Annotated in this window: 54 protein-coding genes and 1 pseudogene (2 of these 55 running past the window's edge); 23 read left to right on the top strand and 32 right to left on the bottom strand. The window is 64.4% G+C overall.

What is annotated here, in order from left to right; translation table 11 throughout:
• The 9 genes from A9K66_RS24995 to A9K66_RS24955 all read right to left on the bottom strand — a co-directional run.
• Positions 1 to 126, bottom strand: partial view of a sugar phosphate isomerase/epimerase gene (locus A9K66_RS24995; protein WP_067328878.1) — the 5' portion only. 789 nt of this gene lie to the left of the window's left edge; the window shows 126 of its 915 coding nt (coding positions 1-126); the start codon lies at positions 124 to 126; its stop codon lies beyond the left edge, outside the window.
• Between the two features lie 26 nt (positions 127 to 152).
• Entirely contained in the window at positions 153 to 1,265 is a 1,113-nt protein-coding gene (locus A9K66_RS24990) for a Gfo/Idh/MocA family oxidoreductase (RefSeq protein ID WP_067328876.1), read from the bottom strand.
• Between the two features lie 94 nt (positions 1,266 to 1,359).
• The gene (locus A9K66_RS24985; RefSeq protein WP_067328874.1) at positions 1,360 to 2,424 is read right to left on the bottom strand and encodes an ABC transporter ATP-binding protein; all 1,065 of its coding nucleotides are present in this window, start codon (positions 2,422 to 2,424) and stop codon (positions 1,360 to 1,362) included.
• On the bottom strand, positions 2,424 to 3,212 hold the full coding sequence (locus A9K66_RS24980) for an ABC transporter permease (protein ID WP_067328872.1): 789 nt from the start codon (positions 3,210 to 3,212) through the stop codon (positions 2,424 to 2,426). Before A9K66_RS24980 ends, A9K66_RS24985 begins: the two co-directional genes overlap by 1 nt.
• Positions 3,212 to 4,081 carry an ABC transporter permease gene (locus A9K66_RS24975; protein ID WP_066992233.1) on the bottom strand — a complete coding sequence of 290 codons (870 nt, stop codon included), beginning with the start codon at positions 4,079 to 4,081 and terminating at the stop codon, positions 3,212 to 3,214. Before A9K66_RS24975 ends, A9K66_RS24980 begins: the two co-directional genes overlap by 1 nt.
• A 28-nt stretch (positions 4,082 to 4,109) precedes the next feature.
• On the bottom strand, positions 4,110 to 5,174 hold the full coding sequence (locus A9K66_RS24970; protein WP_067328870.1) for an ABC transporter substrate-binding protein: 1,065 nt from the start codon (positions 5,172 to 5,174) through the stop codon (positions 4,110 to 4,112).
• A 38-nt stretch (positions 5,175 to 5,212) separates the two neighbouring features.
• Entirely contained in the window at positions 5,213 to 6,187 is a 975-nt protein-coding gene (locus tag A9K66_RS24965; protein WP_067328867.1) for a PfkB family carbohydrate kinase, read from the bottom strand.
• Positions 6,184 to 7,215 carry an ADP-ribosylglycohydrolase family protein gene (locus A9K66_RS24960; RefSeq protein WP_067328864.1) on the bottom strand — a complete coding sequence of 344 codons (1,032 nt, stop codon included), beginning with the start codon at positions 7,213 to 7,215 and terminating at the stop codon, positions 6,184 to 6,186. The genes A9K66_RS24965 and A9K66_RS24960 overlap by 4 nt, the downstream gene beginning before the upstream one ends.
• Positions 7,216 to 7,217: 2 nt before the next feature.
• Positions 7,218 to 7,943 carry a GntR family transcriptional regulator gene (locus A9K66_RS24955; protein ID WP_067328862.1) on the bottom strand — a complete coding sequence of 242 codons (726 nt, stop codon included), beginning with the start codon at positions 7,941 to 7,943 and terminating at the stop codon, positions 7,218 to 7,220.
• Between the two features lie 191 nt (positions 7,944 to 8,134).
• On the opposite strand from A9K66_RS24955, the gene A9K66_RS24950 reads away from it, so the two are divergent.
• From A9K66_RS24950 to pcaF, 3 genes are read left to right on the top strand one after another with little or no spacing between them, the layout of a single operon-like run.
• Positions 8,135 to 8,992, top strand: coding sequence for a CoA-transferase (locus A9K66_RS24950; RefSeq protein WP_067328860.1), 858 nt, complete (start codon positions 8,135 to 8,137; stop codon positions 8,990 to 8,992).
• Positions 8,989 to 9,789 (top strand): CoA-transferase subunit beta, encoded by an 801-nt coding sequence (locus tag A9K66_RS24945; RefSeq protein WP_067328858.1) that lies wholly within the window; start codon positions 8,989 to 8,991, stop codon positions 9,787 to 9,789. Before A9K66_RS24950 ends, A9K66_RS24945 begins: the two co-directional genes overlap by 4 nt.
• Complete coding sequence (gene pcaF / locus A9K66_RS24940) at positions 9,789 to 10,994, top strand: 3-oxoadipyl-CoA thiolase (protein ID WP_067328856.1); 1,206 nt, start codon at positions 9,789 to 9,791, stop codon at positions 10,992 to 10,994. The genes A9K66_RS24945 and pcaF overlap by 1 nt, the downstream gene beginning before the upstream one ends.
• Positions 10,995 to 11,007: 13 nt before the next feature.
• Here the strand turns inward: pcaF and A9K66_RS24935 are convergent.
• From A9K66_RS24935 to A9K66_RS24915, 5 genes and pseudogenes are all read right to left on the bottom strand, one after another.
• Positions 11,008 to 11,169, bottom strand: a pseudogene (locus tag A9K66_RS24935) (4-hydroxybenzoate 3-monooxygenase); the annotation flags it as partial.
• A 59-nt stretch (positions 11,170 to 11,228) separates the two neighbouring features.
• A complete protein-coding gene (gene pcaD / locus A9K66_RS24930; RefSeq protein ID WP_067329138.1) occupies positions 11,229 to 12,044 on the bottom strand; it encodes a 3-oxoadipate enol-lactonase in 816 nt (271 codons plus the stop codon).
• Positions 12,045 to 12,099: 55 nt separating this feature from the next.
• Positions 12,100 to 13,035, bottom strand: coding sequence for a PfkB family carbohydrate kinase (locus A9K66_RS24925; protein ID WP_067328851.1), 936 nt, complete (start codon positions 13,033 to 13,035; stop codon positions 12,100 to 12,102).
• Positions 13,036 to 13,048: 13 nt separating this feature from the next.
• Entirely contained in the window at positions 13,049 to 13,918 is an 870-nt protein-coding gene (locus tag A9K66_RS24920; RefSeq protein WP_067328848.1) for a MurR/RpiR family transcriptional regulator, read from the bottom strand.
• Entirely contained in the window at positions 13,915 to 14,904 is a 990-nt protein-coding gene (locus A9K66_RS24915) for a sugar phosphate isomerase/epimerase family protein (protein WP_067328846.1), read from the bottom strand. The genes A9K66_RS24920 and A9K66_RS24915 overlap by 4 nt, the downstream gene beginning before the upstream one ends.
• 145 nt (positions 14,905 to 15,049) lie before the next feature.
• Here A9K66_RS24915 and A9K66_RS24910 point away from each other — a divergent pair, with 145 nt between their 5' ends.
• On the top strand, positions 15,050 to 16,708 hold the full coding sequence (locus A9K66_RS24910) for a sulfatase-like hydrolase/transferase (RefSeq protein WP_067328844.1): 1,659 nt from the start codon (positions 15,050 to 15,052) through the stop codon (positions 16,706 to 16,708).
• A gap of 6 nt (positions 16,709 to 16,714) precedes the next feature.
• On the opposite strand, the gene A9K66_RS24905 is transcribed toward A9K66_RS24910, so the two are convergent.
• The 5 genes from A9K66_RS24905 to A9K66_RS24885 all read right to left on the bottom strand — a co-directional run bounded on the left by A9K66_RS24905 (position 16,715) and on the right by A9K66_RS24885 (position 21,649).
• Complete coding sequence (locus A9K66_RS24905) at positions 16,715 to 17,569, bottom strand: sugar phosphate isomerase/epimerase family protein (RefSeq protein WP_067328841.1); 855 nt, start codon at positions 17,567 to 17,569, stop codon at positions 16,715 to 16,717.
• Between the two features lies 1 nt (position 17,570).
• Entirely contained in the window at positions 17,571 to 18,347 is a 777-nt protein-coding gene (locus A9K66_RS24900; RefSeq protein WP_066992195.1) for an ATP-binding cassette domain-containing protein, read from the bottom strand.
• Entirely contained in the window at positions 18,344 to 19,336 is a 993-nt protein-coding gene (locus tag A9K66_RS24895; protein ID WP_067328839.1) for an ABC transporter permease, read from the bottom strand. Before A9K66_RS24895 ends, A9K66_RS24900 begins: the two co-directional genes overlap by 4 nt.
• A 177-nt stretch (positions 19,337 to 19,513) precedes the next feature.
• Entirely contained in the window at positions 19,514 to 20,503 is a 990-nt protein-coding gene (locus A9K66_RS24890) for a substrate-binding domain-containing protein (RefSeq protein ID WP_067328837.1), read from the bottom strand.
• Positions 20,504 to 20,575: 72 nt separating this feature from the next.
• Positions 20,576 to 21,649, bottom strand: a complete 1,074-nt coding sequence (locus tag A9K66_RS24885; protein ID WP_067328835.1) for a LacI family DNA-binding transcriptional regulator — start codon at positions 21,647 to 21,649, stop codon at positions 20,576 to 20,578.
• A 138-nt stretch (positions 21,650 to 21,787) separates the two neighbouring features.
• Here A9K66_RS24885 and A9K66_RS24880 point away from each other — a divergent pair, with 138 nt between their 5' ends.
• Together A9K66_RS24880 and A9K66_RS24875 are read left to right on the top strand one after the other, a co-directional pair.
• A complete protein-coding gene (locus tag A9K66_RS24880) occupies positions 21,788 to 22,819 on the top strand; it encodes a hydroxyacid dehydrogenase (RefSeq protein ID WP_067328833.1) in 1,032 nt (343 codons plus the stop codon).
• Positions 22,820 to 23,046: 227 nt separating this feature from the next.
• On the top strand, positions 23,047 to 23,352 hold the full coding sequence (locus A9K66_RS24875; protein ID WP_067328831.1) for a hypothetical protein: 306 nt from the start codon (positions 23,047 to 23,049) through the stop codon (positions 23,350 to 23,352).
• A gap of 93 nt (positions 23,353 to 23,445) precedes the next feature.
• Here A9K66_RS24875 and otsB read toward each other — a convergent pair whose 3' ends face one another.
• From otsB to A9K66_RS24820, 11 genes are all read right to left on the bottom strand, one after another.
• Positions 23,446 to 24,228, bottom strand: coding sequence for a trehalose-phosphatase (gene otsB / locus A9K66_RS24870; RefSeq protein ID WP_067328829.1), 783 nt, complete (start codon positions 24,226 to 24,228; stop codon positions 23,446 to 23,448).
• A complete protein-coding gene (locus A9K66_RS24865; RefSeq protein ID WP_067328827.1) occupies positions 24,225 to 26,018 on the bottom strand; it encodes a trehalose-6-phosphate synthase in 1,794 nt (597 codons plus the stop codon). Before A9K66_RS24865 ends, otsB begins: the two co-directional genes overlap by 4 nt.
• Before the next feature lie 188 nt (positions 26,019 to 26,206).
• Entirely contained in the window at positions 26,207 to 28,369 is a 2,163-nt protein-coding gene (locus tag A9K66_RS24860; RefSeq protein WP_067328824.1) for an amylo-alpha-1,6-glucosidase, read from the bottom strand.
• Positions 28,370 to 28,409: 40 nt separating this feature from the next.
• On the bottom strand, positions 28,410 to 29,468 hold the full coding sequence (locus A9K66_RS24855; protein WP_067328822.1) for a glycosyltransferase family 4 protein: 1,059 nt from the start codon (positions 29,466 to 29,468) through the stop codon (positions 28,410 to 28,412).
• Between the two features lie 93 nt (positions 29,469 to 29,561).
• Entirely contained in the window at positions 29,562 to 30,332 is a 771-nt protein-coding gene (locus tag A9K66_RS24850) for an L-iditol 2-dehydrogenase (protein ID WP_067328820.1), read from the bottom strand.
• A 39-nt stretch (positions 30,333 to 30,371) separates the two neighbouring features.
• Complete coding sequence (locus tag A9K66_RS24845) at positions 30,372 to 31,130, bottom strand: glucose 1-dehydrogenase (protein WP_067328818.1); 759 nt, start codon at positions 31,128 to 31,130, stop codon at positions 30,372 to 30,374.
• 40 nt (positions 31,131 to 31,170) lie between these two features.
• Positions 31,171 to 31,899, bottom strand: coding sequence for an SDR family oxidoreductase (locus A9K66_RS24840; RefSeq protein ID WP_067328815.1), 729 nt, complete (start codon positions 31,897 to 31,899; stop codon positions 31,171 to 31,173).
• Between the two features lie 22 nt (positions 31,900 to 31,921).
• Positions 31,922 to 33,175 carry an ABC transporter permease gene (locus A9K66_RS24835; RefSeq protein WP_066992162.1) on the bottom strand — a complete coding sequence of 418 codons (1,254 nt, stop codon included), beginning with the start codon at positions 33,173 to 33,175 and terminating at the stop codon, positions 31,922 to 31,924.
• Complete coding sequence (locus A9K66_RS24830; protein WP_066992159.1) at positions 33,172 to 33,984, bottom strand: ATP-binding cassette domain-containing protein; 813 nt, start codon at positions 33,982 to 33,984, stop codon at positions 33,172 to 33,174. The genes A9K66_RS24835 and A9K66_RS24830 overlap by 4 nt, the downstream gene beginning before the upstream one ends.
• Positions 33,985 to 34,213: 229 nt before the next feature.
• Complete coding sequence (locus A9K66_RS24825) at positions 34,214 to 35,281, bottom strand: sugar ABC transporter substrate-binding protein (RefSeq protein ID WP_066992156.1); 1,068 nt, start codon at positions 35,279 to 35,281, stop codon at positions 34,214 to 34,216.
• 225 nt (positions 35,282 to 35,506) lie between these two features.
• Positions 35,507 to 36,391, bottom strand: coding sequence for an AraC family transcriptional regulator (locus A9K66_RS24820; RefSeq protein ID WP_066992353.1), 885 nt, complete (start codon positions 36,389 to 36,391; stop codon positions 35,507 to 35,509).
• Between the two features lie 274 nt (positions 36,392 to 36,665).
• Between A9K66_RS24820 and A9K66_RS24815 the strand changes: the two genes are divergently transcribed.
• The 7 genes from A9K66_RS24815 (at position 36,666) to A9K66_RS24785 (ending at position 45,928) form a co-directional block, all read left to right on the top strand.
• Positions 36,666 to 37,268, top strand: coding sequence for an ANTAR domain-containing response regulator (locus A9K66_RS24815; protein ID WP_066992153.1), 603 nt, complete (start codon positions 36,666 to 36,668; stop codon positions 37,266 to 37,268).
• A gap of 2 nt (positions 37,269 to 37,270) precedes the next feature.
• A complete protein-coding gene (locus A9K66_RS24810) occupies positions 37,271 to 38,497 on the top strand; it encodes a CmpA/NrtA family ABC transporter substrate-binding protein (protein WP_067328813.1) in 1,227 nt (408 codons plus the stop codon).
• Positions 38,498 to 38,855: 358 nt separating this feature from the next.
• Positions 38,856 to 39,035, top strand: a complete 180-nt coding sequence (locus A9K66_RS24805) for a hypothetical protein (protein ID WP_067329136.1) — start codon at positions 38,856 to 38,858, stop codon at positions 39,033 to 39,035.
• Between the two features lie 62 nt (positions 39,036 to 39,097).
• Complete coding sequence (locus tag A9K66_RS24800; RefSeq protein WP_067328812.1) at positions 39,098 to 40,399, top strand: nitrate/nitrite transporter; 1,302 nt, start codon at positions 39,098 to 39,100, stop codon at positions 40,397 to 40,399.
• Positions 40,400 to 40,416: 17 nt separating this feature from the next.
• Complete coding sequence (gene nirB / locus A9K66_RS24795) at positions 40,417 to 42,867, top strand: nitrite reductase large subunit NirB (RefSeq protein ID WP_067328810.1); 2,451 nt, start codon at positions 40,417 to 40,419, stop codon at positions 42,865 to 42,867.
• A gap of 58 nt (positions 42,868 to 42,925) precedes the next feature.
• Positions 42,926 to 43,255 carry a nitrite reductase small subunit NirD gene (nirD, locus tag A9K66_RS24790; protein WP_066992140.1) on the top strand — a complete coding sequence of 110 codons (330 nt, stop codon included), beginning with the start codon at positions 42,926 to 42,928 and terminating at the stop codon, positions 43,253 to 43,255.
• A 3-nt stretch (positions 43,256 to 43,258) separates the two neighbouring features.
• Positions 43,259 to 45,928, top strand: a complete 2,670-nt coding sequence (locus A9K66_RS24785) for a nitrate reductase (protein WP_067328808.1) — start codon at positions 43,259 to 43,261, stop codon at positions 45,926 to 45,928.
• 16 nt (positions 45,929 to 45,944) lie between these two features.
• Here A9K66_RS24785 and A9K66_RS24780 read toward each other — a convergent pair whose 3' ends face one another.
• Positions 45,945 to 47,162, bottom strand: coding sequence for an FAD-dependent oxidoreductase (locus A9K66_RS24780; RefSeq protein WP_067328805.1), 1,218 nt, complete (start codon positions 47,160 to 47,162; stop codon positions 45,945 to 45,947).
• 15 nt (positions 47,163 to 47,177) lie between these two features.
• Positions 47,178 to 47,942 (bottom strand): aldolase/citrate lyase family protein, encoded by a 765-nt coding sequence (locus tag A9K66_RS24775; protein ID WP_067328803.1) that lies wholly within the window; start codon positions 47,940 to 47,942, stop codon positions 47,178 to 47,180.
• 105 nt (positions 47,943 to 48,047) lie between these two features.
• On the opposite strand from A9K66_RS24775, the gene A9K66_RS24770 reads away from it, so the two are divergent.
• From A9K66_RS24770 to A9K66_RS24725, 10 genes are all read left to right on the top strand, one after another.
• Positions 48,048 to 48,938: a 2-hydroxy-3-oxopropionate reductase gene (locus A9K66_RS24770; protein WP_067328800.1), complete on the top strand. Its 891-nt coding sequence runs from the start codon at positions 48,048 to 48,050 to the stop codon at positions 48,936 to 48,938.
• A gap of 3 nt (positions 48,939 to 48,941) precedes the next feature.
• Entirely contained in the window at positions 48,942 to 49,754 is an 813-nt protein-coding gene (locus A9K66_RS24765) for a shikimate dehydrogenase (RefSeq protein WP_067328798.1), read from the top strand.
• Positions 49,747 to 50,553 (top strand): SDR family oxidoreductase, encoded by an 807-nt coding sequence (locus A9K66_RS24760; protein WP_067328796.1) that lies wholly within the window; start codon positions 49,747 to 49,749, stop codon positions 50,551 to 50,553. Before A9K66_RS24765 ends, A9K66_RS24760 begins: the two co-directional genes overlap by 8 nt.
• 13 nt (positions 50,554 to 50,566) lie before the next feature.
• Positions 50,567 to 50,914 (top strand): RidA family protein, encoded by a 348-nt coding sequence (locus A9K66_RS24755; RefSeq protein ID WP_067328794.1) that lies wholly within the window; start codon positions 50,567 to 50,569, stop codon positions 50,912 to 50,914.
• A 76-nt stretch (positions 50,915 to 50,990) separates the two neighbouring features.
• On the top strand, positions 50,991 to 51,779 hold the full coding sequence (locus A9K66_RS24750; RefSeq protein WP_067328791.1) for a FadR/GntR family transcriptional regulator: 789 nt from the start codon (positions 50,991 to 50,993) through the stop codon (positions 51,777 to 51,779).
• Between the two features lie 279 nt (positions 51,780 to 52,058).
• On the top strand, positions 52,059 to 52,769 hold the full coding sequence (locus A9K66_RS24745) for an SDR family oxidoreductase (RefSeq protein ID WP_082954070.1): 711 nt from the start codon (positions 52,059 to 52,061) through the stop codon (positions 52,767 to 52,769).
• A gap of 11 nt (positions 52,770 to 52,780) precedes the next feature.
• Positions 52,781 to 53,530 carry an SDR family oxidoreductase gene (locus A9K66_RS24740; RefSeq protein WP_067328787.1) on the top strand — a complete coding sequence of 250 codons (750 nt, stop codon included), beginning with the start codon at positions 52,781 to 52,783 and terminating at the stop codon, positions 53,528 to 53,530.
• 83 nt (positions 53,531 to 53,613) lie between these two features.
• Positions 53,614 to 54,561, top strand: coding sequence for a LysR substrate-binding domain-containing protein (locus A9K66_RS24735; protein ID WP_067328785.1), 948 nt, complete (start codon positions 53,614 to 53,616; stop codon positions 54,559 to 54,561).
• Between the two features lie 87 nt (positions 54,562 to 54,648).
• Positions 54,649 to 55,683, top strand: a complete 1,035-nt coding sequence (locus tag A9K66_RS24730) for an amino acid ABC transporter substrate-binding protein (protein ID WP_082954069.1) — start codon at positions 54,649 to 54,651, stop codon at positions 55,681 to 55,683.
• Between the two features lie 77 nt (positions 55,684 to 55,760).
• Positions 55,761 to 56,446 carry the 5' portion of an ABC transporter permease subunit gene (locus tag A9K66_RS24725; protein WP_245307678.1) on the top strand. 481 nt of this gene lie beyond the right edge of the window, so only the first 686 of its 1,167 coding nucleotides appear in the window; it begins with the start codon at positions 55,761 to 55,763; its stop codon lies beyond the right edge, outside the window.

Here is a 56,446-nt window from a genome sequence, read left to right as displayed (position 1 = left end):
CGAGAGGTCGATATCCTCGAAATGCAGGTCGAGCTGCACGGTGTTGAAATCGAGCGCCCGGATGCGCCTGGCGACCTCCTCGAGCTCATACGGAAAATAGCCTGTGAAGATACCTGCCTGCATCATGAGGTGAAGTCCTCCCGATAAGCGATTCAATTGCCCCGTTTCTTAGTCGCCCGGTCGACAGGGATTTCGGACAGCCTGACGGTGCGGCCCTCTGCTATCGACCGGTAACCGGCCTCCACCAGCGCCATGGTGTTGACGTTGTCGGCAACGGAAAGCGCCGGCGGCGTGCCGGTCTTGAGCGCATATTGCAGCTGCTCCATGACGCCGATGAAGGCATGCGGAAACCACATCGTCTCCCAGCTCGGGCTGACCCATTTGCCGCCGGTCGTCTCTGTCGAGGCGTAGGTCAGCGTCGAGGCGACGCCCTTCGGCCAACCGATCGTGCCCTTGGCGACACCCTTGGTGCCATCGACGCGCCAGTCGATGTGCTGGTCGTCGGAATAGCCTTCCTGACGCGGGCCGGACCAGACGTCCTCCAGCGACACCGCGAGCACGCCGGAGGGAAAGCGCAGCGTCGAAACGGTGATGCCGTCGAAATGTTCGAACTTGGTGCGCGGATCCCTGCGCGTCAGCGTCGTGATTTCGTCAGGGTCGCCGAACAGGAAGCGCAGCACGTCGAGGTGGTGCACACTCATATTGGCGAGCGTCAGCCGGTCATATCCGGCGAGGAAGGTTTGCCAGTGCGGGATGGCATGCATGTCGATCTCGGCGAAGACGATCTCGCCCAGCGCCCCGCTATCGATGATCTGCTTCAAGACGCGCATCGACTGGTCGTAGCGCATGTTCTGGTTGACCGAGAGGATCTTGCCGGAAGCCGCCGCCTCATCGCGCAGCTCCACCGCTTCCTCGACCGAGAGCGCCAGCGGCTTCTGCGCCAGGATCGCCTTGATGTGCGGCTGCTTCAGTGCATGGCGGATCAGCGCGGGCTGCTGGTCCGGCGGGAAGGCAAGGTCGACGATCTCGACGCGGCTATCTTCGATCAGCCGCTCCGGCGTATCGCAGACGGTCGGAATGCCCCAGCGGCCGGCGACCTTTTCGGCATTCGTCCTGGTTCGTGAGGCGATCGCCACCACCGGAAAGCCGGCTTGCGCGTAGGCGGCGAGATGGCACTCGGCCATGATCATGCCGGCGCCGATGCAGCCGATCCGGTACTCCTTGACCCGGACTTTCACGTCCGGCTCGAAATCCATGCTCGCCATCCATTCCTCCCGTCGAGGACTGGATTTAACGCCAGGATCAGGCGGTCAGCCAAGGGCCGCGCCATCATTTCCCATCAGGGACCGGGGATCCGGCTTACGCGGCGATCAGCACCGTGCTCTCCGGCGACCAGCTGAGCATCACTTCTTGGCCTTCGGCCAGCCGCTCGGCGCCGGTGTTCTGGACAATGACCTTCACCGTCTGTCCATCGCGGTCGACGAAATAGGTGCTGTTGTTGCCGGCGAAGATGCGTTTTGAAACCTGGCCCCTGACCGTGTTAGCATATCCCGCCTCGGACGTTGCAGAGCCGGTTGAAATCTGGATGCGCTCGGGCCGCACGGCGCAGCTCGCCTTGGCGCCGGCCGAGAGAGACGCACCCGACGCAGCGGCGATTGCTGTACCGTCGGGCAGCCTGATGCCGTTGCCGGTCGCATCGCCGCGAAAGATGTTGGCGTCGCCGAGGAAGGTCGCGGCGAACTCGCTTTGCGGCCTGTCGTAGATCTCCTCGGGCGGCCCCTCCTGCACCAGTCGGCCGTCGCGCAATATGCCGATGCGGTCGCTCATCGTCAGCGCCTCTTCCTGGTCGTGGGTGACGAAGATGGTGGTGATGCCGATCTCGCGCTGGATGCGCTTCAGCTCGATCTGCATGTCGACGCGCAGCGCCTTGTCAAGCGCGCCGAGCGGCTCGTCGAGCAAAAGCACGCGCGGCTTGGTGACGATGGCGCGCGCCAGCGCCACACGCTGCCGCTGGCCGCCCGAGAGCTGGTGCGGCCGCCGGCCGCCGAGCTTGCCGAGTTGGACGAGATCCAGCGCCCGCTGCACTTCCGTAGCGACCGTCGCCTTCGGCTCGCCGCGCACCGAAAGGCCGAAGGCGACGTTGTCGGCGACGCTCATATTGGGAAACAGCGCATAGTTCTGGAATACCATGCCGATGCGCCGCTTCTCCACCGGCACGCGCTCGACGCTTTCGCCGCCGATGGCGATGCGGCCGGTATCCGGAAAGTCGAAGCCGGCGATCTGCCTGAGCAGCGTGGTCTTGCCGCTGCCCGAAGGCCCGAGCAGCGCATAGAAGCCACCGTCGGGAAAGTCGATCGAGACATGGTCCAGCGCCTTGTGCGCGCCGAAACTGCGGGAGACGTTCGATACCTGGACGCCGGCCATTATTTATCTCCGCCGAATTTGAAGAAGCGCGCCGTCAGCAGCATGAGCGCCATCGACACCACGATGATGATGGTCGACACCGCGTTGATCTCGGGCGTGAATCCCTTGCGGATCGCGGCGTAGATTTCGACCGGCAGCGTCGTCTGGCCTGGCGTCGACAGGAAGTACGAGACCACGAACTGGTCGAACGAGACAGCGAATGCGAACAGTCCGCCGGCGATCACGCCAGGCATGATCCAGGGCAAAGTTACGCGCACGGTAACCTGCCACTGATTGGCGCCGAGCGAACGCGCCGCTTCTTCCAGCTCCGGCGCGAAGGTCTGCAGGCGGGCGGACACGACGACGATGACGTAGGGCAGCGCCAGCGCGACATGGCCGAGCAGGATTGCGATGAGCCCGCGGCCGATGCCGATGCCGAAGAAGAAGATCAGCATCGCGGTGCCGGTAATAAGCCACGGAATTGCGATCGGCGGAAACAGCAGTGCCTGCAGGAATTTCTTGCCGCGGAATTCGTAGCGATAGAGCGCTAGCGACGCCATCGAACCAAGCAGCGTTGAAAGGATCGTCGTGATGATCGCGATCTCGATGCTGTTCCAGGTCGCCGCGATCAGCTGGTCGTTTTGCGCGAGCGAAGCATACCAGTCCGTCGTCCACTCGAACGGCAGCTGGTAAAAAGGCGAGGCGTTGAACGACATCAGCGCCATGATGATGATCGGCAGATAGAGGAAGCCGAGCAACAGGAAGATGTAAAAGCGCCCGACCCATTCCAGAATGCGCGTCGTCGCCATCAGCCGGCCCTCCGCAAGACCGGTGCCGCGAGCGCCAGGATGACCAGCACGACGGCAAGCAGGATGAAGGAGAGTGCCGCGCCCAGTGGCCAGTTGAAGACGGCAACAAACTGGTCCTCGATGACGGTGCCGTAGAAAGTGCCGGTGCGGCCGCCGAGGATGCGCGGCTCCATGAAAGAACCCACGACCGGCACGAAGATCAGCGCCGCACCCGCGATCAGGCCGGGCATCGACAGCGGGATGATCACCCGCTTGAGCACCTGCAGCCGCGAAGCCCCGAGCGAGCGGCCCGCCTCGATCAGCGAGTCGTCGATCGCCTGCAGCGTGAGGTAACAGGTCAGCACCATATAGGGCACGTAGGAGTGCACCAGGCCGATGATGACCGCCGGGTAGGAATACATGAGATCGATATTGATCTTGAACGGCAAGACCGCATTGAGCGTGGTGTCGAGAATGCCGCCCTCACGCAGCACCATGGCCCAGGAGAAGATTCGCACCAGCCCGTTCGACCAGAAAGGCAGGATGACCAGCAGGAAGATCGCCTCGCGGCTGCGGCCTTTAAGAACCTTCGCCAGCACGTAAGCCGCCGGATATCCGATGACGACGCACCAAAGCGTGACCTCAAGGCCGAGCCGCAGCGAAGCCAGAAGAAGTGTCAGATAAAGGCTTTGCGAGAAGAAGGCGGCGTAGTTGCCAAGCGTGAACGACCACTCCTTCCCGGCCAGCGGCAGATCGGTCATGAAGGAGAAGAACACCATGGCCGACAGCGGCAGAAAGATCGCCACCGTCAACCACAGATAAGCGGGAAGCAGAAGCGGCAGGGCTGGCCGCAGTCCGCGGCGCGAACCGGTCGCGAGCTGCTCTGCCATGATGCGTTCCCTCCCCGTAAGACGCCAACTATTTCACGTTGACCTTCAGCTCCTGCCAAAGTGCCAGGTATTTCTCGCGCTGCTCATCCGTGACCGGCGCCTGGAACTGGATACGTTTGGCGACCTCTGGGCTGCCCATGACCTTTCGGTTGAATGCGGCCTCGGGCAGCGCCTCGACCGCCTTGGTGTTGGCCGAAACCGGCGCGCCGACCTTGGTGACCCATTCGACATAGAATTTCGGGTCGATCATGTAGTTGATGAAGGCCTCGGCGCCGGCGACATTCTTGGAACCGGCCGGGATGGAGAAGGCGTCCAGCCAGGCGACGGCCCCTTCCTGCGGGATGACCAGCGAGACCGGCAGCTTGAAATGCGTCTTGGCGCGGTCGGCGGAGCCGCTCCAGTAGGTGCCGATATCGATCTGGTTGGAGGCAACCATCTGGTTCCAGTCGTTCTCCGAACTCCAGAAGGTCTTGATCTGCGGCATCAGCGAGGTGAGCTTCGCCTTGACCGCGCCCATATCCTTGATGTCGTTGATGTTCTGCCCCGATGCGATGGCGCCGAACTGCACCGCCTCGACGGCGTCGTCGCGGATGATGACGCGCCCCTTATGTGCCGGATCCCACATCTCGGCGATGCTCGTCGGCGGCTTGTCGAACGACTTCTCGTTGATGGCTAGAGCGGTCAGGCCCCACACCCACGGCACGCCATAGACCTTGCCGTCATGGTTCAGCATCGGCGAGCCGGCCTTGTCCTTGGCGATATCGGCATAGTTCGAGAGCTTCGACGTATCGATCGGCTGGATCAGCTTGCCGGCCATCGCCTGGTCGTTGAAGGCGGCGTTGATCATGACGACGTCGTAGAGGCCGGGATTGGTCCTCAGCTTGGTCAGCATCTCCTGTTCGGAGTTGAAGAAGTCATTGACGACCTTGTAGCCGGTCGCCTTCTCGAAGTTGGCGACCGCCCATGGCTCGTCGGCGCCGTAGCCCTTCCAGTTGAGCACATGCACTTCCTCGGCGGCCTGGGCGGCAAACGTGAATGCTGAGACGAAAACGGCGGTCGCCGTCAGAAAAGCGGTGAGTCTGGGCATGCGCATGTTTTTTCCTCTCATTGTTGGCCCGGTTGATGGGCTTGTTAAGTTGCAGTCGCGTCCTCCCGGCCATGCGCTATCGTTCCTTGATCGTGATGGCTTAGGAATTCCTGGATGTCACTGTCGGTCGGCGCGGACGAGCCGCCATGACGGGTGACGGAAACGGCCGCCGCGGCGTTCGCGTAGCGCGCCGCTTCGCAGGGCGACAGGCCGCGCCACAATGCGCTGACGAAGGCGCCGATATGCGTATCGCCGGCACCATTGGTGTCGACGGCGCTGACCGCGAAGCCGGGGATCGCGTGCGTGCCGCCTTCTGCCAGCCGCACAAGGCAGCCATGCGCGCCGGCGCGGATCACGACGCCCGCGGCTTTCGGGCAGTGTTCGGCCAGAAGCCGGATCGCGACGGTCTGCGCGTCGCCACGGCCGGCTATTGCGGCGGCCTCGTCGGCGTTGCAGCTCAGCCAAGCGGTGCGGGCAAGCACCCTTTCCAAGATCGGGCGCGGAATCTCCGCGATCACAGGCGTCGGATCGAAGACCACGGGAACTTCCTCCGGCAGCGCGTCGATCCAGGCGGCGAGCGCTTCGCGGCTGCCAGGGTAGCTCAACGTATAGCCGGAGGTGAAAACCCAATCGCCCGGAATGACTTGGACGGGCGCCATCATGTCCGGTGTCAGCACGCTCTCTGCGCCCGGCCATGAGACGAAGGTACGTTCCGCATCGCTGCTGATCATGGCGACGCAATTGCCGCTGTCCATCAAGGGTGACGGCGGCGTCAGCGTCTCGATGCCTTCAGCGGCGAAAGCCGCGCGCAGGAAGTCGCCGTCTGCCCCGATGCCAAGCTGTCCGCCGAACACCACCTTCATGCCGGTGCGGCTTGCCGCGACCATCATGTTGAAGCCGCCGCCGGCGACGCGCGAATAGCTCGTCGCGGTCTTTTCGCTGCCCGCCGCCGGGAGAGCGTCGATGCGATATACATAGTCGACCACCGCGCTGCCGACATGAACGAGGCGCCCGCTCATGCGGCGTCCTCCTTGCCGCCACGGGCCTTCGGCATGCGTGCCGCGACAAGATCATTGGCCAACGGCTCGACCTCCGCGAGATCGATGCCCTTCAGTCCCGCGATTTGATCTTGCGGCAGGCCCGACAGGCCCGAACAGGCGCCCGCCATGCCCGCGGCGATGGCGCCTATGGTGTCGGTGTCGCCGCCGAGATTGGCGCTGATCACTGCCGCTCGCCACGCATCCCCGTTGGCAACCTCCAGCACGGCGAATGCTGCAGGAATCGACTCCTGGCTGGCAACCCCCGTGCCGATCAGGTCAACGATCAACCGGATCGCCTCTTTGTCGCGCTTCCCGCGCACAAGTTCCTGCGCCCAGAGGATGCGTTCGGCGATGTCGCCGCCGGTGACCCAGTGACCGAGCGCGGCACCAAGCTTTGCCGCCGCGACGGCATGGCCGGAAGCAGCGCGCCAGTCGGCGCCCGAAACACCGAGACTGACCGCGGCAGCAACTGCGGCTGCGGAGGCAATCGCAATCGACGTATTGTGCGTAGCCCGGCAGGTTTCCGCGACTTTGAGAACCAGGGCATCGAGCGGCTCCGGGCGGATCATAATGCCGACCGGCGCAATCCGCATCGCGGCGCCGTTGGTGTCGCCAGTTCGCCCCGCTTCTTCCGCCGGCACGCCGTTATTGATGGCGTCGATGGCCCGCTTGGTCGACGGTCCAAGCAGGTCGTAACTGCCACGCGCCTTGACGTCGCGCTCCCAGTCGAGCAGCGCGTTGACCCATCGCGCATGGTCGAAGCGATTCCCGGAGCTGACCAGGATGCGGCCGAGCAGCAGGGCCTGCTCGGTGTCGTCGGTGATGGCACCTGCCGACAGCCCCTTCGACACCGGATGGTCGACGGCGGGCGCAACGAAACCCTCGACATGGCCATAGAGCTCGGCGATGCGGGCGGGCGACAGAAGCTGTGTCGGCATGCCCAGCGCATCGCCAAGCGCGCCGCCGATCAGCGCGCCCATCGCCCGGTCGATCGCGTCGGCCGCCATGCTCAGAACTCCAGATGCAGCGCGAAATGCGCCGGGTTGAGCAGGCTGGTGACGAATTCGATGGCGCGGCCGTCGGCGGCGCGCGTCAGCCGCCGCGTCCTGAGGAACGGCGTGCCCGGCGCGCAATCGAGGATGGCGGCATCAGCAGCGCTGAGCATCTCGATGTCGACCCACTCCTCGCCATGGTCGGACACCAGCCCTGCCCCGCGCAGCGTCTGGTGCAGCGAGCCTTCGCGAAGCCCGCGCAGCGGCACGTCTTCCAGCTCGGGCGACAGTGGCAGGCGGCTGCGTTCGATCGAGATCGCATGGCCGTCATCGGCATTCGTACGGACGCGATCGACGGCGATGAAAGACGAACTCTCGACACCGAGCTTTGCCGCGAGCTCGGCATTCTCGATGATCTCGAGCCTAAGCGTCCGGGTTTCGGCATTGGCGCCCGCATTGGCGAGCGCGCGCGACCAGCCGATCGCGTCATCGACCGGCATGCCGTCGAAAGTGACGAAGGACCCGATGCCGACCTTTGTGGTGATGAGGCCGCGGCTTGAAAGCTCTTCCAGCCCTTTGCGAACCGTGTTGCGGCTGACCGAGAAGCGCTGGACGAGCTCGTTCTCGCTCTGCAGGCGATCGCCGAAGCCGAGCACGCCTGAGCGGATCTCGTGCTCCAGAACCGTCGCGATCTGCTCGGGCTTGCCCGTGCCGGGAGTGAGTTGCGTCGCGCGACGGGCCATATGGATACCTGTTCAATGAACCTGTGTAATCCTGTTCATTAGCGTATGTGAGACGAAGCGTCAACGGCCAAGTCCCGCATGTCCGGATGTTTTGCGCTGCACCTCATCTGACTGCAGGCATCCTCATAGTGACGCGAGAGGGGCGCTCTCATATGCTCCGATATGAACCTTGATCTCCGGAGCAATGGACGATGGTCAACTTCCTGCCGCTGAAAAAGGCCGTTGCGGAGACTCTGCACGATGGCGATACGGTCGCCTTCGAGGGCTTCACCCATTTGATTCCGACCGCCGCGGCCCATGAGGCAATCCGCCAGGGCTTTCGCGACCTGACGCTGATCCGCATGACGCCCGACCTGATCTACGATCAGATGATCGGCATGGGCATGGCCAAGAAGATCGTCTTCTCCTATCTCGGCAATCCCGGCGTCGGCCTGCTCAGGCGCGTTCGCGACGCCATCGAGAACGGCTTTCCGCGGCCGATCGAGGTCGAGGAGCACAGCCACGCCGGCATGGCCAACGCCTATGAGGCGGCGGCCGCCGGCCTGCCCTGCGCGGTGTTCCGCGGCTATCGCGGCGCAGGCCTTGCCGCCGTCAATGCAAACATCAAGTCCATAACCTGCCCGTTTACCGGCGAGGTGCTGGCCGCCGTTCCGGCGATCCGGCCCGACGTCACCTTCATCCACGCGCAGAAGGCCGACCGCAAAGGCAATGTGCTGGTCGAAGGCATCATCGGCATCCAGAAAGAGGCCGTGCTCGCCGCCAAACGCGCGGTGGTGACCGTCGAGGAAGTGGTCGACAGTTTCGACGATCTCCACCCCAATCTCACGGTGCTGCCGAATTGGACGATCGCGGCAATCTCGATCGTGCCGGGCGGCTCCCATCCCTCCTACACGCATGGCTATTACGAGCGCGACAACTCCGCCTATCTCGAATGGGACGAGATCGCCGCCGACCGCGACCGCTTTCAGGCATGGATGCAGAAGAACGTCATCGAGAGCAGCGCAGACGACTTCGCTGCTCGCGTCAAGCATCTGAGGAAAGCCGCATGAGCGAGATCGATTTGGGCTTCACCCCCAGCGAGATGATGACGATCGCCGCCAGCCGTGCGCTGAAGAACGACGATGTCTGCTTTGTCGGCATCGGGGCGCCGTCGGCCGCCTGCAATGTCGCGCGGCTGACGCATGCGCCCGACATCACACTGATCTACGAGAGCGGCACCATCGGCACCGCGCCCCACGTTTTGCCGCTGTCGATCGGCGACGGCGAAGTGTGCGAGACGGCGGTCACCACCGTCGCGGTGCCGGAGATGTTCCGCTACTGGCTGCAGGGCGGCCGCATCACCATCGGCTTCCTTGGCGCCGCCCAGCTCGACAAATTCGGCAACATCAACACTACGGTCATCGGCGACTATGCGCATCCCAAGACGCGGCTGCCCGGCGGCGGCGGCGCGCCGGAAATCGCCACCTCCTCGCGAGAGGTCTACATCACCATGGCGCAGTCGAAGCGCGGCATGGTCGAAAAGATCGACTTCTTCACCTCCTTCGGCCATGGCGAAGGCGGTGACCACCGCAAGCGGCTCGGCATCGACACCGCCGGTCCGACCTTGCTGATCACCGACCTCGCCGTCTGGAAGCCGGACCGTGTCACCAAGGAATTCACCGTCGTGTCGCTGCATCCCGGCGTCACCCGCGAAGAGGTGCAGGCGACCTGTGGCTGGGAAGCAAAGTTTGCCGAGGCGCTTGACGAGACGCCGGCGCCGACGGAACTCGAGCTGAAGACATTGCGCGATTTGCAGGCGCGCAGCAAGGCCGCGCATGCGGGTACCGCCAAAGGGAAAGCTGCATAATGACTGATGCCTTCATCTGCGACTACATCCGCACGCCGATCGGCCGTTTTGGCGGCGCGCTATCCTCGGTGCGAGCCGACGATCTCGCCGCCATTCCGCTGAAGGCGTTGGTCGAGCGCAACCTGGGCGTCGACTGGGCCGCGGTCGACGACGTCGTCTTTGGCTGCGCCAATCAGGCCGGCGAGGACAACCGCAACGTGGCGCGGATGGCGTTGCTGCTGGCCGGCCTTCCCCAGGACATTCCGGGCTCCACGATCAATCGGCTCTGTGGCTCGGGCATGGATGCCGTCACCATCGCCGCCCGGGCCATCAGGGCCGGCGAGGCCGAGCTGATGATTGCCGGCGGGGTGGAGTCGATGAGCCGCGCGCCCTTCGTCATGCCGAAGGCCGACACCGCCTTCTCGCGCAATGCCGAGATCTACGACACGACCATCGGCTGGCGCTTCGTCAACCCGCTGATGAAGAAGCAGTACGGCGTCGATTCCATGCCGGAGACCGGCGAGAACGTCGCCGAGGAGTTTTCGGTCAGCAGAGCCGACCAGGACGCCTTTGCCGTGCGCAGCCAGGACAAGGCTGTTGCGGCGCAGGCCAATGGCCGGCTGGCGAAGGAGATCACGCCGGTGGCGATCCCGCAGAAAAAGGGCGAGCCAATCGTCGTCTCGAAGGACGAGCATCCCCGCGCCGGCACGACCATCGAGGCCCTGGCCAAGCTGCCGACGCCGTTCCGCCAGGGCGGCACCGTGACTGCCGGCAATGCTTCCGGCGTCAATGATGGTGCTGCTGCGCTGATCATGGCCTCCGAAGCGGCGGCCAGGAAACATGGCCTGACGCCGATCGCCCGCATTCTCGGCGGTGCTGTTGCCGGCGTCGCGCCGCGCATCATGGGTATCGGTCCCGCGCCGGCAACCAAAAAGCTCTGCGCCCGTCTCGGCTTGAGGCCTGACCAATTCGACGTTGTCGAGTTGAACGAAGCCTTCGCCTCGCAAGGCATTGCCGTGCTGCGCGAACTCGGAATTTCCGAGCAGGCGAAGCATGTGAACCCCAACGGCGGCGCCATCGCGCTCGGTCATCCGCTTGGCATGTCGGGCGCGCGCATCACCGGCACGGCGGCGCTGGAGCTGCGCGAGCGCGGCGGACGCTGCGCTTTGGCCACCATGTGCATCGGCGTTGGCCAGGGCATTGCGATTGCACTGGAACGGGTCTGACGGCTCGGCCCGCTCAGTAAGGCAGGCCGACATAGTTCTCCGCCAGCGCGGTCGAGGCGGCGTTGGAGTGTACGAGATAATTGAGCTCGGCTTCCTGGATGCGCTGACCGAACTCACCCGCCTCGGGGAAGCGGTGAAGGATCGTCGTCATCCACCAGGAGAAGCGCACCGCCTCGCAATCGATGCGATGCGTCGCCCTCGAGCCCGGTCCGGGATCGGTTGGTATTGTTTGCGTCATCGCCCATGGAGATGCTTTCCCTCAGGCAACGACGCGACGAAGGCGCGGATCAGGGCGACGAGCGCGTCGGGCTGCTCGATGCAGGGAATGTGCCCGGCGCCGCGGATCACCTCGAAGCGCGCGCCGGGGATCAGGTCGGCAAGCGAGCGCACGAGATCGGGCGGCGTCGAGCCGTCCTGGTCGCCGACGATGCAGAGCGTCGGCACCGCGATGCGGCGCGCGCTGTCGGTGAAATCCGCATCGCGAACCGCCATACACGTGCCGATGTAACCCGGCAGCGCCTGCCTGGTCAGCATGTTGCGGCAACCGGCAAGCTCGGCGGCGCGGTTGGCATGAAAATCCGGCGTGAACCACACCTTCATGATGCCATCGGCAATCGCCTCGATGCCGTCACGCTCGACCGTCGCGATGCGGCTGTTCCAGCTCTTGGCGGTACCTATTTTGTGCGCGGTGTCGCTGAGGATCAGCGCTTCGACGAGTTCGGGCCGCCGTGCATAGAACCCCTGCGCGACCATGCCGCCGACCGACAGGCCAAAAAGCACGACCTTCTGGAAGCCGAAGCAATCGATGAGCGCGCTCAGATCGTCGACATGGTCGTCGATCGAGCGCACGCCGCTGCCGATGTCGGAAAGCCCGTGGCCGCGCTTGTCATAGACGAGCATCGGCATCTCACCGGCAAGCCGTGCGACGACATCGTCCCAGATCCGGAAGTCGGTGCCGAGCGAATTGATGAAGATGATCGGGCGCGCAGCAGCCGTCCCGGCGATAAGGCGATGGTGCAACGTAATGCCGCCGATACTGACGAATGGCACGATCTCGATCCTCCAAACCAACATTGCACCAGTTGTCTAGATCGGTAAACCGAGGCTACTCTGGACGGTGCACGCCATCTTGGATCTTTTGAGGGGGCGTCTGGCGATCCGCCTCTGGGGTCGAGACCAGCAGGGCGGCGGCGGCATTCGCGGCGGCGATGGCGGCCTCGGTGGGCTCGCCGCGAGCAAGCGCAGCCGCAAAGGCACCGACGAATTCGTCACCTGCGCCATGGGTGCTGATCACCTTCACCGGAATGGCAGCGAGCGCAAAGGCGCGGCCATCGGGATCGTGATAGGCGACGCCATCGCCGCCGGCGGTGACGATTGCAGCCGGATAAACGATTGCCAATTGCCGCGCTGCCTCAGCTGCGCCTTCAAGCGTGTCGACGACCGGAATGCCGGCCAGGAACTCCGCCTCTATGGCGTTGGTGATCACGATGTCGACGAGCCCGGTGAGTTCGGCGGGCAGCGGCCGGGCCGGCGCCGCGTTGAGCACGACGCAGCAGCCGTGAGCCTTCGCCGCGCGCGCGGCAGCGATGTTGGCGATTTCCGGAACTTCGTTCTGCAGCAACAGCACCGAAGTCTGCGCGAGCAGACCGGCGGCCGCCGCGACATTCTTTTCGCCGAGTGTCAGATTGCTGCCGGAAACGATCACCGCGCCGTAGTCGCCATCGTCGTCGAAGATGGCCACGCTCATGCCTGATCGGATCCCCGGTTCTACTCGCACGAAGCGGTGATCGACATTGCTGCGGCTGAGATTGGCGAGCAGCGCACGGCCGAAATCGTCGTCGCCGACGGCGCCGATCATCGCCGACCTCGCCCCCGCGCGCGCCGCCGACAGAGCCTGATTGCCGCCCTTGCCGCCGCATTTCGGCTGCCAGCCGAAACCGGTCACCGTCTCGCCCTTGCGCGGACGATCCGGTGCGTCGACCAGGATGTCGTAATGCAGGCTGCCGAACACGGCCACCAGCCCCGCTGAAGCAACGCTCATCCGCGACGATCTTTCATCTGTACTTGTCTCGCCGTTTCGACGTCACTGCCGACATGGTGCGGCCGAGATTGTGCTCCGCCGCCTGGTAGTCGCGCTGCGCCACCGCGACGAACAGCGCATCCAGGATGTTGAGCTGGGCGATACGGGCGGCCGCATTCTCGCCCATCAGCGGCGACCCCCGCGCGGTCGAGCAGAGCACGACATCCGCCTCGGCTGCCAGCGGCGAGTTGGCGTAGTTGGTTATGGCAAGCGTGCGGGCGCCGTTCTTCTTGGCGAGCTGAACGGCATCAATCACCGCGCTGCTGTTGCCGGAATGGGAAAAGCCGACGGCAATGTCTTCGGCGCCGAGGAGCGACGCCGACATGAGCATCATGTGGGAATCGTCGTAAACCGCCGCGCGGACGCCGATCCGCAGGAACTTGTGCGAGACGTCCCGGGCGATCTGAGCCGAGCCGCCGACGCCATAGAAGTCGCGATTTCTGGATCGATAGATGAGGTCGGCGGCCCGGTCGAAATGGCCGATGTCAAGGATCGCCAGCGTTTCCTCCAGCGCCTGTATGGAAGTGCGGAAGACCTTTTGCACGATCTCGGCCGAACTGTCGTCGGCGGATAGTTCCCGGTGCATCTCGGCGGTCGGCGAGCGGCTGTATTCGCAGACTGCCGTCCGGAAGTCGCGATAGCCGGAGAAGCCCAGCTTCTTGGCGATCTTCACCACCATCGCCTCGGAGACGCCGGCCTCGTCAGCGATCTCCTTCAAAGGGATTGTCTCGTCGAAACCGCGGCGGCCGAACACGGTTTCCACCACCTTTGCCTCCAGCGGTGTGAGATGCGGCATCATCATGCGGATGCGCGGCCCCACGGCCCGGAGATCCGCGGACGTCATCCTGCAGCTCCGAGCAGGATTTCCTGGACGATAGCCTGCGAGGCAACCGCGTCCTGCCCATCGAGGGCAGCCGCCAACCGATTGTCCCGCTCCAGCCGCTCGACGACCCGCAACATGCGCTTGACGGTCATGATGTTGACCTCGCATTCGCGCACCGGGTCGAGACCGGTCATGTCCGGAAAGGTGTCGAAATAGATGGCACCGGCGTAGCCGTCCCTGCGTATCTGGCGCAGCAGCTCGATGGTCTGCAGCGTGTGCACGGCGCCGACCATCAGGCCGTCGTCGCGCTTGGCGTAGCCATCGTTGAGATGAACGCCGAGCAACCTGCTGTGACGGGCGACAAGAGCGGCGGCAAAGGCCGGTTGCTCGTCGGCATAAAGAACATGCGCGAAGTCGAGGGTGACGCCGAGATTGGGCAGGCCGGCCTCGCGGATCGCCAGCAACGTGGTCGCGGCATCCGGCATCAGCGAATAGGAACGCGGCTCGTTCGGCTTATATTCGAGGCTGATGGCGCAATCGGGGTCATGCGACGCAACTTCACGAATACCGTCGATTTCGTGTTGCCAAAGTGTCGCGTAGTCGGCTTGGAAAGCGTAGTCGAAACCATCCTGCCCCAGCCACAACGTCATGAGACCGGCGCCGGCCTCTCGCGCCGCGTCGATGCCAGCCTTGGTGAGGTCGATGGCTTCACGCCGCACTGCCGGATCGGGATTGGTGAACGCGCCGAGCTTGAAGGCGGGATTGGAATAGTAGCGCATCGCGAAGCCATTGATGGAAAGCCCGAGATCACCAAGCCTCCGTGCGATTTCCCTGGGGTTTTCACCGATATGGTCGGGAAAGTTGAGGTCGAGATCGGTGAGCCCCTCGACCTTAGCCGCCCGCGCCGCCATCTGCAGCACCGAGGGCTTCCCGGTAAGCCCGGCCCACTCCGCCTCAGGCCGCGAGGCGAAGGAATTGAGACGGGTGGCAAAACGGTGGGATGTCATTTGGGATCCTTGGGATGCCTGAGACTTCACATGAAAAAATGATTTTGTAAAGTTCTCTGGTGAGCTGTACAGGCTGGTTGCCCTGGTTGGCATGCGCTGATTGTTCTGGCATTACCGGGTTCGAGAACCATTCCGACGGGCAGCAATGACCTCGAAACGCAACGTCCTTTTCATCATGTGCGACCAGCTGCGGTTCGATTATCTGAGCTGCGCCGGGCACAAGAGTCTGACGACGCCGAACATCGACCGGCTCGCCAGCCGCGGCGTGCGTTTCACCAATGCCTATGTGCAATCGACGGTCTGCGGCCCCTCGCGCATGAGCGCCTATACCGGCCGCTACGTCCGCTCGCACGGCTCGACGCATAATGGCGTGCCGCTCAGAGTCGGCGAGCCGACGCTGGGCGACCATCTGCGCGAGGTCGGCGTGCGTTGTGCGCTCATCGGCAAGACACATATGAAGGCCGACGAGGAAGGGATGGAGCGCCTCGGCATCGCCAAGGATTCCGTCATCGGCGTGCGTGTCGCGGAATGCGGCTTCGAGCCGTTCGAGCGCGATGACGGCCTGCACCCCTCGACCAGCTACGACCCCGATCCGGCCTACGACTCCTATCTGCGCCAGCACGGCTTCGAGGCCGAAAATCCTTGGGAGCATTGGGCGAATTCCGGCGAAGGCGAGAATGGCGAGAATTTCAACGGCTGGCTGCTCGTCCATGCCGATAAGGCGGCGCGCATTCCGGAGGAGCATTCCGAGACGCCTTACATGACGCGCCGCGCCATGCGCTTCATTGAGGACGCCGAGGCCAAGGGCGAAGCCTGGTGCGCGCATCTTTCCTACATCAAGCCGCACTGGCCCTATATCGTGCCCGCGCCCTACCACGCCATGTACGGCAAGGCGGACATCCAGCCGCCCGTTCGCAGCGAAGCCGAGCGCATCTCGCCAAACCCGATCTTCGAGGCCTTCCAGCAGGAGCGGTACTCGAAGAACTTCTCGCGCGATGAGGTCCGCGAAACGGTCGTTCCCTGCTACATGGGCCTGATCAAGCAGATCGACGATCAGCTCGGCCATTTGTTCGACTTCATGGAGAAGCGCGGCCTATTCAAGAACACGCTTGTGGTCTTCACTTCTGACCACGGCGACTATCTCGGCGACCATTGGCTCGGCGAGAAATACCTGTTCCACGACGTCGCGGTGAAGGTGCCGATGATCGTCTACGATCCTCGTCCGGAAGCCGACGCCACAAGAGGAACCACGTTGGACGCGCTGGTCGAGATGATCGATCTCGCACCCACCTTTCTCGATTATTTCGGCGGCAGGCCCAAGCCGCATGTCCTCGAAGGCCGCTCGCTGCTGTCGCTGACTTCGGGTGAGCGGAAGAGCCTGCGCAACTATGCCATAAGCGAGTATGACTACAGCGGCGATGCGGCGCGGCTGAAGCTCGCCATGCCGGTGTCGGGCTGCAAGCTCTACATGATCACCGACGGCCGCTTCAAACTCGTCCATGGCGAAGGTGTCGAGCCGATGTTCTTCGATCTCCACAACGACCCCGGCGAATTGCGCGACCTCGGCCGCGAGCCGTCGGCCGCCGGCGACATTGACCGGCTGCGCAAAATGCTGATGCGCTGGCTGGCGCTGCCCAACAATCGCATTACCGTCCCCGACGAGTGGCTGACGGAGATCGACGACAAGGTCGGCCATTTCGACCCGATCATCGGCTCCGGCGTGCTCATCGGCTATTGGGACAAGGCCGAACTCGCCGAACAGCTGGAGGCGCGTCGCCGCTGGCTGACGCGCCGGGGCAACTAGCTTTCGTTACCCGAGTGTCAGCCCCGCCTTCTTCGCTTCCTCGCGCAGGAACGGCAGCCCCACCTCGATGACGTCGCGAGGGTCTTCCGCCACCGGGCGCCACACCGCGAGCCCCCCGGCGATGTCGACGTCGACATGGTTCATGCTTTCGAGCGTGATCGGGCCCTCATAGCCGATGTCGGCGATCGCCTTCATGCAGGCTGCCCAGTTCAGCATGCCGCGCCCCGGCACACCGCGATTGGCCTCCGACACATGCACATAGCCGAGGAAGGGCGCCGCCGCCTCGAAGCCGGCCGCGAAGCTCTCTTCCTCGATATGCATGTGGTAGGTGTCGAGATGGATGAAGATGTTGTCGGCGCCGATGCGCTCGATGATGCGCGCCGCGTCGACGCCGCGGTTGATCAGATGCGTCTCGTAGCGGTTGCAGGGTTCGATGCCGAGCTTCAGGCTGCGGGCCTTCGCCGACTTTGCCGCCCGTTCGAGGAAGCGGCACATGCCGTCGATCTCCCGCTGCGTCGGCGCCCGGCCGGTGGTCTTGCCGATCGTGCCATAGGTGACGCCGCCGAGCGCCTCGGCGCCCACCTCGTTGCAGACCTCGAAGGCCGGCTGCAGGAAGTCGAGCGCCTCTTCCGGCCGCTCCACCACGTCGAGCGCGCGCGGCAAGCCGAGCGAGGGAATGAGCTGCACGCCATAATGGTTTGCAAAACCGCGCGTGCGCTTGGTGTCGATCTCCTCGGGTCTGAGCAGCGGGATCTCCATCAGGCCGATGCCGAGCTCCTTCAGCCGGTCCATCTGCGGCTCGATGCGGGCCAGATCCCAGACCGGGGCGATGGCGAAAGTGTGCAGTCCGAAAACATTCATATCAGCCTCGTTGCTCGTGCGCCGCCGCGGCGGCCGTATCGCCGCCGCCGACGATGCGGCTGACGACTTCGTTCATGTTGGTTTTGGCGGTGACGAGATCGGCATCCGCCCTGCCGTGGCGCAGCACGACGATGCGATCGGTGACCGACAGCACGTCGTTCAGCCGGTGCGAAATCAAAATGACGGCGATGCCTTCAGACTTCAGCCGCCGGATGAGATCGAGCACGCTCTGCACCTCGCGCACGGCGAGCGCCGCCGTCGGCTCGTCCATGATGACGAGCTTCGGGTTGAAGGTGAGCGCCCGCGCGATGGCCACCGTCTGCTGCTGGCCGCCGGAGAAGGAGCCGACGGAACGACTGATCGACGGCAAGTGCGCCCCGAGCCGCTCGATCATCCGCGCCGCCTGCCGATCCATCTCGGTCTTGTCGACAAAGCCGGGGAAGAGGCCGAGCAGCCTTTTCGTCGGCTCGCGGCCAAGGAAGATGTTGGAGGCCACGTCCTGCTGCTTGGCCAAGGACAGATCCTGGTAGATCATCTCGATGCCGAGCCGTCGCCGCTGGCCGGGGTCGAGGGCGAGGATGTCCTTGCCGTCGAACTCGATCGAGCCGGTGTCGGCGCGGTAGATGCCGGTGATGGTCTTCATCAGCGTCGACTTGCCGGCGCCGTTGTCGCCGACCAGCCCGACCACCTCGCCGGCTGCGACCGACAGGTCGACGCCATGCAGCACGTCGACCGCCCCGAAGCTTTTGCGGATCTTGTGGAGCGAAAGCAGGGTCATACGCGCGACTCCTTCCGCACCTGATACTGGTCGATGAAGACCGCGAGGATGAGAACCGCGCCGATCGCCATCTGCTGGTAATAGGATTGCACGGCAAGCAGCGTCAGCCCGTTCTGCAGCACGCCCATGATCAGCGCGCCGATCATGGTGCCGAGGATCGAGGCACGGCCGCCGAACAGATTGGTGCCGCCGATGATCGCCGCGGTGATCGCGGTGAGCTCATAGTTGATGCCTGCGGTCGGGTCGCCCGCATTGACGCGGGCGGTGAACAAGAGACCTGCAAGCCCGGCAAGCGCGCCGGAGAGCGTGTAGATGATGCGGCGATGCTGCTCGACGCGGATGCCGGCTGCGCGCGCCGCGCCCTCGCTGTCACCGAGCGCCAAAGTGTGGCGGCCGAAGCGCGTATAGGCAAGCACCGTATGCGCGACGATCGCCGTCAGCACGAAGATGATGACGGGCATCGGAATGCCGAGCGGCCTCCCTTGCCCGATATAGACGATCTCCGGCGGCAGGCCGTAGATCGCCCTGCCCTGCGAGATGACGAGCGCCAGCCCGCGCGCAAGGCCCAGCATGCCGAGCGTTACGATGAAGGCCGGCACGAAGGCGCGGGTGACCAGTTGGCCGTTGATGTAGCCGGCGATACTTCCGGCCAGAATGCAGGCGATCACCGCGAACACCGACGGCCAGCCGAGGTTGACGGCGACGAAGGCCCCCGCCACGCCGGCAAGGCCCATGACCGATCCCAGCGACAGATCGAGCCCACCTGAACCGATGACGAAGGTCGCGGCGATCGCCAGCACGCCGATCGTCGAAGTCGCGAGCAGGATGTTGAGGAAATTGCTGAGCGACAGGAAGAAAGGCGACAGAATCGCCATCGCCGCGCTCAGCAGCACAAGCACCAGCAGCGACTCCAGCCTGATGTGGAGCCTCTCGACGGATGCGCGCTGCACCCGAGCCCAAAACCCGGGCTGCGCCGTTTCGGAAGCCATGTTTTGACCCTTCTGGGTAGGGGACTAGGGGAATAGGGAAGTCAGCGGGAGAGAGCCGGGTCTGGGAAGTGCAAACCTTCCTCCTCCTACCCCCCTACTACTGACCTACTCCCCTACTGACCTGCTCCCCTACTGACCTGCTCCCCTACTGACCTGCTCCCCTAGTCCCTTCGCTTGCTACTTCACATATTGCAGCATCGGCTCCTTGCCGGCGTCGAGCACGTCCTTGGTCAGCACCAGGGTGGGCACCGCGATGCTTTCCTCGACCTTCTCGCCGGCCAGCGCCTTCTTGACGTTCTCGACCGCCTGCTTGCCGACGAGATAAGGAAGCTGCGCGACGGAAGCGTTCAGACGGCCTTCCTTGATCGACTTCACCGCGTCGACATTGCCGTCCACGCCGATGATCGTCACCTGCTCGCCTTTGCCGGCGGCGTAGACCGATTCCACGGCGCCCAACGCCATGCCGTCGTTGGCGCAGAAGATGGCAACCAGACCGGGATGCGCCGTCAGTGTGTCGGTGGCGATCGAGGCGGCCTTGCCGCGATCCCAATCGCCCGGCAGCGAGGCGACCACCTCGAGCCCCGGCGCCAGTTCCTTGAGCTTGTCGGCAAAGCCCTTGGCGCGCTTCTCGCCGGTGATGTTGCCTGAGAGACCCTCGATCACCAGCACCGGACCCTTGGCGTCCTTGCCAAGCTTCGAGACGAGATATTCGGCCCCTTGCGCACCCGCGGCGACGTTGTCGGAACCGATATGGAAGGTGACCTTGACGCCTTCCTTGTCGAGAACCGCCTGGTCAAGATTGTTGTCGAGATCGACGATCTTGATGCCGGCATCCTGCGCCGATTTCAGGCAGGGCAAGAGGTTGGTCGAGTTGATGGCGGCGGTGATCATCGCCACCGGCTTGCGCTCGAGCATCGTGTTGCAGAGGTTGAGCTGCGGCTCGGCCGCCTGGTCGCTTTCGGCCGCCTGCTGGAAGTATTTCACGCCGGCTTCCTTGGCGCCGTCGGCGACGCCCTGCGCCATCGCGCCCCAGAACGGATTGGCCAAGGTCTTCATCAGCACGCCATATTCGCCGTCCTCGGCCTTAGCAGTGCCGACCGCGGCAAACGTAAGCGCCACGCCCAATGCGAGGGTAAATCGATTTATCTTTGTGGAAAGCGATGTCATTCCATCCTCCGTTTGCTTGCGCCGGATGCCTCGGCCAGGGCCGGCACTCTTCTTCCGTTGTCGACATGGGGGTTATTGTCGGTCTCCTCCCCCGGAATGCGGGACGCTGCCTGGCGAGCCAACGGATTCCCGCATGAACACCTTGCAAGGTTCGAGCCGCGCCCTCGGCGGGCCGCGCTCGCCTTCGATCCTGCGAAACAAAACCTCCATTGCGTTGGCTGCGATCTCGCGCACCGGCTGCACCACCGCGGCGATCGCCGGCCACGTCACCTGCATCCATTCGGCGTCGTCGAAGCCGACCAGCGAGATGTCGTTTGGGCAATGCCAGCCGCGCCGCCGAAATTCCGAAAGCGCCACCAGCGTGCCCTTCAGGAAGAGCGAATAGACCGCCGTCGGCCTGTCGCCGCCGTCCTCCCGCTGGCTGAAATAATCGCGAAGTAGCGTCCGCAAGGGCCCGACATCGCTTTCGCAGAGTACGACGTCGATCCGGATGTCGGGCGCAAGCTCAAGTGCCGTCTTGCGAAACCCTTCGAGGCGGGCGCGCACGGTCGCCGCCTGCTGGCCGAGACCGACCACAAGAACATGGCGATGGCCCTGGCTGACGAGCGCGCGCGCCACTTCGGCGCTTGCCGCCGCGCTGTCGGCCGAAACCGTGTCGAAGGCGTCATCGGCAAGCACGCGGTCAATCAGCACCCCTGTCATGCCGTTCGCTTTCATGAAACCAGCCGCCGGTCCGTGCTCGTTTCGCACCGGCGCCAGTACGACGCCGGCAACGCGCCAGTCATGCATGCGGGCGAGGATCTCCTTCTCACGTTGCTCCGATTCCCGGCTGGAGGCGGCGACCAGCGTATAGCCGCGTTGCTCGGCGAGGCCTTCGAGCTCGCTCACCATCTGGCCGAAGAACTCGCTTTCGAACTCCGGCATGATGGCGCCGATGATGCGACGCTTGGCCCTGCGCATATCCGAGGCGAGCGGATCGACGCGGTAGCCCAGAAGCTCGACGGCATCGAGGACGCGCTGCGCGTTTTCCGGTTTTACCGTGGTGACGCCGGAAAGAACCTTGGAAACAGTGGCCGCCGACACGCCCGCCTGGCTTGCCACATCGTGGATCGACGCGCGCCGCTGCTGGGCCTGCTGTTGCGCCATTAATCTTCTCCCGGAGGCGAGTGGTCGCCCTCTCGTTAACATAATCGATAAATCGATTTTTCGCTGTTGTAAATCGTTTCATCGGGAGTAAAAACGCTGATATGATTGATGCGATCCAATCGCGCCGGGAGGAAAATCATGTCCAACAAAGCCTCGCCGCTGGTGATCAGCGCACCCGAACCGCGCACGCTCGACCTGATCTTCACGCCGCCGCAGCTGGCGCGCTTCCGCAAAAGATATCGCATCGTCGAGACAACGCCGGAAGGCGTCTCGGAGTTGCCGACAGATGTGCTGGCCGAAGCCCGCTACATCGTCGGCCAGCCGCCGATCACCCCTCAGACGCTGGAGAGGTTGAAAGCGCTGCGCTGCATCTTCAACGTCGAGACCAATCTCATCAACAACATGCCCTATGAGACGCTGTTTGCCCGCGGCATTCACGTCGTCACCACCGGCCTGGTGTTCGCGGAGCCGGTGGCGGAACTCGGCCTTGCCATGGCGCTAAACCTGGCGCGCGGCATCGTCGATGCCGACCTCGCCTTCCGGCAAGGCGAGGAACTATGGGGCGGCGACGGCAACCAGACGGCGCGACTCCTCTCAGGTTCGGATGTCGGCATCATCGGCTTCGGCGATCTTGGCCGCGCTCTCAATCGGCTGCTGACCGGCTTCCGCACGCGCACCAGGGTCTTCGATCCCTGGCTACCGCCTTCCGTGCTGGTGGAGCATGGCGTCGAGCCGGCCTCGCTCGACAAGGTGCTGTCGGAAAGCGATTTCGTTTTCGTCGTCGCCTCGGTGACCAGCGAGAACCAGGGTTTTCTCGGCGCCGACGCTTTCGCCAAGATGCGCCAGGGCGCCGCCTTCATCCTGCTCAGCCGCGCCGGCGTCGTCGATTTCCCGGCGCTGATGGGAGCGGTCAAAAGCGGCCATATCGTTGCGGCCAGCGACGTGTTTCCCGAGGAGCCGCTGGCCAAGAACCACCCGGTGCGCTCGCTTTCCGGCTTTCTGCGCTCGGCACACCGCGCCGGCGCGCTCGACGTTGCCTTCAAGCGCATGGGCGACATGGTGCTGGAGGACATGGACCTCCTCGATCGCGGTCTGCCGCCGATGCGCTCCAAGCGCGCCGAGCGAGAGACCGTTTCGCGGATGCGCTCCAAGCCGGTCGACAGGAACTGATCGCGCCTCGTCGCCTGGAACATTAGCGTTCCTGCTACTGATTGCCGCCCTGAGTGTAATGCAACCAAACTTAACGGCCGGACCACGGAGAGTTTCGGCCCTCTCAGGACCATTTTTCTTCAGAATTTTTTTCTGCATTTCACGGGAATAGAGGAACTTTGATCCGGACCTTCCGTTGATGACACGATCGTTTCTCGAACGATCCAGAGAAACAGGAGGTTTATGTCATGAACATCAAGATGATCTGCCTTGGCGCAATGAGCCTTTCGATGGTCGCCGGCTCGGCTCTCGCCGCTGGCGAAACCGGCACGTCGGCGCTGGATGACCCAGCCAAGATGCAGCCCTTCTACACCGACTCCAGCATGAAGACGATGGTCAGCAAGGACGCCTTCGTGAAGGCGTGGAAGGCAATGTCGCCGGAGGACCAGACCGCGATGATGACGGCTTGTGAGGACGAGGCCAAGAACGCCAATGCAGCCAACAGCCATCCGGAGTTCTGCAGCAGCGTCAAGGAGAACGGCGGCAGCAAGTAACCAATCAGTGCAGCTACCGACAAAACGGCCCCGTTGTGGGGCCGTTTTTGCGATCCCAGACGAAGGACCGCGACGCACTTTTCCCGAGATTGATCAGGCAACCAGATCGCTGCGGTCCGTCTGTTCGAAGCCGTCATTGAAATTCGCCGCGAGCCAGGCGATCGCGCTGGCGACATCGGCGATGGCGAAACGCGCCGCGGTCTCGCCCTGCGGTCTCACGCGGATCGAGATCCCGCCCGCGGCATTGACGGTCTCAAAACCGTTTTCGTCGGACGTGTCGTCGCCGAGGAATACCGGTCGCCGTCCGGTGAAAGGTTCAAGCTGCATGAAGCGCCGGATCGCGGCGCCCTTGGCCGCCTCTAGCGGCATCAGTTCGACACCGGCATTGCCGGCAATTACGCGGTAGCCTTTCGGCAGCCGGGCAAGTGCTGTCTCGACCAGTTCCGTCGCGCGGGCCAGCAATTGCGGCGCTGCCCGCGTGTGGATGGCGAGCACCGGCCCCTTGCGCTCGACATAGACGGCCTTGCTTGCCAGCTCCAGCTCGATTTCGTCGGCAAGTGCGGCCATATCCGCCGGCTCGTCGGCGGCCTCGATTTGTCCGTCCGGTGTCAGCCTGTGCTCCAGCCCGTAGAGGCCGGCGATTCGCAGCTTCAAAGGCTCGAACAGCCGGTCGACGGCCGCGATAGAGCGGCCGGTGATGAAAGCCAGCGCTCCATCCAGCCGGCGCTCGACCGCTTGCAGCAGCGAACGCAACTCCGCGCTGACCGCGACGCTATCTGGATGGGCGGCGTGCTCGAGCAAGGTGCCATCGATATCGAGGAAGAGCGCCCACCGGCCTTCGGGAAGCGGTGGTGTCAAATCTGCTTGGATGTTCATCGGAATCCGACTGCCTGTTTGCGTTCGAAGATAGAGACGACATTGTCGCCGTTGGTGTTTGCCGAGCGGTCGGACAAGGCCGTGACGCGGTCGAGCTCGCCGCGCTTCCTCAATCGCGCCGCGTCGAGCAGCATGCTGCCGGCCCAGCGATAGACATTGTTGTCGCGTACGATCTCGCGCATGCGGCGCATGCGCTCGCGCTGCTCGTCGGGCCCCATGACCAGCGCCTGCCGCATGGCTTCGCTCATCATCGCCGCGTCGTAAGGATTGACGATCAGCGCCTCGAGCAGTTCGCGCGAGGCGCCGGCAAACGTGCTGAGCAGGAGCACGCCCTCTTCGTCGTCGCGCGCGGCAACGAACTCCTTGGCCACGAGGTTCATGCCGTCATGCAGGCTGGTGACGAGGCAGATGTCGGCCGCGCGGTAGATCTTGTAGACGTCCTTCTGCGAGTGATGCTCGGCCACGAGTACGACCGGACGATAGCTGCCGTTGCCGTAGCGCTCGTTGAGTCCCTCGGCGAGCCGCTGGCATTCCTCATGCAGGTGCTTGTAGGCCGGCAATGTGCCCCGGCTCGGTGCGGCGACCTGCAGGAACACCGCCTTGCCGATCATTTCAGGGTAGCGGATGAACAGTTCCTCCAGCGCATGGAAGCGGTCGAGAATGCCCTTGGTGTAGTCGAGGCGCTCGACACCGACGCACAGCTTGGCGTCGGCTGGAATCCCGAACCGCTCGCGGATTTGCGCGCGGCATTCCTCGACCGGCGGCAGGCTCTTCAGGAGCTGCACAGGCCATTCGATAGAGATCGGGTAGGCGTGGACCAAAGTCGTCTGGCCGCCATAGGACACCGCGGCATCCGCCCGTTCGATCCGGCTCTCCATGAAGCGGTCGACGCTCTCGGTGAAGTTGTTGGCATGGAACTGGGTGTGGAAGCCGATGATCGAGCTGCCCAGCAGCCCATCCAGGATGCGCTCGCGCCACGGACAGATGCTGAACACTTCCGAGTTCGGCCACGGGATGTGCCAGAAGGTGATGACGATGGCCTCGGGCAGCCGCTCGCGGATCATGCGCGGCAGCAGCGCGAAATGATAATCCTGGACCAGCACGATCGGCCTCTCGTTGCGGGCCTCGGCAACCACCGTTTCGGCGAATTTGCGATTGACGGCCTCGTAGGCCGCCCAGTCCGACTCGCGGAAGATCGGTCGGGTAAAGGCTATATGGCAGAGCGGCCAAAGCCCTTCATTGGCGAAGCCGAGATAATAGCCCTGATATTCCTCATCGGTCAGCCAGACCCGGCGCAGGGCATAAGATGGATTTTCGGGCGGCACCTGTACCCGGTCGTGGCGGTCGACGACCTGACGATCCGCGCTGCCGCCGCCATAGGCGATCCAGGTGCCGGCGCAGGCGCGCGTGATCGGCTCCAGTGCCGAGACCAGTCCGCTCGCCGGCACGACGAGCTCGACATCGCCGTTCTCGTCCTCATTGTGGATGTAGGGCTCGCGGTTGGAGACGACGATGACCTGTGCGTCCGGCAGATCCTCGGCAAGGATCTTGCGCAGCGTCTCCGGTGACCAGGTGACGAGGGCGGCGTCGACCGACTGCCCGTTCTTCTCGAATTCGCGCAACACCTTGCGTGCGGCTTCCGATGCGACGTCCTCGCCCGCACCGGGCGTGTTCACAGCCGTTGCATGCTGGTGACGGTGCCTGGTTATTGAGACGAAGATCGCGAGAGCGCTGAGTCCGAGACTAGCTAGGATAAGGACCCACAAGAGGTCGACGCCATACTGTGCCATTGATGCCAGGTTGCCTCCGGCTGTCCGCTATTTTGTTTTCGTTCTTGCCGGCTGCGGAGAGGTGTGCCGGTTCCGGTTTGCAAACGCATAGGGCGCTCGTCGGTTCCGACATTTTTCGACTGCCGGATGCATTTGCGGAACTCCGCTCTCGTAACGGTTTTCCGTCCGGAATTGCGCAATCGACCCGTCTAAGTCCGCACAATCAGCGGCACCAGGCCCTCATGCCGATCGGCGAGGAAGGCAACGACGCGGTCCCCGACACGCTGGAAGGTGAGGTCGATAGTCTTATTGCCGACGGACAGATGCCGGAGCGTGAGCGTGTCGATACCGATAGGCATCCGTGGGCGGGTGACGCGCAACTCGCCTTTCCAACCGTCGATTTCCAGACCGAGGCAGGCCTGCATCAGCATGAAGGTGGAGCCTGCCGACCAGGCCTGCGGCAGACAGGCGACAGGATAGGCGATCGGCGCCTCGCCTGGCGCCCGGGTGAAGCCGCAGAACAATTCCGGCAGCCGCATGTTGAAGTGCACGGCCGACTCGAACGTGCCGCTCATCAGCCGCACGACACTTTCGCGCTCTCCATAGCGCGAGAGGCCGACACCGCAGAGCGCCGTGTCGTGCGGCCAGATCGAGCCGTTATGGTAGGACATTGGGTTGAAGAAGATCGCGTCGTCCGCAAGCGTCCTCAGTCCCCAGCCGGAATGGAAGGAAGCCGACAGCAATTGATCGGCGACAATCTTGGCGCGCTCCGGCTGCGGCAGCCCGGCATAAAGCAGATGCCCCGCATTTGACGTTCGCACCTTGCAGGGCTGGCCTTCGCCGTCGATCGCGATGGCGTAGAAGTTCAGATCCTCGATCCAGAAGTCACGCTCGACGGCGATCCGCATTTCCTCGGCGCGGTTCTCCCAATGTTCGGCATCGGCAAACTCGCCGCGGCGGCGTGCGAGCGCGGCAAGGCCGCGATAAGCGGCAAAGACATAGCCTTGCACTTCGACCAGCGCGATCGGTCCCTTGGGCATGCGGCCGTCGGCATGGAAGACCGAGTCGACGCTGTCTTTCCAGCCCTGGTTGGCGAGGCCGGACTCCGCTGCGCGTTGGTAGGTGACGAAACCCGTTGCCCGGCTTGCCTCTTCCGTCCACTCGGCCGCCGCCTTGAGCGATGGCCAGAGCGTGTCGATGAAGGCCATGTCGCCGGTGCGGTCGGCATAGGCGCAGGCGAGATGAATGTAGAGCGGGGTCGTGTCGACGCCGCCATAATAGCGGCCGAAGGGAAGTTCGCGCAGCGCCGCCATTTCGCCCTTGCGCGTCTCGTGCATGATCTTGCCTGGCTGGGAATCGATGAAGGGCGACGTCTCCGTCGCCTGATGTTCGGCAAGGAACGCCAGCACGCCGCGCGCGAGACCCGGATTGAGCCACAGCATCTGCAAGCCGGAGATCACGCCGTCGCGGCCGAAGGCCGTGGAGAACCACGGGATGCCGGCATAAGGATAAGGCCCGGTAGGAAGCTCGGTGGTAAGCAACGCGACATCCGCGCGGGCGCGTTCGACCCAATCGTTGAAGACGCGACCGGAGCTGTGGACCGTGGCGCCATGCCGACGCTTGGCGCGCATGGCAAAACGCGCGCGTGCGGCAGCGGCCCGGAACCGGTCGCGATTCGGCGTTTCGGCAACTTCCGGGCCCACCTCGACATAAAGCACCTTGCTGCTGCGCTTGGTCACCGCGATCAGGAAGTCGGCTCGATTGTCGCTCAGTTGGTCGGGAGCTTGCGAGAAGGAGATTGCCGACTGGCGCGGCAGGCCGTCGAGACCGTCATAGCCGAGCATAACGGACGCCTTGTCGGTCTTCGCCAGATGGACCGTTCCACGTTTCGGCCGTGTCGAGCCGCGCACCTCGAACATGTCGCGAAAGTCGGCGGCGAAATGCAAGGAGATGGCGATGGTCGAATGCTCGCGGCTGTAGTTGGAAAGCGTGATGCGATCGAATAGCCTGTCCTGCCAGATCAGCCTGACGCGCTCGATATGGATCGCGCCTTGCGGAATGTCGCGGCCGGCGGCGCTCTGTATCGGCAAGTTGGTGAGGTTGCTGGTGAAGAGAACATTGTCCTGGCTGAGCGAGGCGCCGAGCAGCGACATCGGCCTGCCGCCGATCGTCAGGCGGAACTCGGAAAGAACGCGCGTGTCGTCGCGAAAGAAACCGTCGCCGGCGCCCCTGATGTCACCATAGGCGTCGGTGACCGCGAAACAATCGCCCTGTTTGAGCGCGAACAGCCGGTGCGGCTCCCGCGGCGCCGTTTCGTCGAGCGAGGCAAGGGCTACGGCGGGATCGAGCTTGCGCTCGTCGAGCTGCGTCATTCGTCACCTCTTCGCTTGCCCCGCCCCAAGAGAATGCCGATCAGGAGGCTCTCGCCTCCTGGATGCCGATCAGGCGCATATAGGCGGCAAGATAGTCGCGCGCCATCCTGGTGGCTGAAAACCGCTTTTCGAAGACCACTCTCACCTGCCGTCGGTCCAGTCCGAGCAGGACCGGCATCGCAGCGACCGCATCATCGACAGAGTCCACGACAAAGCCGGTCACGCCCTGGTCGATGAGCTCCGGCAGGGCGCCGCAGTTCCAGGCGATTACCGGCGTGCCGCAAGCCATCGCCTCGATCGGCGCCAGGCCGAACGGCTCCGGCCAGTCTATGGGAAACAGCAGGCCCGCGGCATTGCCGAGAAACTCGGCCTTCTCGTGTTCCGCGATCTCGCCGACATAGTCGACCCGGTCGCCGTCGACGAGCGCCTCGATCTCGTCGTGAAAATAGGCGCGATCGTCATCGCCGATCTTGGCCGCCAGCTTAAGCTTCAAACCGGAACTTCGCGCGATCTCGATCGCTCGATCCGGGCGCTTGTCGCGAGACAGCCGGCCCAGGAAAGCCAAATAGGGTTCCTCGGCCGAGGGATTGTAGGTGGGCTGATACGCATCGACCGGAATGCCGTGATGGATCGTCGCCAGCCAGTTGGCGTCGGGCAATCCGCGCTTCTGGCTGTGCGAGATGGAGATCATCGGAAAGCGCGGGAAGCGCTTGTAGGCCGGCGCCAGGTCGACATAGTCGAGCCGGCCATGCGGGGTCGTCACCGTTCGCCCCGCCATGTGTTCGAAGAATGGAAAATGCACGAAATGGCTGAGATGGAAGTGGATGACGTCGAACTCGTCCGCCCGCTCGCGCACCTGGCAAAGCATCGCCATATGCGCCGCAATCTCGGACTTTTTCGGCCGCGGATCAAGACGGATCGCCTGGTCGCGACCGGGCACCAGCCGCGCCGAGGTCTCACTGTCGCCGCTGGCGAACAGGGTCACTTCGTGCCCGACTTCCACCAGCGCTTCGGTGAGATAGGACACGATCCGCTCGGTGCCGCCATATAGTTTCGGCGGCACGGATTCGTAGAGCGGCGCGACATGAGCGATGCGCATGGTTCCCTCAAACGGTTGATGGGAACCAAAATGCGTCAGCCGCCAGATCGTTCCTGCCCGATTGTCGCAGGCGGGGCCTCGAGCTTCGGCCAATCAACTCATCCAGTTGCCGCCGTCCACATTGAGCGTCTGCGCCACGACGTAGTCGGCCTCGCTCGATGCCAGGAAGACGGCCGCACCCCGGTAATCGTCGGGATCGCCCATGCGTCCGGCCGACACCGCCAGCCCGACCTGCCGCTTCTTCTCGCCGATCGGCAGGTTCTCGTAGCGCGCGAACAGCGCGTCGACCTGGTCCCACATCGGCGTGTCGACCACACCCGGCGCGATGCCGTTGACGTTGATGCCGTGCTTGATCAGCGCAAGGCCGGCCGACTGCGTGATGCTGATTACGGCGGCCTTGGTGGCGCAGTAGACGGCGACCAGCGCCTCGCCGCGCCGACCCGCCTGCGAGGCCATGTTGATGATCTTCCCCTTGCGCCCCTGGGCGACCATACGCTTGGCCACCGCCTGCAGCGTGAACAACAGCCCTTTCACATTGACCGAGAATTGCAGGTCGAAGCTTTTCTCCGAAATCTCGAGAAGCGGCCCCATGTCGAAGACGGCGGCATTGTTGACCAGGATGTCGATCCCGCCATGCGTCCTCGTCACCGAAGCGACCATCGCCTCGATCGAGGCGTGGTCGCGCACGTCGAGTTGCAGAGCGGTAGCTTTGCCTTCGAGCTCGCGCGCAAGTGCTTCCGCCTTGTCTAGTGCCATATCGGCGATGACGACATGGGCGCCTTCGGCGGCGAAACCGCGCACGATGGCTGCGCCGATCCCTTGCGCGCCGCCGGTGACGACGGCGACCTTGTCCTTGAGTTTCATGGCAATTCTCCTGTCTCAGCGCCCTGGCTCAGCGCCATCTCAGCGTGTGGTATAGCCGCCGTCGATGACCAGCACCTCGCCGGTCACGTAGCTCGAGGCGGGAGAGCACAGGAAAAGTGCGGCCGCCGCAACTTCTTCCGGCTGGCCGACGCGGCCCATCGGCGTCATGCCGCGCCAGATCGGGAACCATTCCGGATTCTCGATGCCGCCGCGCGAAAGGTCCGTTTCGATATAGCCGGGCGCGACGGCGTTGACGCGGATGTTATCGGCCGCCACCTCGCTGGCGAGGCTCTTGGTCATCATGTGCACCGCCGCCTTGGAACTGTTGTAGGCGACCTGGTTCTGGGGAATGTTGGAGACGATGCCGGAAATCGAGCCGACATTGAGGATCGCGCCGCCTCCCTGGCGCCGCATCGGCGCCAGCGCCGCCCTGCAGCAGCGAAAGACGGCATCGACATTGATCACCATCGTCTGCCGCCAGATGTCCTCCGGATAGTCGCCGCTGTCGCCATGGATGGCGATGCCGGCGCTATTGACCAGGATGTCGAGGCGGCCGGCCTTGGCGAGCGTGTCGGCGACCAGCCTGTCCGGCGCTTTCTCGTCCAGCATCTCGGCGGCGTGAAAGTCGAAGGCGAGGCCCGCGAGTTCCTGCCGCGCATCATCCTTCATCGTCCGGCCCGCAACGACGACGCGTGCGCCGGCTTCGCCGAGCGCCTTCGCGATGGCGAGGCCGATGCCGCGCGTGCCGCCGGTCACCAGCGCGACCTTGTCGTCCAGTCGGAAGCGGTCGAGGATCATGGCGGCGGTTCCGTTCTGCGAAGGCCGGTCGGCAAGCCGCTCAGATGTCCACGCTCTGCGGCAGGATGACGAGGTCGCGAATGGTGATGTTGCGCGGTCGCGTCAGCATGAACAGCACGGCGTCCGCCACTTCCTTCGCCTCCATCAGGCTGCCGGCGGCGAGCGCTTCTTCCATCTTGGCCTTTGGCCAGTCGCTGAGCAGCGCCGTCACCACCGGACCGGGAGCGACTGCACCGACGCGAATGCCGTGCTTCAGCACCTGGCGCCGGACCGTATGGACGAATGCCTGCACGGCGAATTTCGAGGCGGTGTAGATCGGCTCCCAGACCACGGGAACGAAGCCGGCCACCGAACTGGTGACGATGATATCGCCGCTCTTCCGCTCGATCATATGCGGCAGCACGGCGTGCACCGTGCGGAACACGGCGTTGACGTTGAGGTTGAGCATCCTATCCCACTGGTCGGGATCGCCCGACGCTACCTCCCCGCCGACATAGGCGCCGGCATTGGCATGGAAGATGTCGAGCTGGCCCGCCTTTTCGAGGATCTCGGGCATCATGCGGTTGACGCTCGCCGGATCGAGCAGGTCGGTGACGACGGCATAAGCATTGTCGCCGAGCTCCGCGACAAGTTTCTGAAGCCGGTCCTCGGCCCGGTCGACAAGGACGACCTTCGCGCCGGCTGCGAGCATGGTGCGGGCGCATTCCAACCCGATGCCCGAGGCAGCGCCAGTGATTGCGGCAACCTTGCCGGAAAGACTTTCAGACATTGCGATCCTCTTCGATAGGCCGTCAGGCGCGGCCGTGTGAGACACGCGAGCGGCGGGCGAGAGAATCGACGATGACCGCGATCGCCAGCACGCAGCCGGTGATCATGTACCGGAGCGAGGATGACAGATCGAGCAGCGTCAGGCCGCTTGCGATGGATTGGATGACGATGATGCCAAGCAGCGCCGAATAGGCGCTGCCGCGGCCGCCGAACAGGCTGGTGCCGCCGATGACGGCCGCCGCGATGGCGTTGAGATTGACGTCGCCGGTGCCGGCCTGCTGGCTGGCGGTTGCCAGGCGTGCTGCCGAGAGCAGGCCGCCCGTCGCCGCCAGCGTGGCGCAGAGCGCGAAGGCGCTGGCGTAGATCAGCCGGACATTGATGCCGGCGCGACGCGCCGCTTCGCGGTTGCCGCCGACAGCGGTCATCGAGCGGCCCCATTGGGTGCGCTTCAGCGCATAGTTCATCGCCACGACCAGGCCGACGAACAACGCGAACATCCAGGGCACGCCGCGCGACAGGTTGAGGTAGTAAGCCACCAGTTCGAGCGCGACCGTGATCGCGACCGCCTGGAGCAGCAGCCCGCCCAGCGAACGCGATGACAGGCCGGCGGCCTGGCGGCGTTGCGCCTTGCGATAGCCGAGAGCCAGGGCAAGCACGCCGGGCACGACGGCCAAAGTGTGCGACACCCAGTGTGGCATCACCAGAAGCTGGCCGAAATTCACCAGCGGCGAATCGTAAGGCAGGTTGATCGAGCCCGTCGGGCCGAGGATGTAGAGCTGCAATCCCAGGAAGGCGAGCAGGCCCGAAAGCGTCGAGACGAAGCTTGGCATGCCGAGCCTGTTGAGCAGCAGCGCGTAGACGCAGCCGGTCACGAACCCGACCGCCATCGCCGCCAGCATGGCAAGCGCGACCGGCCAGCCCCACTGCACCCACAGCACGCCGAGCAGCGCGGAGGCCAGGCCGCTGACGGACCCGACGGACAGGTCGATCTCGCCCACCATTAGCACGCAGACGATGCCGAGCGAGATGATGCCGACCGTCGAGCAGTCGAACAAAAGATTGACCAGATTGTTCGGCGACAGGAATACCGGGTTGAGCGTCTGGAAGATCGTGCAGATCAAAACCAGCCCGACCACCACGGGCAGCGAGCCGAGATCGCCGGAGCGGACGCGGTCGAGGAAGCCCCTGATGGCGCCCTTGGCGCCGCTGCGATCCTTCAGCCGTTCGTCGCTGCGATCGAGCAGCGCGCCGGGATTGCGGTCGGACGCCGTGGTCATGGCTGTTCTCCTTGCGCCTTCTCGGCCGTGCGCCTACCGCGCCGCGAGACCGCATTGTCGTCGGCGCCGGTGATCGCGGTGACCAGCTCCTGATTGGAGGCGCCGGGCAGGAAGATGCCGTTGTTGCGGCCGAGCCTCAGCACCACGATGCGGTCGGCCACGGCGCGCACGTCCTCCATGTTGTGGCTGATCATGACGACGCCCAGCCCGCGATCCCGCACACGCTCAATGAGATTCAGCACTTCAGCGGTCTGCGCGACGCCGAGTGCGGCGGTGGGCTCGTCGAGGAGGATCACGCGCGGCTCCATCAGCAGCGAGCGGGCGATCGCCACCGTCTGCCGCTGCCCGCCCGACAGCGATGCCACCGGCTCGCGCACGCTGGGAATCCGCGCCGAGAGCTCGTTGAGCAGTGTCCAGGCGCGGACCTCCATCGAGACCTCGTCGAGGCGAAGCGGATGAAGCTCGCGACCGAGAAAGATGTTGGCCACGACGTCGAGGTTTTCGCAGAGCGCGAGATCCTGGAAGACGGTGGCGATGCCGAGCTTCAGCGCCGCGGCGGGATTGGCAAGCGTCACCGGCTGGCCATCGAAGGTGATCGAGCCCGAGCTCGGCATGTGCGCGCCGGCCAGGATTTTCACCAGCGTCGACTTGCCGGCGCCGTTGTCGCCGACCAGGGCGACGATTTCCCCGGCATTGATGTCGAGATCGACGTCGGTGAGAGCCGACACCGCGCCGAAATTCTTCGAGATGCCGCGCAGGCTAAGCACCGGCGGACGGCTCGTCGTGGGCGGTGCGTCGGGTATTGCCATTGCGTGTCTCTCTTCCCGCGTTTTGGTCGATATGCCCGGCCGCCAGGAGGGAGCGGCCGGACACACCCGGCTCTCAGCCCTGACGGGCCAGCCGAGCATATCGCAGCGACGCGGCTGCGCCGCATCGCTGTTGGAGACGATACGGCTCCGCCGCCTCGCTCCTCGAAGACGATGCACCCTTGGGCCGCATCGCTTCTGGCAGACGATGCGGCTTCAGCCGCATCGCTCCTTATTGAATGCCGAGCTTCTTGCAGCCTTCGGCGTAGCGGTCGGTGCAGAGCTGGGCTGCGGTCTGGATCTTCTTGTCGATGATTTCGGCTTTCAAATTCTCCTGCGTCACCACCGCCGGCACGAAGAGTTGCGAGGGCGTATCGTACAGCGTTGTCTCGGCTTTCGGAGTCTCGCCCTTGAGAAGCTGCACAGCAACGTTTGCCGCCGCCGCGGCGACGATTTCGCTCGGCTTGGAGATAGTGTTGTACTGGTCGCCGGCAATGATGAGCTGCAAGGCGGCGATCGTCGCGTCGTTGCCCGTCACCGGCGGCACCGGATCGACGCCGGCTGCCTTGAAGGCGGCAATGGCGCCGCCGCCCGTGCCGTCGTTGGCGGCGACCACGCCGACGATCTTGTTGCCGAAGCGCGAGATCTGTCCCGCCGCCCATTGCTGGGCATTCGAAGGCGCCCAGTTCGGCGTGTCAAACTCGGCGAGCGTCTTGTAGCTGCCGGTCTTGAGACCCTCATGGATGCCGTCCTTGATCAGGCCCGCCGCGGCGTCGGTCGGCGAGCCGTTGATCTGCAGCACGCCGACATCGCCGTCGCTCGACACGCCCTTGGCCTTGAGATGCTCGACCAGCGAGGCGGCGATCGCCTTGCCGATGGCCTTGTTGTCGAACGATACATAGAAATCGGCCTTGGCCGTGGGGATCGGACGGTCATAGGCGATCACCTTGACGCCCTGAGCCTGCGCATTGTGCACCAGCGAGGCCGCCGCCGCGGAATCGACCGGGTCGAGCACGACAACCTTCGCGCCCTGGGTGATGACGGAGTTGAACTGCTGCTGTTGCTTGGTGACGTCGGCGTCGGCATTGAGATAGAGCACCTTGCAGCTGTCGCAAAGCTTCTTCATTTCAGCGACGAAGCCCGGATGATCATGCTCTTCGTAACGCGTCGAGCCCTGGTCGGGCATCAGGAACGCGACCGTGGAGCCGGCGATATCCTGCGCATTGGCAAAAGTCGCCCCAAGAGCGAGGCTCGAGACGGCCATCGCGGCTGCTGTCAATCTGGACACGTATCTGGACATAAGGTCTTCTCCAATTCCCATTGTGTGATCTAAACGGACTTCGACATCGAGCCGCGGATGCTGCTCGCGCACCCGATTGGAAGTCCAGTGAACTCGTGCAGCAGCCTCACGGCTTCCTCCCGCTGGCAACACGAGGAAATACTCGTCCATCGCTGGTTCGCTTGCGCGACCCACCGCTTCGTCCTGGTTCTTGTCTAAGGCTTGTTTCTCCTCCCGAACTCCTTTCTATGCGGCGCGCGCGGCCGCGAAATTATCCGCAACCAATCTCCTGAACTGCGAAGGCGGCATGCCCTTCTCGGCCAGGAATTGGCGATTGAAGTTCGACAGATTGTTGAAGCCGACCTCGAAGCAGATGTCCGAGATCTGAGCCTCTTCGTCGCTCATCAGGATCTGGCAAGCGAGGTTGATGCGCAGCCGCTTGATGTACTGCAGCAGCGACATGCCGGTATGCTTGCGAAACGAGCGCGAGAAGGCGCTCGGCGTCTGTCCCGCGATTGCCGCCAGATCGCCTTCGTTGAATTGCTGGGTCAGGTTCTCGCGGATATAGGCGAGCGCCTGGTTCATGCCCGCAGACATGTATCCGGACGGGTCCGGCAGATAGTTCTCGCTGGCGAGCACGCGCGGCGTAGTTTCGCGGCTCAGCGCCTCCATGATCGACATGAACAGGCTGATCCGGTGAACGCCGTAAGCATGAGTGATCTCCGCCAGCAACGGCATGACCGCCCTGCTCACACTGGCGCTGAACAGGACGCCGCGCCGCGCGAGCTCGAGCAGTGGCGAGACCGCGCCAAGCTCGGGAAAAGTGGCGATCGCGCCGCCGATGAATTCCTCGCTGAACTGGACCAGCCTGCAGCGCAGCGGAACTGACTGACCTTCCGGAACCTCGCTGATCCAGTTGTGCGGCAGGTTGGGACCGGTGAGAACGAGGTTGCCGACCTCGAACTCGCCGATGAAGTCGCCGACGAAATAGCGGCCCTTGGTCGCCACGATCTGGTGCAGTTCGTACTCCGGATGAAAATGCCAGCGCACCGTATGGTAGGGATAGCCATGCCACCTCACCGCGAACGACTCGCCAGGCCTTATCTGTATGACTTCCAGATCGGGTCCCATCGATTCCTCCCGCAGGCTGTCGCCAGCCTTCGAACCGCGGCCGTTTGTTCCGGCTCATCTAGGGTCAGGATAGCGGCGGCCAAGGATGTCCGCCACCTCGCCACGCCGCGCCGACTGATACGTTTTTGACCTTTTTGGCCCAGCGAAAAACCTGCCTTCGAAAATTAGAAGCTTCGAATATCGGCGACTGGCCGGCGGCGTTTGGGCGTGGGAAAGTCGCCGCGGACCACGCTACCGCATTGCACAATTCCGGCCGGGCTGCACAATAGGGCGCATGTCCGCTGGTTCGTTGACCATCCTTGTTATCGACGAGAACCGCATCCGCGCCTCGATCATTGAGGCCGGATTGCGGGACGCCGGCCATCGCCATGTCACCGTTGTTCATGACGTGGCCGGCATTGCCAAGCGCATCGCCGAGATCGAGCCGGATGTCATCGTCATCGATCTCGAAAACCCCAACCGCGACATGCTGGAGAACATGTTCCAGCTTTCGCGAGCAGTGAAACGGCCGATCGCTATGTTCGTCGACCGCTCCGACCGGGCCTCGATCGAGGCGGCGGTCGAAGCCGGCGTGTCCGCCTATGTGGTCGACGGGCTGAAGAAGGAGCGCATCAAGCCGATTCTTGACATGACGATCAGCCGCTTCAACGCCTTCTCGCGCATGGCGCGCGAACTGGAGGAGGCGCGCAGCGAGCTCGAGAACCGCAAGGTCGTCGATCGCGCCAAAGGCATATTGATGAAATCGCGCGGCTTGAGCGAGGAGGCCGCCTACGCGCTTCTGCGCAAGACCGCCATGAACCAGAACCGCAAGATCGCCGACATCGCCCAGAGCCTGGTGACGGCGGCGGGATTGCTGGGACCGCTGGAGGGCGAATAAGCATGACTGCCGCGCACCAGATCACCGCCGGCTTCATGCCGCTCTTCGACAGCGCCGTCCTTGTAGCAGCCGGCGAGATGGGCTTTGCCACCCGCGAAGGCATCGAGCTCAAGCTGCATCGCGAGACCTCGTGGGCCAACATCCGAGACCGCATCGCCATCGGCCATTTCGACGTGGCACATATGCTGGGGCCGATGCCGCTCGCCTGCAGCCTCGGCCTCACGCCGCTTGCCTCGGAGACCATAGTGCCCTTCTCGCTCGGGCTTGGCGGCAACTGCGTCACCGTCTCCAGTGCGGTGTGGCAAGGCATGTCGGCGCACGGGGCCGCGCCCGATCTCGATCCGGCGCGCGCCGGGACGGCGCTTGGCGCTCTGATCCGCGAGCGGGCGGCCGCCGGCCGCGAGCCTTTGCGTTTCGCCGTCGTCCATCCGCATTCCGGGCATAATTACGAGCTGCGCTACTGGCTCGCCGCCTGCAGCATCGATCCCGACCGCGATGTCGAGATCGTCATCGTGCCGCCGCCCTTCATGGCCGATGCGCTCTCCGCCGGCCGCATCGACGGCTATTGCGTCGGAGAGCCCTGGAACAGTGCCGCCGTCGCCGCCGGCACCGGCCGCATCGTCACCGTCAAGGCGCTGCTGTGGCGCAACAGCCCGGAAAAGGTGATCGGCGCGCGCAGAAGCTGGGCCGAGGAAAACCCCGACGCGCTGGCGGCGCTGCTGAGAGCGCTGCATCACTCCGCGCGCTGGTGCCAGGATCCGGTGAACCGCGACGCGCTGGCCGCGCTGATGGCCAAGCCTGCGTTCCTCGGGCAGCCGGAGGCGATCCAGATGCCGGCACTCACCGGGCGACTTCAGCTCGGCGGCGGCCCGGATCGCAGCGTTGAGGCTTTCTTCCTGCCCTTCGACAAGGCGGCGAACTTTCCCTGGAAGAGCCATGCGCTCTGGTTCTACACGCAGATGGTGCGCTGGGGACAATTGCCGCATACACCGCAAAACCTAGCGATCGCCCGCGACTGCTACCGGCCCGATCTCTACCGCTCGGCGCTGAAGCCGCTCGGCGTGGCCCTGCCCGGCGCCAACGCCAAAGTGGAAGGCGCGCTGAAGACCGCGACGCCGGTCGGCTCGGCCGGGGCGAGCCTTGTGCTCGGCCCGGACGGGTTCTTCGACGGCCAGATCTTCGATCCCGATCGGATCGATGCCTACATCGCGGCCCAGAATCGCGACTGATCATTTGCGCGCCATTCTTGTGCATTGCACAAAATTTGTGCGCCCTGCCCGCTCCGTTGATCAACGTTTGACCGTGTCTCGGCTCGGCCGGGCCGGCGCCTGAAGCGCCTACCGCTTTGATTCTCCTGGAAATCCGTCTTCCACGCAAAACTGGCACGCTTCGTGCTTTAAGATAATCGCGCCCCTCGCGGGCAATAGAACAGGCGTCCAATGGCGGGCGCCACAGGCAAAGCTGCCGCTCAGGTCGACGCGCGATCCCGGATGTACGGACGCGACAGGCCTGGTCGGCAGCTTTTTTGTTTTGGACCGAAACGCAATCGACGGCGCCGATCCCAGGCGGCGCCGAACGGAGACGACGATGACGAAACGGATCGGAACTGGCGCTTCCCTGAAGGACTTCACCCGCCGCGATTTCCTGGCGAGCAGCATCCTGACGGCGGTGCTGTTCGCCGCCGCGCTCCTGTTGTTCCCAACCAATCACAACAGAGAGGCCAAGGGTCCGCAAGTGACCGCGCAGATCCCAGCCTCGGCGCGCTGACCGATGCCGAGCCTCTGATCAACACAACACGCGGTGCCTCCACGCCGCAAACGGAGCCGACCATGACCGCAAACCTCCAAGCCGCGCCCAGCCAGGACAGTAGCTCCCGGCAGGCGCTCCTCATCTCCACTATCGCCTTCACCGTCTGCTTCGCGGTGTGGACGATCTTCTCCATCATCGGCGTGCGTATAAAGCAGGAGCTCGGCTTGAACGAGACCGAGTTCGGACTGCTGGTCGGCACGCCGATCCTCACCGGCTCGCTCGTGCGCATGGTGCTCGGCGTCTGGACCGACCGCTACGGCGGCAGGCTGGTTTACACCATGACCATGCTCGCGGCGGCGGTCGCGACCTTCCTGCTCGCCTTTGCACACACCTATGAGCAGATGCTGGTCGCGGCGCTCGGCGTCGGGCTTGCCGGCGGCTCCTTCGCGGTCGGCGTCGCCTATGTCTCGCGCTTCTTCCCCGCGCGCAAACAAGGCACGGCTCTCGGCATCTTCGGCGTTGGCAATGTCGGCGCCGCGGTCACCAAGTTCTTGGCGCCGCTCGTGCTGATTGCCTGGGGCTGGCAGTCGGTCGCGCTGATCTGGGCCGCGGCGCTGGTTGTCATGGCCGGCGTGTTCTGGTTCATGACCAGCGACGATCCGGTCATCCGCGAGCGCCGTGCCGGTAAGGCAGTAACGGCGAGAAGCTTCTGGCAGGAATTCGCGCCGCTGATGAACCTTCAGGTCTGGCGCTTCGCCTTCTACTACTTTTTTTCCTTCGGTGCGTTCGTGGCGCTGTCGCTCTGGCTGCCGCGCTATCTGATTGGCGTCTATGGCCTTGGCATCGCCACCGCCGGCATGATCGGCGCCGCCTATTCAATCCCCGCAAGCATTTTCCGCGCTTATGGCGGCGTGCTTTCCGACCGCATCGGCGCCCGTACCGTGCTCTATTGGACCTTCGTCGTATCTGCCGTCGCGACCCTCGTTCTGTCTCTCCCCTCGGCAGATTACGTCGTGCGCGGCATCAGCGGGCCGATCCCGTTCCATGTCGAGATCGGCCCGCTCGCCTTCATCGCCGTCGCCTGCGTGCTCGGCTTCTTCATGAGCCTCGGCAAGGCCGCCGTCTACAAGCACATCCCCGTCTACTACCCGCAGAGCGTCGGCGCGGTCGGCGGGGTGGTGGGCATGATCGGCGGCCTCGGCGGCTTCATCCTGCCGATCGCCTTCGGCGCGCTGAACGACCTCACCGGCGTCTGGTCGAGCTGCTTCATGCTGCTCTTCGTCATCGTGGTCTCGTGCCTTCTCTGGATGCACGCCACCATCCGCCGGATGGAGCGCGCGGCCGCCGTAAAGCCCGCGCCCCTCACCTACGCCGCCGAATAGATCGGAGCTGACCGGACATGAGCGAGAAACTCGTCATCATCGGCAACGGCATGGCCCCCGGCAGGATGCTCGAGCACCTGCTGGAAGCCGCACCCGACCGCTACGCCGTCACCATCTTCAACGCCGAGCCGCGCGTGAATTACGACCGCATCATGCTGTCGCCGGTGCTTTCGGGCGAGAAGGAGTTCGACGAAATCGTCATCCATGGCGACGGCTGGTACATCAAGCACGGCATCACCCTCTACAAGGGCCACAGGATCGTCGCCATCGACCGCGACGCGAGGACCGTCACCTCGGACCACGGCGTGACCGAAGGCTACGACAGGCTGATCATCGCCACCGGCTCGGTGCCGTTCATCATCCCGGTGCCGGGCAAGGACTTGCCGGGCGTGCTCAGCTACCGCGATCTCGACGACGTCAACGCCATGCTGCTTGCCGCGCAGTCGCGCGCCAAGGCGATCGTCATCGGCGGCGGCTTGCTCGGCCTTGAAGCGGCGGCCGGGCTTAAAGAGCGCGGCATGGACGTGACCGTCCTGCACGTCATGCCGACACTGATGGAGCGCCAGCTCGATCCGGCTGCCGGCTATCTGCTGCAGAAGGCCGTCGAGGCGCGCGGCATCAAGGTCATGACCAAGGCCAACACCAAGGCCATTGTCGGCAATGGCAAAGTCGAGGGCGTCGAACTCATGGACGGCACGATCATTCCGGCGACGCTGGTCGTGATGGCGGTCGGCATCCGCCCGAATATCGCGCTGGCCAAGGACGCAGGGCTGGAAGTCAATCGCGGCATCGTCGTCGACGACCGCATGCAGACATCCGATCCGGCGATCATGGCGCTCGGCGAATGCGCCGAGGTCGGCGGCCATGTCTACGGGTTGGTCGCGCCCCTCTACGAGATGGCCCGCGTCGCGGCAGCCGGGCTGGCGAACGGCGAGGACAGGCTCTTCGTCCATTCCGACACGCCGACCAAGCTCAAGGTCACCGGCATCGACCTTTATTCGCTCGGCGACTTTGCCGACGGCGACGACCGCGAGGAGATCATCCTGCGCGACGCATCGGCCGGCATCTACAAGCGGGTCGTGCTGCAGGACAACCGCATCATCGGCACGGTGCTGTTCGGCGAGACCGCCGACGGCGCCTGGTTCAACGATTTGAAGAAGAAGGCGACCGACATCTCGGAGATGCGCGACACGCTGATCTTCGGCCAGGCATTCCAGGGAGGCGCTTCCTCGGACCCTTTGGCGGCCGTTGCGGCACTGGCGGATGATGCGGAAATCTGCGGCTGCAACGGCGTCTGCAAGGGAAAGATCACCGGCGCGATCACCGGCAAAGGGCTGACCGGGCTCGACGACGTGCGCGCCCACACCAAGGCCTCGGCTTCGTGCGGCTCGTGCACGGGTCTCGTCGAACAACTCCTGAAACTCACGCTGGGCGAGGCCTACAATCCGGCGGCCGTGCAGCCCATGTGCGGCTGCACGAGCCTCGGTCATGACGACGTGCGGCGCCTGATCAAGGCGAAGGGGTTAAAAACGATACCGGCCATCATGCAGGAGCTCGAATGGAAGACCTCCTGCGGCTGCGCGAAGTGCCGGCCCGCGCTCAACTACTATCTGGTCTGCGATTGGCCGGACCAATATGCCGACGACTATCAGTCGCGCTTCATCAACGAGCGTGTGCACGCCAACATCCAGAAGGACGGCACCTATTCGGTCGTGCCGCGCATGTGGGGCGGCGTCACCAGCGCCGGTGAATTGCGCGCCATCGCCGACGTGGTCGATAAGTTCGACATTCCGACCGTGAAGGTGACCGGCGGCCAGCGCATCGACATGCTTGGCATCCGCAAGGAGGACCTGCCTGCGGTATGGGCCGATCTCGGCAAGGCTGGCTTCGTCTCAGGTCATGCCTATGCCAAGGGCCTGCGCACGGTCAAAACCTGCGTCGGCTCCGACTGGTGCCGCTTCGGCACGCAGGATTCGACGGGGCTGGGCATCCGCATCGAGAAGTTCATGTGGGGCTCCTGGACCCCAGCCAAGGTGAAGATGGCAGTCTCGGGATGCCCGCGCAATTGCGCGGAAGCGACCTGCAAGGATGTCGGCGTGGTCTGCGTCGACTCTGGCTACGAGATCCACTTCGCTGGCGCCGCCGGCCTCGACATCAAGGGGACCGAAGTGCTCGGCCTGGTGAAGACCGAAGACGAAGCGCTGGAGGTGATCGTGGCGCTTGTCCAGATGTATCGCGAGCAGGCCCGCTACCTCGAGCGCATCTACAAATGGGCCAAGCGCGTCGGTACCGCCGAGATCAAAAAGCAGATCCTGGATGACGTGGAGAAGCGCCGCGCTTATTTCGAGCGCTTCGTCTTTTCGCAGAAATTCGCGCAGGTCGACCCGTGGTCCGAACGCGTCTCCGGCAAGGACAAGCACGAGTTCCGGCCGCTGGCCTCGGTCGGGTTCGCCGAGGCGGCCGAGTGATGGAGAAGTTCGCGCCATCCTGGACGCTCGCCTATCAAGCAAACACGGGAGTGTCCCAATGAACTGGATCGCAATCGGCTCCGTTTCCGACGTCCCTCGCCGCGGCGCGCGTTGCGTGGCCACCCCGCAAGGCAAGATCGCTGTTTTCCGCACCGCGGATGACAAGGTCTTCGCCATCGAAGACCATTGCCCGCACAAAGGCGGGCCGCTCAGCCAGGGCATCGTCCATGGCGCGGCGGTGACCTGCCCGCTGCACAATTGGGTGATCTCGCTGGAGACCGGCAAGGCGCTCGGCGCCGACGAAGGCTCGGTTAGGACGATCCCGGTCAGGATCGAAGGCGAACGGCTGTTCATTGCGCTCGAACCGTTGGCCTCGAAAGCGGCCTGAGCCATGGAAGAAGCACGCGAGGTGAGGACCACCTGCCCCTATTGTGGGGTGGGATGCGGCGTGGTGGCCGAGATCGCCGCGGGTGGCAAGGCAACCGTCCGCGGCGATCCCGAGCACCCGGCCAATTTCGGCCGCCTTTGCTCTAAGGGTGCCGCGCTTGCCGAGACGCTCGGCCTCGATGGCCGCTTGCTTCAGCCGGAAATCCAAGGCAGGCAGACGAGTTGGGACGAAGCGCTCGACCTCGTCGCCGCGAAATTCTCGGACGCGATTGCCGAGCATGGGCCGGACTCGGTCGCCTTCTATGTCTCCGGCCAGTTGCTTACCGAAGATTACTACCTCGCCAACAAGCTGATGAAAGGCTTCATCGGCTCGGGCAATATCGATACCAATTCGCGGCTGTGCATGGCGTCGTCGGTCGCCGGCCACCGCCGCGCTTTCGGCGAGGACATCGTCCCCGGTGTCTATGAGGATTTCGAGCACGCCGATCTGATCGTGCTCACCGGCTCCAACACCGCATGGTGCCACCCCGTGCTCTACCAGCGCATGCTCGCGGCGCAGCGCGAACGCGGAACCAGGATCGTCGTCATCGATCCGCGCCGCACCGCCACGGCCGACGAATGCGACCTGCACCTGGCGCTTGATCCGGGCACGGACGTGCTCTTGTTCAACGGCCTTCTGGCGCATCTCGTCCAGAGCGGAAAGATCGACGCGGATTTCATCCGCACCAGCACATCGGGCTTCGAAGCCGCTGCCGCGCTGGCCGGTGCCGATGCGCCGTCGATCGCGCGCGTCGCAAAAGGCTGCGGGCTGGTGGCCACGGATGTCCAGGCCCTTTATGAGATCTTCGCCGGCACCGAACGGACGGTCACCGTCTACAGCCAGGGCGTCAACCAGTCGGCACATGGAACCGACAAGGTCAACGCCATCCTCAACTGCCACCTCGCCACCGGCCGCATTGGCAAGCCAGGCATGGGGCCGTTCTCGGTCACGGGCCAGCCGAACGCCATGGGCGGCCGCGAGGTGGGGGGCCTCGCCAACCAACTTGCCGCGCACATGGACTTCGCGGATCAGGCCGCTGTCGAGCGGGTCTCCCGCTTCTGGAAGGCGCCCGGAATCGCGCGACGCGGCGGGCTGAAGGCCGTGGACATGTTCCAGGCGGTTGCCGACGGCCGCATCAAGGCGCTGTGGATCATGGGCACTAATCCCGCGGTGAGCATGCCGGACGCGTCGCGCGTGCGCGCCGCCCTGTCCAAATGCGATTTCGTCGCGGTTTCGGATGTGACCCGCACCGACACCACGCGCTATGCCGACGTGCTGCTGCCCGCCGCTGCCTGGGGCGAGAAGGACGGCACGGTCACAAATTCGGAACGGCGCCTCTCGCGTCAGCGGCCGTTCGTGCCGTCGCCGGGCGAAGTGAAAGCCGATTGGCGCATCATCTGCGAGGTCGCCGCGCGCATGGGCTTCGGCGATGCTTTTGCCTACCAGACGCCGGCCGAAATCTTCCGCGAGCATGCCGCGCTCTCGGCTTTCGAGAACAATGGGGGGCGCTTGTTCGATCTGGGCGGCCTGATGGACCTCAGCGATGCGGGCTATGCCGGCTTCGCGCCGCGCCACTGGCCGGCACCAGAATCGCGCGAGTACCAGACGAGATTGTTTGCGGACGGTCGTTTCCCGACACCGGACGGCCGTGCGCGTTTCGTGCCGGTGCGGCAGGAGGCGACGGCGTTCACAGTCGATGCGGACTATCCGCTTGCCCTGAACACGGGCCGGCTGCGCGACCAATGGCACACCATGACGCGTACCGGCACCGTGCCGCGCCTGATGGCCAACGCGCCCGAACCGGCGGTCGACCTCAATCCGGCGGATGCAGCCGCGCACCAGCTCAAGGATGGCGACCTTGCCCATTTGTCGACGCGCTTCGGCTTCGTGCGCGCGAGAGTACGAGTGGCCAACGCGCAGCGGCGCGGCCATGCCTTCATGCCCATGCATTGGAGCGGCCAGTTCGCGGCCAGGGCCGCCGCCGGCCTGCTGTCCTCGCCTGTTACCGACCCGCATTCCGGCCAGCCGGAACTGAAGCATGTCCCAGCCAGAATCGTGCGCGAAAACACTGGATGGGCCGGCGTGCTCATCACGCGGCGCAATCTCAGGCCGACGGGTTTCGTCCACTGGAGCCGCTACACGGTCGAAGGCGGCTGGGTCTACGAACTGACGGGGACCGAGCCGCCGGACCAGGGCATTCTTCTGGCGCGCAAGCTGCTCGGCGTCCAACGGCAGGATCAACTGCTCGAATACACCGACCGCCGCGGGCTCGCTTATCGCGCCGCTGCGATCGACGAAGGCGGCGCCATGGCTGAGGCCGTCCTCGTCGCCGCTCCAGACCAGTTGCCGACGCGGGACTGGCTGGTCTCGCTGCTGGCCACCCGCCAGCCGCTGTCGCCAGCCGATCGCCATGCGCTTCTTTCCGGGCGTTCACCAGCGCCGATGCCCGCCATCGGGCGGATCGTGTGCTCATGCTTCCACGTCGGCGCCAACCAGCTCGCTTCGGCGGTCGCTGCGGGCTGCGACAGTCTGGAGGCGATCGGCTCCACGCTGCGCGCCGGAACCAACTGCGGGTCGTGCCGCTCGGAGATAAGGGCGATCATCGACGCCCGGCACGTTCAGGCCGCCGAGTGAAATTCTCCGGAACAGCTCAGATCACCGCTTCTTCCAGGAACGGTTCGTTGCGCGGGATGCGCTCGTAACAGAACGGTGACAGGTCCAGCGTCTGGAAGGCGCCGTGAACGATCAGCTCCGACACCGCCCGCCCGACCGCCGGCGACTGCTGCAGGCCGTGCCCTGAGAAGCCGTTGGCGAACATGAAGTTCTTCACCTCCGGGTGAAAGCCGACGATGCCGTTGTGGTCGAGCATGTTGTATTCGTAGTGGCCGGTCCAACTGGTCTGGACCTTGAGCGCGTCGAAGGCCGGAATGCGGTGCCACAGCGCCGGCCAGATATAGTCGTCGAACTCCTCGAAATGCATTTCGAAATCGTCGTAATCGGCCGGCCCGTCGCCCTGCGGCGTGTTGCCGGTGAGGAACAGCTCGCCTTCCGGGCGCACGAAAGTGCCGGAAAGGTCGATGACGTTGGGCATTCGCCCAGGGATCGGGTTGGCGCTGGCGAAGACGAAGCTGTAGCGCTTGTACGGGGCTACCGGGATGGAAAGGCCGGCCATGGCAGCGACCTGCTGCGCTCGCGGGCCGGCGGCGTTGACCAGGGTTCCGCAAGCGACTGTCTCGCCGGTCGCCAGCCGAGCGGAGACAACCCGCCCATCGACGACATCCAGTCCGGTCACGGCATTGTCGATGTACTCGACCCCGCTGGCGCGGGCGGCGCGGCGGAAGCCGTTCAACATGCCCATGGAATCGAACCAGCCCTCTTCGCGCGCACCCCACGAACCGCCGCCGAGGTCGTCCACATTCAGCCAGGGGAAGCGTTCCTTCAGCGGACCCGGCTCAAGGAAGACGGTGTGGGCGCCGAGGCTGCGCTGCAGTTCGACACGCTCCTTGGCCGCCTCCACGCCTTCCGGCGAGCAGCAATAGAGATATCCGTGTTCCTTGAAGCCGAGATCGGGCGCCGGCTCGTTCATGTAGAAGGGCGCCATCCGCTCCTGGAAACCGCGGATGATCTCGATGCCGAATTGGCTGATCTTCACATTGATCGGATTGGAGTATTGCTGGCGAATGGCGCTGGTGGAGAGCGCCGTCGAGGAGAATTCGTAGCTGGAGTCGCGCTCGACGACGAGGATCGAGGCGCCGCTGCCCAACGCCTGGCTCAGCCAATAGGCCGTCGAAGAGCCGATGACCGCGCCGCCGACGATGACGATGTCGTAGGCGTAGCGCGAGGGTGCTTTGTAAGGGGGGATCGCCACGGCCGTCTCCCGGGTCTAGCGGTTGAAGGACGCAATCAGGGCGTCCGAGCCCCGCGCCAGCAGGCCGAGGTCGGAACCGACGGCAACCATGGTGAAGCCGTCGGCGAGATAACGGTCGGCGTCCGCCTTCACGGGAGCCAAAATCCCGCTCGCCTTGCCTGCCGCGGCCGCGGCCCTGCGCACGGACGCGATCGCTTCCTGCACCTGCGCTGCGCCGGGATTGCCCATCGCGCCCATATTCGTGGAAAGATCGCCGGGCCCGACAAACAGAACGTCCACGCCTTCCACCGCTGCGATCTCAGCCGCATTGGCGACGCCGGCCGCGTCCTCGATCTGCACGGCCAGCAGCTGCTGCTCGCGCGCTTTCGCATGATAACCGGCGATGCGGCCGAAGGCGTTGGCGCGGTGGCCGACCGAAAAGCCGCGGAAGCCGCCCGGAGCATAGGTCATCGCCGCGACGATTGCGCGCGCCTGGTCCGGCGTGCGCACATTCGGAATCATCAGGCTGCGAGCACCGACATCCAGGGCCTGCTTCATCAGGTTGGGATCGTCGGACGGCAGGCGCACCACTGCCTCGCACGGAAATGCCGCCGCGACCTGAAGCTGCGCCATGATGCTGCGCAGATCGTTGGGGCTGTGCTCGCCGTCGATCAGCAGCCAGCCCGCTCCGGAGCCAGCCACCACTTCTGTGGTCAGCGCTGAAGCCAGCGAGCACCAGATGCCGATATGAGGCCGGCCGGCCTTAACGGCCGCCTTCAGCGAATTGACGCGCTCTTGCATTTGCGATCGGTCTCCCAGTGGAAGGGGCATTGAAATTTGTATGATGTCCTATATCATACGCCTCCATCGAGCTGCAAGACGCTCTGGCGAGCACGGGAGTTGCGCATGAAAATCGGCTTCATCGGACTTGGCGTTATGGGCGCGCCTATGGCGCGGCATCTTGCCGATGCCGGGCACGAGATCGTCACAGTGCTCAATCGCTCTCCTCTGCCTGCCGATCTGAAAGCGTCGGTGCTGGCTTCCCCGGCGGAAGTGGCGCGGGTTTGCGAAATCATCATCACCATGCTGCCCGATACGCCCGACGTGGAGCGCGTCCTGCTCGGGCCGGGTGGCGTGCTCGAAGGGATTTCAGCCGGCAAGCTGGTCATCGACATGAGCTCGATCAGCCCGATCGCCACCGCGCAATTCGCGGCAAAGTTCAGGGAAGCGGGAGGCGGCTTCCTCGACGCACCCGTCTCCGGCGGCGAGGTCGGCGCAAAAGCGGCGAGTCTCACCATCATGGTCGGCGGGCCGGCTGCCGAATTCGAGCGCGCGCTGCCCATCTTCGAAAAGCTCGGCAAGAATATCACCCTGATCGGCGAGAAGAACGGCGCCGGCCAGACCTGCAAGATAGCCAACCAGATCATCGTCGCGCTCAACATAGAAGCCGTTGCCGAAGCGCTTGTTTTTGCCAGTAAAGCGGGCTGCGATCCGGCGAAGGTCCGAAGCGCGCTGATGGGCGGCTTCGCCTCGTCCCGCGTGCTCGAAGTGCATGGCGAGCGCATGATCGCCCGCACCTTCGCGCCGGGCTTCCGCATCCGCTTGCACCAGAAGGATCTCAACCTCGCGCTCGAAAGCGCCCGCGCGCTTGGAGCCGCCCTGCCGAGCACGGCGCTGGCGCAGCAACTGATGAATGCCTGTGCGGCCCGCCCGGGCGGCGCGGAAGCAGACCACTCGTCGCTCGTCCGGGCTCTCGAGGTCCTGAGCGATCATGAACTGTCAAACGGAAAGGAGTAACCGATGCGCGGAACCGGCAAGGCCGATGTCTTCGTCATGCTGGCCCATCCCGTGGGCCACGCGAAAAGCCCTGGCATCTTCAACGAGATCTTCGAGCAGAAGGGGCTCGACAGCCTGATGGTGCCGCTGAGCTGCCGTCCGGAAGACTTCGATACTTTCTGGGCCGGCATCACGGCGGCGGAGAACATCCGCGGCGTCATCATCTCGGTGCCCTATAAGGTCCCGGTCTACCACAAATGCGCCGCCGCCCACGATCGCGCCGCGCGCGTGCAGAGCGCGAATTCCGTGCGCCGGCAGGCGGACGGCACCTGGTATGCCGACAATTTCGACGGCGTCGGCTTCATCGACGGCTTGAAGGCCGGCGGACACCGGATCGCCGGCAGGCGCATCCTCCAGGTCGGCGCAGGCGGTGCGGGCGCATCGCTGACCTACTGCCTCGCCGAGGAAGGCGCGACGGAGATCCGCCTCGCCGACATCGACAGGGAACGCGCGCAAAAGCTCGCTTCGCTGGTCAGCAGGTCGTTCCCCGATTGCCGCATCGAGGTCGGCGAACCCGATCCGTCCGGAATGGACATGGCGATCAACGCGACGCCCTCCGGGCTGAAGGCCGGCGATCCGCTGCCGATGGATGTGAACAAGCTGACGCCGGAGATGACCGTGGTCGACATCATCATGGAGCCGGCCGAAACGGCCCTGCTCAAGGCGGCGAAAGAGATCGGCTGCCGCATCCAGCCCGGACGCCCGATGATGGACTTCCAGGTCGAGGCCATGGCCGCATTCTTCGACATCGAGCGAAAGGAGCGCCACAATGGCTGAGGCTTCGACCGCGGTCGTCATCGGCGGCACGTCCGGGATCGGCCGCGCTATTGCGGAGCGCTTCGCCGAGGAAGGCTACCAGGTGGTCGTCGCAGGCCGGGACGCGAGCCGCGGCAAGGAAGCCGCCGAGGCCTGCGAGAGCGCCGGCGCCCCACGCGCCGCGTTTGTCCAGACCGATGTCGGCGATCCCGCTTCCGTCGAGGCGCTGGCGCAAGACGTCAGCAATGCGTTCGGCACCCCTCATGTCGTGGTCAACTGCGCCGGCATCCTGCAGAGCGGCAAGCATGTGCTCGACCAGGACCTCACCGAAGACGAGCAGATGTGGCGGATCAACTATCGCGGCACGCTGCTTGGCTGCCAGCTGTTCGGCCGGCTGATGTCGGCCGCCGGGCGCGGCGCGATCCTCAATGTCGGCTCGCTCGCCTCCTTCGCGCCGCTGTCGCTTCCGGCTTACACGCCCGGAAAGCATGCAGTGCTGGCGCTCACCCAGATCCTGGCTGCCGAACTCGGCCCGCATGGAGTCCGTGTGAACGCCGTAGCGCCGGGCTATACCCTCTCCGACGGGCTGAAGGCCAGGATCGCCAAGGGCGAACGCAACCCGGAAGCGATTCAGGCCACCACCGCGCTGCGCCGCTTCGTCGAGCCGCGCGATGTCGCTGAGGCGGCGCTGTTCCTCTGCTCCGACCGTGCCGCCTCGATCACCGGCGTCACGCTGCCCGTCGATGCGGGCTGGCTCGTCCAGGCGCCGTACGCGCAGTACCTGCAGGGCAACCCCATCCGGCAGACGCCGGCAATCTGACGAGGAAGATCCAGTGGGCGATATCCAACGCTTCGACTTCGACACCCGCATCCATCATGGCGTCATCCACAACGGCACGCTCTACCTGACCGGCCAGGTTGCCAAGCCGGGCCAACCGGCGGCCGACCAGATGCGCGAGGTGCTCGCCAAGATCGATGTCCTGCTCGCCAAGGCCGGCACCGACAAGACCCGCATCCTCCACGTCCAGATGTGGCTGGACGACGTGCGGGATTTCGACGAGGTCAATGCGGTCTGGGACGCCTGGATGCCGAAAGAGCATGCGCCGGCACGCTCTTCCGGCGAGGGGCGGATGGCCAAGCCCGGCATGCTGGTCGAACTGATCGTCACCGCGGCGGTTTGAATGGTCTCGCCGGTTCGGGCATCATCCCGAATCTGAACTTGAACGGCCCTAGTCTGGACTTGAACGGAAGGCCTGCATGACGAAGCGCAAGCCGCTTTCCACCGTCGTGGCGGAGAGCCTGGCCGAAAAAATCCGCTCCGGTGAGTTGCAGCCGGGCGCGCAACTGCCGACCGAGGCGGAGCTTTGCGCCGAATACGATGTCAGCCGCACCGTCGTGCGCGAAGCCGTGGCGCGGCTGCGCTCCGAGGGCATGGTGGTGCCGCAGCAGGGTCGCGGCATGTTCGTCAGCGAAACACCCGTGCCGCGCAATTTCTCGATCCCGGACGAGGCGCTGAGAACCTTGCCGGAAACCATCGCCTTGCTCGAACTCAGGTTGAGCGTCGAAGTCGAATCCGCCGGGCTCTGCGCCGAACGCCGCACCGACAAGGAGGCGAGCGCCATCCGTGCCATGATGGATGACATCGACGCGCAGCAGGCCGACCCGGCAGCGGTCCAGATCCACTACGACTACGATTTCCACCTCGCGATCGCCAAGGCCGCGCGCAACGAATTCATCCATGGCTTCCTGGCCTATCTCGGGCCGATGATCGTGCCGCGCTTCCAACTCGGCTACGTCGTCGAGCCGGCCCTGAAGGACAGCTATTACGCGCGCATCCACAGCGAGCACAAAGCCATCGTCCATGCCATCGAAAGACAGGATGGCGGCAAGGCCCGCCAGGCCATGCGCAAGCATCTGCACAACAGCCTCGGGCGCGTTCGCGCCCTCGCGCGGGCTTCCGGAGTCGAGGCGACCGACGCGGAGCAAAAGGCCGCCGCAGCCTCGCTCTTCACCAAAATGAAAAGGCCTGCGCCAACGGCCGGTTAAGGCCGGGACGGGTTCGATCCTTCGCGTGAGCACCGAATGCGACTTGCCGCGCGTTGCGAAAGCCGTGTTTTTGTTCCACCGGCGACCGGAAACCCTCTCCCGCGCGCCGACGGGATTGTTTTCCTTTGGTTCGCAGCGTTGGAGGCCGCGCAGGCAGCGTGGAACGTTTGAGCTGCCGGAAAGGCTCTCGAAAGTTTATCTTTCCTTTTTGCTGCTTTTCTTGGTTTCGCGGCACCGGTCGAGGCCGCAGACTAAGATCAGGCAATAGGGGAAGCCCACGTGACGACAGCCTTCATCACAGGTGCGACGAGCGGCATTGGGCGAGCCATCACCATCGCGTTGAGCGACGCCGGCTACGACGTCTATGCGGTCGGTCGGAGCCAGGCGGCGCTGAAAGAACTGCAGGCCGTGCGTCCTGGCATCCTGCCGATCGCCGTTGACGTTACCGACCGCGAGGCTTTGGAATCGGTCCTGGCCGATCTCACCATCGATGTGCTGATCAACAACGCCGGCATCATGCCGCCGCTCGGCAATTTCGCCGACATGACGATCGCAGACATCGACACCACGTTGGAGGTGAACCTCAGCGCGGCGATCCTGCTCACCCGCCTCGTCGCGCCGCAGATGCGGGAGCGCCAGTCAGGCCACATCTTGTTCACCGGCTCCACCGCCGGCCACGCGGCCTATTCCAACATCGCCGTCTATTCGGCCACCAAGGCGGCGATCTCCGGCTTTGCCGCTGCCTTGCGCGCCGACCTCTCGCCGTCCGGCATACGCGTCACCGAGATCGTCGCCGGTCGGGTCGAGACGCAGCTCTACAATGACATCCTCGACGCCGACGCCCGGGCGGCGATGTACGCCGGAAAAGTAGTGCAGCCGGACGACGTGGGCAGGATGGTCGTCGCTGTGCTGGCGCTCCCCGCATGGGCCGACGTTACTCGTTTCGACATCATGCCGACCTGGCCGACCTCGCCCAGCGGCACCAAGTAAGGAAAACTGCAATGAAGGATCTTTCCGTTCTGATCGTCGGCGGCGGCGCCGGCCTTGGCGCCCTTCTCGCCCGCATGGCTGTGGAGGCCGGGGCGGCAAAGATCGGCATCATCGACATCAACCAGGAAGCCGCTGAGAGCGCTCTCGACGCGGCGAAAGCCAAGGGCCTGCCCACGGCTGCCGCAGCTTGCGACATCCAGGTCGGACCGCAGTGTCACGCCGCCTTCGACGCCATTGTCGCGAAGCTCGGGCGCGTCGACACGCTGATCAATTGCGCCGCGATCTATCCTCGGCGTCCGCTCCTCGAGATCACCGACGCCGAGTGGGACGCCTCCAACGGCATCAACATCAAGGGCACGTACCACATGATGGTGGCGGCCGTTCGCCACATGCAGTCGCAAGAGCCAAAAGCGCATGTGCGTGGAAGGATCGTAAACCTCACTTCCGTCGACGCCTTCAAGGCGCACCCGCAGAACGCCCATTATGCGGCGACCAAGGCCGCCGTCGTCAGCCTCACGCGCTCCTTTGCCCATCACGTCGCCAAGGACGGGATTTTGGTGAATTCCGTCGCGCCCGCCGGCATGGCCACCGAGAAGGCCAAGGCGCTCGGTTTTCTCGAGGAATTGGCCAAGGCAAGCCCGCTCGGCCGCGGCGCCGAGCCGACCGAGGTCGCCGAGTGGGTGCTCATGACCGGCGGCCCGAAGAACACCTATATGACCGGTGAAAACGTAATCGTCTCAGGCGGTTACATCTACGCCTGAATCGGTTTTCATAAGCCGGCGGCGTCTGAAATCCAGCAGTGCATGATCAACGGAGTCTCGAACGAAAGGAGGCGGACTTCACGATGACCGGCAAGCTTCGCCTTCCTTCGCTCAATGCGCTTCGCGTCTTCCACGCCGTCGCACAGCACAAGAGCTTCCGGCAGGCCGCCGACGAGCTCCTGGTGACGCCGCAAGCCGTCGGTCAGCAGATCAAGCTTTTGGAAGACACGCTGCAGGTGACGCTGTTCGAGCGCAAGGGGCGCTCGATCGAGCTGACTGAGTCAGCGATCTTGCTCTCGCACTATGTCAAAGCCGGCTTCGACGAATTTTCCGAAGGCGTTCGCCGCGTCACCAAATCGAACTACCGGGACCGCATCAATCTTAATGCGAGCCCCTACTTCGCAACGCACTATCTGCTGCCCAGGCTTTCATTGTTCCGCGAGATCCTGCCGGGCGCTGATCTGCGCCTGACGACGATGGTCGACCTGCCCGATTTCGGGCGTGACGACATCGATATGACGGTGCAGTGGGGCTATGGCAACTGGCCGGACTACGAGACCACGCTGCTGGTGCCGGACCCGAAGATCATATGCTGTACCCCGGCGATCGGCGAGAAGATCAAGTCGGCGCAGGACCTGACGCGGTTCACGCTGCTGGACACCGTCAAGTCGAAGCGGCTGTGGCCCGACATATTGCGGCACCTCGGAGTGGAACTGGCTGAGGGCGACCGCAGCATCGGGTTCGATGACGCCGCCACCATGCGCCGTGCGACGCTCCAAGGCATCGGTGTCGGCCTGGTTTCCATCATCGATGCCGAGGAGGACTTCAGGTCGGGCGCGCTGGTCGCGCCACTTGGCCGTGACGCCCTCTCGGACATGAAGCCGGAAGAAGTCCCCGGCTTCTACCTCGTCATGCCGCGCGGGCATCTGCGCGTGAAGGCGGTGGCCGCCCTGCATCGCTGGCTCGTCCAGCAGGATTGGGGCAGCGACCTCAAGCTTTCTCTGCCGAAACCGACACCGCTCTCCGATTAGGAGCGGCTTCGCGACCGAGGGCCGAAGCGCGTGTTTCGGGCCTCCAACAACAAGAACAAGTGAACCTCAACAGTGGAGACAACAAACATGAAAATGATGAAATGGGGGGCCGCAGCCATGGCCCTTGGCCTGGTTCATTTTGCGGCGCCTGCCGAGGCGGCGGGCGGCAAGACGCTGGAAACGGTGAACGCGCGCGGCTTGCTCAACTGCACGGGCCATGACGGCTCCTATCTCGGCTTCGCCGAGGTAGACGACAAGGGCAACTGGAAGGGCATGGACATCGACCTCTGCAAGGCGGTGGCGACCGCCGTGTTCGGCGACCCGGCCAAGCTGAAGATCGTCCCGATCAGCTGGGCGCAGCGCTGGCCGTCGCTGCAGTCGGGGGACGTCGACATCATCATCAAGGCGTCGGGCGGCACGCTCAGCCGAGATACCGAGCTCGGCCTGCAATTCTCGATGTCCTATTACCTCGGAACGACCAAGGTGATGGCGCATAAGGAGCTCAATCTGAAGTCGCTCAAGGACGCCGATGGCGGCTCGATCTGCATCCCCGCGGGGACGACCATCGAGCAGCAGGTCGCGGCCTATGCGCAGAAGGTCGGGATCAAGCTGGAGCCTGTCGTCATCGAAAAGACGGAAGAGCTCGAGCAAGCATACTTCTCGGGGCGCTGCGACATGTATGCCCAGTGGGGGCCAGTTCTCGCAATCGCGCGTGTCGCCAAGGGCAAGGTCGACGACCACGTGATCCTGCCCGACGTGCTCGCCGTCGAACCCGAGGTCATGATCGTACGGCAAGGCGACGACAACTGGGTCGACGTCGCCAACTGGACGCTCTCCGCCCTGCTCTTCGCCGAGCAGGAAGGCATCACGTCCAAAAATGTCGATGAGATCAAAGCCAAGCCCACGTCGCCGGCAGTTGCCAAGTTCCTGGGTGCCGCGCCAGGCATGGGCAAGGGTCTCGGACTTCCTGACGACTGGGCCTACAACGTGATCAAGAAGGTCGGCAATTACGGCGAGATCTTCGATCGCGATCTCGGCAAGGAGTCGCCCTACAAGATGGATCGCGAGCTGACCAACCTGTGGAACAATGGCGGCGTCCTGTTCCCGCTGGTGATCGACTGACTCCACCTCTCAACGCAGCTCGCTCTGAGCTCCGCCTGGCACCGCCAGGCGGAGCCGGCGACAATTCGGGGACGACCATGATGGTCAGCCTGCTAAGAAATCAGAGGGTCCGCAATACGCTTTTACAGGTTCTTTATGTCGGCTCGCTTGCTGCGATGATCCTTGCCTGCGTGATGATCGCCCGGCGGAACCTGGCGCAGCAAGGCATCACCTCCGGCTTCGACTTCCTGTTCAAGTCGACGGGCTGGGATGTCAACTTCTCGCTGCTGCCCGCCACCGCCAACGACCCCTACTGGTGGTTCTTCCTCATCGGCGTCATCAACACGCTATTCCTGGGATGCACCGGGCTGATCCTGGCGACGATCGTCGGCACCATTGTCGGCCTGGCGCGGACCTCCTCGAACGAGCTGGCGCGGCTGCTTGGCCGCACCTATGTCGACATTTTCCGCAACATCCCGCTGATCCTCCAGGTCTTCTTCTGGTACGCCGTCATTACGCATCTGCCGACGCCACGCGCCGCGCACGAGGCCTTCGGCATGCTGCTGACCAGCCGCGGCCTCTATGTCCCGGTCCCCAATGTCGGCGGCGTCGCGTTTGCGGCAGCTTTCCTTGCCGCAATCGCAGCGATCGCGCTGCCGGTTTGGCTGGGCCGGACCACGCGCCTCAGCCAACCGCCCGGCGAGCGGCTCGGCATTCAACTGACCGCGGCCGCGACGGCACTGGCCAGCGCAGTCATTGTCCTTGCGCTGGGCCGCCTGCCGGA

Origin of the sequence: Mesorhizobium sp. AA23 (assembly GCF_001672435.1) — a bacterium.
GTDB lineage: Bacteria > Pseudomonadota > Alphaproteobacteria > Rhizobiales > Rhizobiaceae > Mesorhizobium.
This window is presented reverse-complemented; position numbering and strand designations above follow the sequence as displayed.

Bases quoted from the DNA above. Each gene is read 5' to 3' on its own strand.
- A9K66_RS24990 (WP_067328876.1), bottom strand. From the start codon at position 1,265: ATGGCGAGCATGGATTTCGAGCCGGACGTGAAAGTCCGGGTCAAGGAG.
- A9K66_RS24985 (WP_067328874.1), bottom strand. From the start codon at position 2,424: ATGGCCGGCGTCCAGGTATCGAACGTCTCCCGCAGTTTCGGCGCGCAC.
- A9K66_RS24980 (WP_067328872.1), bottom strand. From the start codon at position 3,212: ATGGCGACGACGCGCATTCTGGAATGGGTCGGGCGCTTTTACATCTTC.
- A9K66_RS24975 (WP_066992233.1), bottom strand. From the start codon at position 4,081: ATGGCAGAGCAGCTCGCGACCGGTTCGCGCCGCGGACTGCGGCCAGCC.
- A9K66_RS24970 (WP_067328870.1), bottom strand. From the start codon at position 5,174: ATGCGCATGCCCAGACTCACCGCTTTTCTGACGGCGACCGCCGTTTTC.
- A9K66_RS24965 (WP_067328867.1), bottom strand. From the start codon at position 6,187: ATGAGCGGGCGCCTCGTTCATGTCGGCAGCGCGGTGGTCGACTATGTA.
- A9K66_RS24960 (WP_067328864.1), bottom strand. From the start codon at position 7,215: ATGGCGGCCGACGCGATCGACCGGGCGATGGGCGCGCTGATCGGCGGC.
- A9K66_RS24955 (WP_067328862.1), bottom strand. From the start codon at position 7,943: ATGGCCCGTCGCGCGACGCAACTCACTCCCGGCACGGGCAAGCCCGAG.
- A9K66_RS24950 (WP_067328860.1), top strand. From the start codon at position 8,135: ATGGTCAACTTCCTGCCGCTGAAAAAGGCCGTTGCGGAGACTCTGCAC.
- A9K66_RS24945 (WP_067328858.1), top strand. From the start codon at position 8,989: ATGAGCGAGATCGATTTGGGCTTCACCCCCAGCGAGATGATGACGATC.
- pcaF (WP_067328856.1), top strand. From the start codon at position 9,789: ATGACTGATGCCTTCATCTGCGACTACATCCGCACGCCGATCGGCCGT.
- A9K66_RS24925 (WP_067328851.1), bottom strand. From the start codon at position 13,035: ATGAGCGTTGCTTCAGCGGGGCTGGTGGCCGTGTTCGGCAGCCTGCAT.
- A9K66_RS24920 (WP_067328848.1), bottom strand. From the start codon at position 13,918: ATGACGTCCGCGGATCTCCGGGCCGTGGGGCCGCGCATCCGCATGATG.
- A9K66_RS24915 (WP_067328846.1), bottom strand. From the start codon at position 14,904: ATGACATCCCACCGTTTTGCCACCCGTCTCAATTCCTTCGCCTCGCGG.
- A9K66_RS24910 (WP_067328844.1), top strand. From the start codon at position 15,050: ATGACCTCGAAACGCAACGTCCTTTTCATCATGTGCGACCAGCTGCGG.
- A9K66_RS24905 (WP_067328841.1), bottom strand. From the start codon at position 17,569: ATGAATGTTTTCGGACTGCACACTTTCGCCATCGCCCCGGTCTGGGAT.
- A9K66_RS24900 (WP_066992195.1), bottom strand. From the start codon at position 18,347: ATGACCCTGCTTTCGCTCCACAAGATCCGCAAAAGCTTCGGGGCGGTC.
- A9K66_RS24895 (WP_067328839.1), bottom strand. From the start codon at position 19,336: ATGGCTTCCGAAACGGCGCAGCCCGGGTTTTGGGCTCGGGTGCAGCGC.
- A9K66_RS24890 (WP_067328837.1), bottom strand. From the start codon at position 20,503: ATGACATCGCTTTCCACAAAGATAAATCGATTTACCCTCGCATTGGGC.
- A9K66_RS24885 (WP_067328835.1), bottom strand. From the start codon at position 21,649: ATGGCGCAACAGCAGGCCCAGCAGCGGCGCGCGTCGATCCACGATGTG.
- A9K66_RS24880 (WP_067328833.1), top strand. From the start codon at position 21,788: ATGTCCAACAAAGCCTCGCCGCTGGTGATCAGCGCACCCGAACCGCGC.
- A9K66_RS24875 (WP_067328831.1), top strand. From the start codon at position 23,047: ATGAACATCAAGATGATCTGCCTTGGCGCAATGAGCCTTTCGATGGTC.
- otsB (WP_067328829.1), bottom strand. From the start codon at position 24,228: ATGAACATCCAAGCAGATTTGACACCACCGCTTCCCGAAGGCCGGTGG.
- A9K66_RS24865 (WP_067328827.1), bottom strand. From the start codon at position 26,018: ATGGCACAGTATGGCGTCGACCTCTTGTGGGTCCTTATCCTAGCTAGT.
- A9K66_RS24860 (WP_067328824.1), bottom strand. From the start codon at position 28,369: ATGACGCAGCTCGACGAGCGCAAGCTCGATCCCGCCGTAGCCCTTGCC.
- A9K66_RS24855 (WP_067328822.1), bottom strand. From the start codon at position 29,468: ATGCGCATCGCTCATGTCGCGCCGCTCTACGAATCCGTGCCGCCGAAA.
- A9K66_RS24850 (WP_067328820.1), bottom strand. From the start codon at position 30,332: ATGAAACTCAAGGACAAGGTCGCCGTCGTCACCGGCGGCGCGCAAGGG.
- A9K66_RS24845 (WP_067328818.1), bottom strand. From the start codon at position 31,130: ATGATCCTCGACCGCTTCCGACTGGACGACAAGGTCGCGCTGGTGACC.
- A9K66_RS24840 (WP_067328815.1), bottom strand. From the start codon at position 31,899: ATGTCTGAAAGTCTTTCCGGCAAGGTTGCCGCAATCACTGGCGCTGCC.
- A9K66_RS24835 (WP_066992162.1), bottom strand. From the start codon at position 33,175: ATGACCACGGCGTCCGACCGCAATCCCGGCGCGCTGCTCGATCGCAGC.
- A9K66_RS24830 (WP_066992159.1), bottom strand. From the start codon at position 33,984: ATGGCAATACCCGACGCACCGCCCACGACGAGCCGTCCGCCGGTGCTT.
- A9K66_RS24825 (WP_066992156.1), bottom strand. From the start codon at position 35,281: ATGTCCAGATACGTGTCCAGATTGACAGCAGCCGCGATGGCCGTCTCG.
- A9K66_RS24820 (WP_066992353.1), bottom strand. From the start codon at position 36,391: ATGGGACCCGATCTGGAAGTCATACAGATAAGGCCTGGCGAGTCGTTC.
- A9K66_RS24815 (WP_066992153.1), top strand. From the start codon at position 36,666: ATGTCCGCTGGTTCGTTGACCATCCTTGTTATCGACGAGAACCGCATC.
- A9K66_RS24810 (WP_067328813.1), top strand. From the start codon at position 37,271: ATGACTGCCGCGCACCAGATCACCGCCGGCTTCATGCCGCTCTTCGAC.
- A9K66_RS24805 (WP_067329136.1), top strand. From the start codon at position 38,856: ATGACGAAACGGATCGGAACTGGCGCTTCCCTGAAGGACTTCACCCGC.
- A9K66_RS24800 (WP_067328812.1), top strand. From the start codon at position 39,098: ATGACCGCAAACCTCCAAGCCGCGCCCAGCCAGGACAGTAGCTCCCGG.
- nirB (WP_067328810.1), top strand. From the start codon at position 40,417: ATGAGCGAGAAACTCGTCATCATCGGCAACGGCATGGCCCCCGGCAGG.
- nirD (WP_066992140.1), top strand. From the start codon at position 42,926: ATGAACTGGATCGCAATCGGCTCCGTTTCCGACGTCCCTCGCCGCGGC.
- A9K66_RS24785 (WP_067328808.1), top strand. From the start codon at position 43,259: ATGGAAGAAGCACGCGAGGTGAGGACCACCTGCCCCTATTGTGGGGTG.
- A9K66_RS24775 (WP_067328803.1), bottom strand. From the start codon at position 47,942: ATGCAAGAGCGCGTCAATTCGCTGAAGGCGGCCGTTAAGGCCGGCCGG.
- A9K66_RS24770 (WP_067328800.1), top strand. From the start codon at position 48,048: ATGAAAATCGGCTTCATCGGACTTGGCGTTATGGGCGCGCCTATGGCG.
- A9K66_RS24765 (WP_067328798.1), top strand. From the start codon at position 48,942: ATGCGCGGAACCGGCAAGGCCGATGTCTTCGTCATGCTGGCCCATCCC.
- A9K66_RS24760 (WP_067328796.1), top strand. From the start codon at position 49,747: ATGGCTGAGGCTTCGACCGCGGTCGTCATCGGCGGCACGTCCGGGATC.
- A9K66_RS24750 (WP_067328791.1), top strand. From the start codon at position 50,991: ATGACGAAGCGCAAGCCGCTTTCCACCGTCGTGGCGGAGAGCCTGGCC.
- A9K66_RS24740 (WP_067328787.1), top strand. From the start codon at position 52,781: ATGAAGGATCTTTCCGTTCTGATCGTCGGCGGCGGCGCCGGCCTTGGC.
- A9K66_RS24735 (WP_067328785.1), top strand. From the start codon at position 53,614: ATGACCGGCAAGCTTCGCCTTCCTTCGCTCAATGCGCTTCGCGTCTTC.
- A9K66_RS24730 (WP_082954069.1), top strand. From the start codon at position 54,649: ATGAAAATGATGAAATGGGGGGCCGCAGCCATGGCCCTTGGCCTGGTT.